This window comes from Chitinophaga eiseniae, from assembly GCF_900167135.1.
GTDB classification, from domain to species: Bacteria; Bacteroidota; Bacteroidia; order Chitinophagales; family Chitinophagaceae; genus Chitinophaga; species Chitinophaga eiseniae.
Genome location: NZ_FUWZ01000002.1, coordinates 815,337 through 873,007 on the forward strand (window position 1 = coordinate 815,337; position 57,671 = coordinate 873,007).

Consider the following 57,671-nt stretch of genomic DNA (forward strand, 5'->3'; position numbering starts at 1 on the left):
TGCTGGAAGGGCATTTCACCTCGCTGTTCCGCAACCGGCTGGACCAGGCCACCATGGCGGCTATTCAGCAGGCGAGCGGCAGGCCTTTCCGGGAGACAGCCAATACCGCCAATAAGATGATCATCGTCAGTGACGGCGATCTTATCGCCAACGCCGTATCCCGTAAAGACGGGCCTTTGCAGATGGGCATCAATGAATTTAACCCGGGCTTTGCCTTTGCCAATAAAGAATTTTTCCTTAACTGTCTCGAATACCTGAGCGGTAAGAGCGGTATCATGGAAAGCCGGAACAAGGAGTTGACCCTCCGTTTGCTGGACGCCGAAAAAATTAAAAAAGAAAAAACAAAATGGCAGGTGATCTGCTTCCTGGTCCCGATAGGGCTGGTGTTGCTTTTTGCGATGGTATTCCAGTTTGTGCGCCAGCGTAAGTTCGCGGAGTAGGCACGCAAAGGGAAAAAGGGAGCAGAGGGCGCTAAGAAGCGGAGAAAGAAGCGGAGAAGAATGACCCAAAACACCTGGTTTAATATTAGCGTAATAACCCATACATATAACAGATGACCAGCGTCATCCGTTTTTAACTTTTTTATATGCATTTTTAGTATCAGGTGGCATGGCGCTTTTGCGTGCATATCTTCGCGCTCTTTGCGTGCTTATGCGCCTTTGCGTGTAGAAATACCTATCTTTGCCCTTCACAAAAAGCGTGCGTTTCATGACACCTATCCAGTGGACATATCTCATTTTTAGTATTGTGATAGTCCTGGCTTTAGTTTTTGATTTAGGCTTATTCAGTAAAAAAAACACCAAAACAACGTTAAGAACTGCGCTATGGCAGAGTATTTTCTGGGTGGGCCTGGCCGTGATGTTCTTTGGATTTATGTGGTTTGAAGATGGTGCAGAAACAGCCATCAACTTCATGAGTGCTTATCTCATGGAGAAATCACTTTCGATGGACAATATTTTTGTGTTTATTCTCATTTTCAGTTTCTTTAAGATAAAGGAAGAGCATTACTCGCGTGTATTATTGATAGGTATCCTGATGGCGTTGGTCTTCCGGGCTATTTTCATCAGTGTGGGTGTGGTGCTGATCGCCCGGTTTCACTGGATATTGTACCTTTTTGGGGCATTTCTGTTGTACACCGGTTATAAAATGTTTACCGCGAAAGCGGACGATGAGTTTAAGCCGGAAGAAAATGTGGCTTACCGGTTTATGAACAAGTACCTGCGGGTGACGCATGAAGAGGCACATGGAAAATTTGTGGTCCGCAAAAATAATAAGGTGTACCTGACGACGTTATCTGTAGTAGTCGTGATGCTCGCCGTGACCGATATTATTTTCGCCCTGGATTCCATTCCTGCGGTATTTGCCATCTCACAACAACCGGTTGTGGTATATACCTCCAACATATTCGCGGTACTGGGACTACGTTCCCTGTTCTTTTTGTTGAGAGGGGCGGTAGATAAATTCGATTATCTGCCCCAGGGTATTGCCATCGTATTGATATACATAGGACTGAAAATGCTGGCAGATTACTTTATCCATATACCGGTATATGTATCGCTGTTGGTGATTGTTCTTTGTCTGGGAGGGTCTATCTGGTACTCCCTCCGTCATCAGAAAAAATGAGTTACCGGAAAAAGAAAAGCCTAGTAATAAAACGGCTGCTATAGGAGTCATAGCAGTGGTTAGTGATTATTCAAATCTGATAAAAGTGTATAACGCAGCAAGCATTAACAAGACACTCAAAGGGGAATTGTTGCAAGAGACCGGATTTTCTGAAATTGAACATCTGTTACTGGACAGCCGGAAACTGAGTTTTCCGGAAACATCCCTGTTCATACCCCTTGTTAGCCCCCGGCGCAATGCTCACCAATACATGGAAGAGCTGTACCGCAAAGGGGTTAGCAATTTCATTGTAAGTGAGCCCGTGCCTTTGGAAAAATATCCTAAAGCCAACATCATCCTGGTAAAAGATACGCTGCAGGCCCTGCATACGCTGGTGGCATTCCACCGGCAGCAGTTCCATATCCCTGTCATCGGTATCACCGGCAGCAATGGTAAAACCATCGTTAAAGAATGGCTGTACCAGCTGCTGGAAAAGGATTACAACATTGTGCGCAGCCCGAAGAGTTACAACTCCCAGATAGGCGTACCGCTCTCTGTATGGCAGATGAAACCGGAACACCAGCTGGCTATTTTTGAAGCCGGTATTTCCCAGCCCGGCGAGATGGTGAACCTGGAAAAGATCATCCGTCCTACCATCGGTATCTTCACCAATATCGGCGAGGCCCACAGTGAAGGATTTCTCAACATCCGGCAGAAGATCAACGAAAAGCTGGTCCTTTTCGCCAAAAGCGATATTCTTATCTATTGCAAAGACTACCTCGCCCTGAATGAGTGCGTATTGTCTTTCCACAACCAGGTAGGCAAGAAAGAAAACCAGGAAGGCGGTGGCGGCGGCCCGGAGCTATTCTCCTGGTCCCGCAAAACAGACGCCGACCTGCGTATCGTTACCATCGAGAAAAACGACAACCAGACCCGTATTGAAGCGCTGTACAAACAGGAAACACTGCACATCAATATTCCTTTTGTAGATGAAGGCTCCATCGAAAATGCCATTCACTGCTGGGCTCTCATGCTGTATCTCGGCAAGGAACAGGAAGTGATCCAGCAGCGGATGGACCTGCTCAGCAACATCGCTATGCGGCTGGAACTGAAACAGGGCATCAATAACAGCTCTGTGATCAACGACGCATACAACCTCGACCTCGGTTCGCTGACCATTGCGCTCGATTTTCTCCAGCAGCAACAGCAGCACTCCACCCGCACCGTGATCCTGAGCGATATCCTGCAAAGCGGCAAAAGCGACGCCACGCTGTATGAAGAAGTGGCCGACCTGCTGCAGAAAAAGAGCATTAATAAACTGATCGCCATCGGGAAAAACATCGGCCGGGAAAAGAAAAGTTTCCAGCAGGTAGAAGGCTTAAAAACACAGTTTTTCAGCACTACCGATGAATATGTACAGCAGTTCAACGCCGATGATTTCGAGAATGAAACCATCCTGGTGAAAGGCTCCCGCATTTTCCAGTTCGAACGGATCGGCAAGCTGCTGGAGCAGAAAGCGCATCAGACCATCCTGGAGATCAACCTGAGCGCTATTGCACACAACGTGAAGCAGTACCAGTCCTTACTGAAGCCAGGCACCAAGCTGATGGCCATGGTGAAAGCATTTTCCTATGGCAGCGGCAGCTTTGAAATTGCCAACCTGCTGCAGTTCCATGGCGTGGACTACCTCGCCGTAGCCTATGCCGATGAAGGCGTAGAACTGCGCCGTGCCGGTATTACCATGCCTATTATGGTGATGAACCCCGAGCCCGCCAGCTTTGACTCGATTCTGCACTGGAACCTCGAACCGGAACTTTATTCCATGAGCATCCTGTTGCAGTTTATGGAAGAAGTGAGTGCCGCGGGCAAAACCGAATTCCCGATCCATATCAAGCTGGACACGGGTATGCACCGCCTCGGCTTCGTGAAAAAAGATATGGCAGCCCTGTCACAGGCACTCACCGCCAACGAGCTGCTGAAGGTACAGTCTATTTTCAGTCACCTCGCCGCCAGCGAAGACCCTGAGAAAGATGCGCTGACACAGCAGCAGGGCCGTTTATTCTATGAAATGAGCCATGAACTGCAAAAAGCGCTTAGTTATACCGTGATCCGTCACATCTCCAACAGCTCGGGCATTACCCGGCACCCGGACCTCCACCTGGACATGGTAAGACTGGGCATTGGCATGTACGGCCTCGATTACAGCAACGGTATCCAGGACCAGCTGCGGAATGTCAGCACCCTCAAAACCACCGTGGCACAGCTCAAAAGCCTGGAAACCGGCGACAGCGTGGGTTATGGCGCCCGCTGGACAGCCAAAGCACCGGCAGTGACCGCCACCGTACGTATCGGTTATGCAGACGGTTATCCCCGCAGACTGGGCAACGGGGTGGGCAAAATGCTCATCCGCGGCAAACTCGCCCCTGTTATCGGTGCAGTGGCCATGGACATGCTGATGCTGGACGTGACGCATATCCCGGACATCATGGAAGGCGATGAAGTGATTGTCTTCGGTCAGGACCTGTCCGTACAACAATTGGCCAACTGGGCGGATACCATTGCCTATGAAATATTAACAGGAATTTCACAGCGGGTGAAAAGGGTATATTTTCAGGAATAATGATATATTGCAGGTTTCCGACTTTGAAATAATCTGTTATTTTTGATAAAATTTTAATATCAATTGAAATATCGTCACGTAGTTTTTATTGTTATCCTTATCCTGGTGATTGATCAGACGCTGAAATTCTGGATCAAGACGCACATGTTCATGCAGCAGGAGTTTATCATTTTCCCCAACTGGTTCCGCATCCATTTCATTGAGAATGAAGGGATGGCCTATGGTCTCAAGTTTGGCGGCGATTTCGGCAAGATCCTGCTCACCACCTTCCGGTTGGTAGCGGTAGTAGCCGGCTTCTTCTACATGAAAAAGCTTATCCGGGAAAAATACAGCACGGGGCTGCTGATCTGTGGTTCCCTGATCCTGGCCGGAGCGGCCGGCAACCTGATAGATAGCATGTTCTACGGGCTTATCTTCAATGACAGCATCGGCTACGAAGTAGCGAAGTTCATGCCTCCCGGCGGCGGCTACGGCAGTTTCCTCCACGGCCGTGTGGTAGATATGCTGTACTTCCCCATCTATGAAGGTTATCTGCCCAGCTGGATACCCTTTAAAGGCGGCGATTACTTCGTATTCTTCCGCCCGGTATTTAACATCGCCGATGCCGCTATTTCTGTTGGCGTAATCACCATCCTGCTGTTCCAGAAACGGTTCTTTGCCCGGCATAGCGCTGCCCGGCAGGAGAAAGCCGCCAGCCACGCAGAGATTTAGTTTTCTACTCAGATATTTTCAGAGGGATTTTTTGATTTTCGGATCAGAAAATCCCTCCCTTTTTTAGCGTTCGCTCCTAATAATTCTCTGAACGAATTACCCCAAAACAATTCACGAAAACGTCACCCGATATCCACCTACAAAAAGATACAGCAGAAATCCAATAAACATACGGGGTCTCTTAAACACCTGAAAGCCTTAACACGAACTCCGCGAAATGATTAAAAGCCGTTAAACATGGGTGCTGTTCAGCACTACCCGTGCTCTCTTAAGCGATCATGCGAAACCGGGCATGGCGTCCTTTAACACGCAATCGATATCTTTTTTACGGACATGTTGTCTTCCCAAACAGATATTTCGGTTTGCAGATAACCTCAATGGATCACTCATTACTCCTAATGAAATACACCAGCCTGGCGGGAGTTAATCTCAAATTCCGGGAATCATACTGAAGTTTATATTCAATGCTTTCAGCTGATCCAGGTAGAAAAATCTCAAAATTCCCGAAATCATATCCGCTCATTATCAACCACTTGTAATTTATTTTTTTTCTCAGCTTTGAAATGAACAAACCTCATTTTATATTTGTCTACTAATTCTATAGACTATATGGTTTTTAAAATCGTACATACTATGTTGCTACATCGATGTTGAACCTTTTACATCGCGGCTTTCCGGCGCTCCCTACCATTTTTATCACCATCCAGGATCTACATAAATGTTATAACTTTTACCACATCATGCAAAAGTTCTTACCAATACTGGCCAAAATCCTCATTTTGGCACTGGTATTCAGTCCAACCCTATCAAAGGCACAACTCAACGGCTCTTACGTCATCGAAGGCAAAATTACGGACGACCACAGCGCCAGCCTGCCAGGCGCTTCTGTACAGATAAAAGGCACCTCTTTCGGTACCACCACCGACAGCACGGGTCGTTTTCAACTGACGACCAACACCCGTTTCCCGCTGAAACTGGTGATCCGCCTGATCGGCTATCAACCACAGGAATTCGAGGTAAAAAACAGTAACAGCAAGGTAGCCATACAGCTGTTCACCCAGTCATTGCTGGTCAACGAAGTGGTGGTATCGGCCTCCCGGCAACAGGAAAAACTGCTGCGCTCACCGGTGGCCATCGAAAAGCTGGATATCCGCGCCCTGAAGGAAACACCTTCGTCAACCTTCTACGACGCACTGGGCAACCTCAAAGGGGTGCAGATGACCACCGCCGGTCTCACCTTCAAAGTGTTCAACACCCGCGGTTTTAACGTCCCCAACAACTTCCGCTTCATGCAACTGGTAGACGGCGTAGACAACCAGGCGGCCACCCTCGGCGTACCCCTGGGTAACGCTATCGGCCCTACGGAGCTGGACATCCAGAGCGTGGAAGTCACTCCCGGCGCATCTTCGGCCCTGTACGGCATGAACGCCATCAACGGGATGTCTAACCTGGTCACCAAAAACCCGTTCGATTACCAGGGTGTCAGCGTATATCAGAAAATAGCATTCAACCATTTCGACGGTAAAGGCAGCAGTCCCAAACCACTCACTGAAACGGCTATACGCTACGCTCAGGCATATTCCAAATGGTTTGCCTGGAAAATCAACGCCAGCTATATGCAGGGTACCGACTGGTACGCCGACAGCCATGACGACTTCACCCCGCAAAGCAAGATCAACCCCGACTTCCCGCAACTCAGCGGTGAAAAAAATATTGCCGCTGATAACTGGAACAAATACGCCGACCAGGGCAACATCGCCATCACCGATAAAGATGGCCGCGCTTACACTGTGCACCGTACCGGTTACTGGGAAAAAGACCTCGTGGGCGACTATACCGTACGCAATACCAAAATAGACGGCTCTCTCAATTTCCGTCTACCGAACAAAATAGAAATATCCCTCGCTTCCCGCTGGGGGCAGATGGACGGTTTCTTTCAACGCGGCAACCGCATCGTGCTCAGAGGTGTAACCGTTTCCAACCACAAGCTGGAAATAACACACCCCGATTTTACCGTACGCTCTTACATCTCCATCGAGAATACAGGTAAATCCTACAACATGAACCCACTGGCGGACAACCTGGAAAAATCTTTCAAATCTGACAAAACATGGCAGAAGGATTATACCACCGGCCTCAATAACGCGCTGACACAAGGCGCCGACCTGGTGGCCGCCCATAAGGCCGCACGCGCCTTTGCAGACGCCGGCCGCTTTGAGCCTGGCACCGCCGCCTTCGAAGCACAGCGCGATAAAATCAAAACCATCAACGACTGGGATATTTACCCTACTTCCAAAAACCCGGCAAACACCAGCGGTGGCGCAGCCCTCAAGCAAATGAGCCGCTTCTATCATACAGAAGGTACCTGGAACCTCCGCAAATACATCCATTTCGCGGACGTGCTGGTAGGCGCCGACTATCGCACCTACGAGATCATCCCCGACGGCAACAACTTCGTGGATTTCTCCCTGCCGCTCGATAAACGCAACCAGGAAGGCGGTAAACATATCTGGTACGGCAAAGCGGGCGGCTTTGCACAGATCAGCAAATCCTTCTTCCACGATGCGCTGAAACTGACCGGCTCCCTGCGCTACGATAAAAACGAACAGTTCGCCGGTAAACTAAATCCCCGCATCGCCGCAGTATATACCGTGAAAGACAAACACAACTTCCGCGTATCCTGGCAAAACGGCTTCCGTTTCCCCTCGCTGTTTGAAGCCTTCTCTTTCGTGAACAACGGACAGGTGCGGCGCGTAGGCGGCCTCGCCTTCATAGAAGAGGGGTTGGGCTACTTTAAAAACTCTTACCTCACAACTTCCGTAGACGCCTTTAACGTAGCGGTCAACAAAACCATCAATGCGGAACATATCAGCAAAGAAGCTGCTGCCGCCAAAAATGCAGGAGTGCTCAAAGTGGCCAACCTGGAGCCTATCGTGCCGGAAGAAATCACCTCTTTCGAAGCAGGGTATAAAGCCGTGCTGCTGGACAACAAACTGTTCATCGACCTTGATGGCTATTACAGCTCCTATAAAAACTTTATCGGTCAGATTGAAGCCGTAGTACCGCAAACCGGCAATGTCAACTCACCGGATGCAGCGGTACTGAACCAGATGCTCGACAAATCGCTTCAGAACCGCTACCGTGTATGGGCCAACAGTAAATCTACGGTCAACAACTACGGTTTTGCCGCCGCGGTAACCTACGACATTTACAAAAACTACACTGTCAGCGGCAATGTCAACTTCAACAAACTGACGCAGGACAAAACCAAAGACGACGCGCTGGTACCGGGTTTCAATACCCCGCAGTGGTTTACCAACATCAGCGTCGGCAACCGCAATCTGTTTAAAAATATAGGCTTCAACGTTGTATGGCACTGGCAGGACACTTTCTACTGGCAGAACCTCTTCGGCAATGCAGACGTGCCGGCTTACAGCACCGTAGACGCGCAGGTGACCTACCGGGTACCGAAGATCAAAACGTCCTTCAAACTGGGCGCCTCTAATTTGCTGAACACTGCGTACTTCCAGTATGTTGGCGGGCCTACCATCCGCGGTTTGTACTACCTCACCATCACGTATGACAACGTGTTCAAAAAATAATTAACGATTAAATCGCCATTTGCCGCATTACTGGTCCGAAAAATCAAACGCAAACCCCTGACGATACTGGTAGGTACGTTAATTATCCTGCTCAGCCTCCGTACGCTTATTGGTTTCCAGGGCTAACGCCCGGTACTTACAAATCATCGGAATGTAACCCGGGGCGTTAGCCCTGGGTTATTTCGTTTTTGAGGGGTTCATTTTTTTCGAAGGCGGCAATATTAGTCAGTGTCGTTTCCGCGATCTGCGTGAGTGCTTCCCTGGTAAAAAATCCCTGGTGCGCTGTTACGAGTACGTTGGGGAAAGTAGTGAGGCGGGAAAGCACATCGTCCTGGATAATGGTGCCGGAGAAATTCTGAAAGAAGAGTTGTTCTTCCTGTTCGTATACATCGATGCCGAGTGCCCCGATATGACCATTTTTCAGCGCTTCCACCACAGCTTTGGTATCAATCAGGCCGCCACGGCTGGTATTGATCAATGTTACGCCGCGCTTCATCTGATGGATCGTGTGTGCGTTGATGAGATGTTTAGTATCCTGTGTCAGCGGGCAATGCAGGGAAATAATATCTGATTGGGCCATGATCGTTTCCGGTGCTACATATGTTACGCCGGCTTCCATCAGTTCCTGGTTATTGTACACATCGTGTGCCAGTACTTTGCAGCCGAAACCCAGCATGATGCGGCAGAATACCGCGCCGATATTACCAGTGCCGATAACGCCCACTGTTTTTCCATATACATCAAACCCTTCCAGTCCGCTTAACGTGAAGTTATTATCACGTACACGGTTATACGATTTATAGATTTTACGGTTCAGGGCCAGCAGCAGCGTAACGGCATGTTCTGCCACCGCGTGCGGGGAATAGGCGGGTACGCGTACCACCTTCATACCGGCTTCTGCTGCGGCTTTAAGGTCTACGTTGTTAAACCCTGCACAGCGGAGAGCGATCAGGCGGATACCTTTTTCTTTCAGCAGGCGGATGACGGCGGCATCGGCCTTATCGTTCACAAAAATGCAGACGGCTGTTTCGTCTTTGATCAGCGCGGTATTGTCTTCGTTGAGCGGGTATTCCAGGAAGCGGAAGTGGTGTGTGTTATCCGTGTTAGCCTGATTAAAGTAAGTAATGTCGTAGGGCTGGGTGCTAAAAAAGAGGATGTTCATCTGCGTGCGGTTAAGCCAGGGTCAAAAAAATACGGATTTGCGGGCTTTCGGCCACACAAATCCGTTTTATAATTTATCCGGTAGACTATTTGATGTCGCCGACCATGTTACCGGGTACTACCCACTCGTCGAATTGTTCGGGAGTTACGTAGCCCAGTTTCACTGCCATTTCCTTCAGTGTGGTACCTTCTTTATGGGCTTTCTGCGCGATTTCTGCCGCTTTGTAATAACCAATTTTGGTATTGAGGGCAGTTACCAGCATCAGCGAGTTTTCCACGTGTTTGCGGATGTTGGCTTCGATCGGTTCGATGCCTTCAGCGCATTTATCGTTGAAGCTTACGCAGCCTTCGCCGATGAGGCGGGCGGAGTGCAGGAAGTTGTAGATCATCACCGGTTTGAACACGTTGAGTTCAAAGTGGCCGTTGGCGCCGCCTACGGAGATGGCCACGTCGTTACCCATCACCTGCGCAGCGATCATGGTGAGGGCTTCGCACTGTGTCGGGTTTACTTTACCTGGCATGATGGAAGATCCGGGCTCGTTGTCAGGGATATGGATTTCGCCGATACCTGCGCGGGGGCCGGAGCTCAGCATACGCACGTCGTTGGCGATTTTCATCAGGCTTACCGCTACTGTTTTGAGGGCGCCGTGTGCTTCCACGATAGCATCGTGGGCCGCCAGTGCTTCAAATTTGTTGGGGGCGGTCACGAAAGGCAGTCCGGTCAGTTTGGCGATATGCGCTGCCACGTTTTCGGAGTAACCTTTCGGGGTATTGATACCGGTACCTACGGCAGTACCGCCGAGGGCCAGTTCGCTCAGGTGAGGCAGTGCGTTGTTGATCGCTCTCAGGCCGTGGTCCAGCTGGGCCACATAGCCGCTGATTTCCTGTCCGAGGGTGAGGGGCGTAGCGTCCATAAAGTGGGTACGGCCTATTTTCACCACATGTTTGAAAGCTTCTGCTTTTTTAGCCAGCGTGTCGCGCAGTTTTTTAATACCGGGGATGGTTGTTTCCACCAGCATTTTATACGCCGCGATGTGCATGGCGGTAGGGAAGGTATCGTTGGAGGATTGTGATTTGTTCACGTCGTCATTCGGGTGAACGAACTTGTCTTTATCGGTGAGCTGGCCACCGTGGATAACGTGTGCGCGGTAAGCCACCACTTCGTTCACGTTCATGTTGGACTGGGTACCGGAACCTGTTTGCCATACTACCAGCGGGAACTCATTGTCCAGTTTACCTTCCAGTATTTCATCGCATACCTGACCAATCAGATCACTTTTCTCTTTGGGCAGTACGCCTGCGTCCAGGTTGGTGAGTGCTGCCGCTTTCTTCAGGTAAGCAAATGCCCTGATGATTTCTTTAGGCATTCTGTTGATATCCTGGGCGATCTTGAAATTCTCAATGGAGCGCTGTGTTTGAGCACCGTAATAGGCGTTTACAGGCACCTGTACTTCACCCATCGTGTCTTTCTCTATTCTAAATTCCATGGCTTAAGCTTTTATGAATTAATGCAGCAAAAGTAAAGCGTTCTGCTATTATTCGCCCTTAAAATTTGCCTGTCTTTTCTGAATAAAAGCTTCGGCGCCTTCCTGCAGGTCTTTGGTAGCGAAACAGGCGGCAAATTCCCGTATTTCGGTTTCCCAGCCGTCTACGTCCTTATCCAGCGCGGCGTTTACGCATTTTACCACGCGGGCTATGGCCAGCGGGGCTTTGGTCTGTATTTTCTGCAGGATGGCGATCGCTTTGGGCAGCAGCTCCTCCAGCTTCACCACATGGTTTACCAGTCCCCATGCCTGCGCTTCTGCGGCGGAGAGCATGTCTCCCGTCATCATCAGCTCCGTGGCCTTTCCTTTGCCAATCAGCTGGGTGAGCCGCTGGGTGCCGCCATAACCGGGGATCAGGCCCAGGTTCACTTCCGGCTGACCGAATTTCGCGTTTTCGCTGGCGATGCGGAAATGGCAGGCCATGGCCAGTTCACAGCCACCGCCCAGCGCAAAGCCGTTGACCGCCGCTATGATAGGCTTGGGGGAGCACTCTATCCGCTGAAACACTACATGGCCGCTTTTGGCCAGCTCTTCGCCCTGTTTGGGGGAGAGGGTCAGGAACTCGCTGATATCGGCGCCGGCAACAAAGGCTTTTTCGCCGGAGCCGGTGAGGACCGCCGCTTTGATGTCTTTGTTCCGGTAAATTTCGTCGATCACCAGGCCCAGTTCTCCCATCATCTGCTGATTGAGGGCGTTCATCTTTTCCGGGCGGTTGATCGTAACGATCAGAATATTATTATCCAGCTGTGTGGTTAATGTCTGGTACATGGGCCTTCTTTTTTAGTTTATCAATATTAAGCAATATTCGATAACTAACGAATCAGGCTCAGGGCGGCCTCCAGTTGCAGGTCGCGGCCGGCCCTCAGCGCCGCCGGGTTGTAAGGCACGGCCCTGTCCGGGGGAAACCCAACCCCCTCATACACATTTCCGTCGATGTACTTGAACACCAGGGAAGAGGTGTACACCAGGTTGAGCCAGCCGGTGCTGAACTGGCCGCCGTTATAGAATTTATTGCCCGTCAGCGGCCCGTTGGCGCCCCAGGTACGCTCGCCCACAAAGTGGCCATTGGGCAGGGCTTTTACGGCCATGGTGGTCATTTCCGCCATGCTGATCGACCAGGCGTCTGCCAGCATCACGATGGGGACGGTGATGGCTTTAGCCCCCGTCTGCGGCGTTACGTAGGCCGGCGCCCAGGGACTGAAGTCCAGTCTTCCGTTGCCCAGCTTGGAGCGGGTATAACCGAAATGGACCGGCTGGGTCACCATTTTTCCCAGCAGGAAGTTCAGATCGTCCAGGCTTCCGCCGCCGTTGCCCCGCACATCGATGATGATACCTTTCAGATCGTTGCGCTGAGCCAGATTATCAAAGAAATACTGTTCCACCCGTTTTACGCCGTTCATGGTATCGGTATTAAAAAGCGTTTTAAGGTTGAACCCGCTAAAGTAGAGGTACAGGATATTCTGGTTGATGGTACCCGAAACAGCCACATACTGGCGGCCATCCGGCGTGTTTGTAAACCCACGGCGGCCGGCGTTGAGGTAGTGGGTAGGAATAGTGTCATAAAAGTGGAAGATGCTGATCCGTGGGTGGTAATCCGGGCTTGCCCGTTTCCGCTGGAAGGCCGGGTTCACGGAATTGGAGTCTGCCAGCCAGGTGTCTGCAAAGGAGATATCATAGTGGGAGTCCACCAATCCGGCCGTCATCTGTTTGAAGTACGTATAGGCTTTACGGACATCGTTGGAGTCGTTGATATTCAGCTGGGCAAAGAGGGGCTTATAGGTGCGGTGCACCTGGTCCCAGTCGACCGTATCAATATCCCAGAAAACATAATTATTGTTCATGCCGGTCCAGAAGGCATCGAACACTTCGTTGAAATTGGCGCTGACGTAGTCCTGCGGCTCATTGAGCTGTGGCAGGTCTTTACGGCAGGCGGCGGTCATCAACAGTATCATCAACAGGGGCAATATATAGCTGACAGGAGATTTCATCTTCATAAAAATTAATGGTGAGCAACAATTATTGGGCATCGCCATGGAACAGGTGGCGGAGGTTGAACAGGCATCCTGCCTGCAGTACATAGGTATCATTATACCGGGGTACCTGGTTGATCATGTAATTTTTCTGTTGATCCGTGAGCGAATAGTAATATCGGGCTTCCGCGAAGAAGCGGAAACGCTTGTGCAGCAGGTATTCCACGCCGCCGCCGGCAACGAGGCCCCATTCCATCCGCCGGTCACGGCGGCTGTCGAAACTATACTTTTCATCGTAACGGTAAGCGGTGTTATACCGGAAATAATCCGAGGCCTGCTCGTTGTCCGGCACATCCGGGTTGCTGCTGAACACATTGGCCATAGCGCCTTTGACACGGCCGCTGATCCAGTAGGCGCCGTAACCACCGGCATTCACGAAGCCCCGCAGCTTATCTCCGCCGAAGGAGAAATGCGCCATGAGCGGCAACTGCAGATAGCCGTTGAGGTTATACTGGTAAATGCCGTTGAAAAAGTGGTCCCGGCGCAGCTCATAACTTTTCCGGATATACGATGGATCTGCCTGTATGGCCAGCCATTCGTTGAAACGGTATTGCAGCACCAGGCCGGCCACAAAGCCGCTATACTGGTAATACTGCGTAAAAGCCCGATAGCCGGCATTGGTATGTACATAGTTGTTGACATACCCGCCGGAAACACCGATTTCGAACTGTGCCCGGACTGCGTGGGTTAACAGGAAAAAGGTGGCAAGGAGGAGTAATTGTTTCTTCATAAAGCCTTTGTTTGAGGTTTTTTTCGGTTGATGGCTGCACATAAAAAATCCCGTAGCAAACCGGAGCCTGCTACGGGAATTATGAAGAATAACGTTTTAGGGACCTAATAGTTCACCTCTATCTCCGCTTTTCCGCTTTTCATTTTCATAAAATGTCTCTTCTTGGGTACTTTAAAGTACTTCACGCCATTGAAAGTATAGCCAAAAGTGACGAATACCAGGTTGGCGTCCGTATTCCTGTAGGGATATACTTTATTTACACCGGCGCCATAGCTGAAATCGCGGTTAAAGAAGTTCTGCGGGTAGTACTGTACTTTCACGCCGAAGCCATGTACCCGGAGGCCGGCAAACAATGACGGCATGATCAGCGGGGTGCGGTCGCTGAACCACTCGTTGAATTTGTGTACTTTTTTGCCGTCCACAAATTGTTTTTCCTTGTAGTTGAAAGCCAGGTCCAGTTCGCCGCCGAAGAAGAAAAAATCACCGCCGGTCACATCCCCGATCTTAAAGCCGATGGGTACGCCCAGGGTGTACACCCGTTGTTTCAGCTTCAGGGAGTCGGCAGGTTTGGAGATCAGTCCTATATTCTTGAATTCCAGGCCGGTAAACGCTCCGAAGTGGCGGGTAAAGTCCTTGTTGTAGTTAACATGATAATTTAAAATGAAGCTGAAGCGGGGGATGTTACGCATATGCTCCCCGTTCTGTTTCATATCCGCGAAGGACAGCATGCCGGACAAACCGGAGGTAACATAGCTCTTGTCCCGCTTTTTGGGATATTTTCCAAAGGAGATAGCTATTCTGCTGTCGGCAGTCTTCTTCTGGTCCGTGGAATCTGTGTTTTCCTGAGCAAAGGCACTTACGGTGCAAAACAGCAACAGTAGCAGAGACGGGTATAACTTGTACTTCATAAAACGGCGGTTGTGGTTTCTTAGATTTCTGGTGATTATACCCAGAAGACGACCCGCCCGTGGAAATGTTACGGCTACACGAAAAATTTTTTTAAAAATTTCTGTGACCGGCCACCCAGGTGGTGATGTAGTCGGAAATATCTTTGGTATGGGTGCCCGGGGGGAACAGTTTACCGACGCCCATGTCTTGCAGCTGCTGCATGTCCGCATCGGGGATGATGCCGCCGCCGGTGAGCAGCACGTCGTTCATGCCCTTTTCTTTCATGAGCGCTATCACTTTAGGAAAAACAGTCATGTGTGCGCCGGAAAGGATGCTGATGCCGATGGCGTCCACATCTTCCTGGAGGGCGGCGTTGACCACCATTTCTGGGGTTTGCCTTAACCCGGTATATATAACTTCCATACCGGCATCCCGGAGGGCGGCAGCGATCACTTTGGCGCCGCGGTCGTGGCCATCGAGGCCGACTTTAGCTACCAACACACGAACAGGGCGATTTAACTGGTTGACCATGCTTAAAAATTAAGGTCGTAAAGATAAGGATTAGCCGTAACTAAAAGCTAAGCGCTATTTTTGCTACCTTTGCAGACATATTTAATTTTTTTATGAGCGAAGAAAGGCCACTCAATTTTATAGAACAGATCGTAGCAGACGACATTGCTAATGGCGTCAACGGCGGACGTGTGCTGACACGTTTTCCGCCCGAACCGAACGGCTATCTCCATATAGGACATGCCAAGTCTATTGCCGTGAACTTTGGCCTGGCCCAGCAATTCAATGGCAAAACCAATCTCCGCTTTGACGATACCAACCCTGTTACAGAAGACACGGAATACGTGGATTCCATCAAGGCAGACATCCGCTGGCTGGGTTATGAGTGGGACAAAGAACTGTATGCTTCCGACTATTTTGAGCAGATATATGAATTTGCGGTAAAGCTGATCAAAAAAGGGCTGGCTTACGTAGAAGACGCTACCGCCGAGGAAATAGCGGCCAGCAAAGGCACGCCTACCACTCCCGGTAAGCCTACGCCTGCCAGAAGCAGGTCTGTGGAAGAAAACCTGGACCTGTTTACCCGGATGCGCGCCGGCGAATTCAAAGACGGTGAAAAAACCCTCCGTGCCAAAATAGACCTGGCTTCTCCTAATATGCACATGCGCGATCCTCTCATGTACCGGATCAAACATGCGCATCACCACCGTACCGGCGACAAATGGTGCATCTACCCGATGTACGACTTCGCCCACGGCCAGAGCGACAGCATCGAAAATATTACCCATTCCCTCTGTACGCTGGAGTTCATTCCCCACCGTCCGCTGTACGACTGGTTTATTAAAGAACTGGAGATATTCCCCAGCCATCAGTATGAGTTTTCCCGCCTGAACATAACCTATACGGTGATGAGTAAACGAAAACTGAAACAGCTGGTAGAAGAAAAATATGTGAGTGGCTGGGACGATCCCCGCATGCCCACCATCAGCGGCCTGCGCCGCCGTGGTTATACCCCTGCCAGCATCCGTCAGTTTTCCGAAAGGGTGGGTGTACAGAAACGCGAGCAAATGATCGACCTCGGTCTGCTGGAATTCTGCATCCGCGAGGAGCTGAATAAAACCGCCAACCGTGTGATGGCCGTGCTGGACCCGGTGAAGCTGGTGATCACCAACTACCCGGACGGACAGGTGGAAGAAATGACTGCCGAAAACAACCCGGAAGATGCTTCCGCCGGCAGCCGTACCCTTTACTTCAGCAAAACACTTTACATAGAGCGGGAAGACTTCATGGAAGAACCTCCGAAGAAGTTCTTCCGGCTGGGCCCCGGTCTGCATGTGCGCCTGAAAAACGCCTACATCATCAAAGGGGAAAGCGTGGAGAAAGATGCCAACGGCAATATCACCACCATCTACGCCAGCTATCTGCCGGAAACCAAAAGCGGCGGAGACCATAGCGGCATGACCGTAAAAGGCACCATCCACTGGGTGAGCGCCGAACACGCCGCCACCGCGGAGGTAAGGCTGTATGACCGCCTCTTTAAATCAGAGAATCCTTCTGCGGAAGAAGGTGACTTTAAGGAATTCCTTAACCCGGATTCCCTGCAGGTGGTCAAAGAAGCGTACGTGGAGCCTGGCCTGTTACAGGCCAGGGCCGGCGACCGCTTCCAGTTTATGCGTAAGGGTTATTTCACGGTAGATCCTGACAGCACACCGGAAAAAGTGGTGTTCAACAGGACCGTTACCCTGAAAGACGCCTGGGCTAAAGAAAAAGGAAAAGCCTGACAACAAACCTTATAAAAGAAACGCCCCGTTGATATGATATCAACGGGGCGTTTTTTATGATAGCAGTTACTTCGTTAGCTGTTAAAAGCCGCTACGCCTTTGGCGATGCGGGTGCGGGTCTCGGCGAGGCCCAGCGTAGCCGCGATGTCAAATACGGGAGGACCGAATTTACCGCCGGTGAGCATGATACGGAAAGGCAGCTGCAGCTCGCCCATCTTGATATTTTTCTCCGCAGCGAACGCTTTGAAGCTGGCTTCGAGCTCCGGCGCCGTGAAAGCGGAAACATCGTCCAGCTTTGCGGACCATTCTGCGAAAAAAGCGGCTTTATCGGCATTCCACTTGGGTTTTACAGCAGCTTCATCGTAAGCGGCGGGCGCTTCGAAGAAGAAGAAACCGTGGTCCCAAATGTCGTTGACAAAGTAGCAGCGTTCCTTTACCAGTCCGGCGACCGTGGCTACATATTCAGGATTGGCTTTCACCCCTTTTTCTTCCAGCACCGGTTCAAAGAGACGGGCCAGGCTTTCATTGTCCTTATGATGCAGGTACTGGTGGTTGAACCACTTCGCCTTTTCGTAGTCGAATTTAGCACCGGCTTTGTGTACGCGGTCAATGGAGAATTTATTGACCAGTTCTTCCAGGGAGAAGATCTCCTGTTCGGTACCATCATTCCAGCCCAGCATGGCCAGCATATTGATGAACGCTTCCGGCAGGAAACCCAGTTCACGGAAGCCTTTGGTGAATTCGTTGGAACGCGGGTCTGTCCAGTTCATGGCATATACCGGGAAACCGAGGCGGTCACCATCACGTTTGCTGAGTTTTCCGTTGCCGTCCGGTTTCAGGATCAGCGGCAGGTGCGCCCACTGCGGCATATCTGCTTCCCAGCCCAGGTATTTCCACAGGAGGATGTGAACGGGCGCGGAAGGCAGCCATTCTTCCCCGCGGAAAGCGTGGGTGATCTTCATCAGGTAGTCGTCTACCACCACCGCGAGGTGGTAGGTAGGCATACCATCCGCTTTCAGCAGTACCTTATCATCTACCTGACCGGTATTGATGGTTACTTCTCCGCGGATCAGGTCTGTAAAGGACAGTTCCTGGTCGGCAGGCATTTTTATACGGATAACGTGCGGGGTATTTTTTGCCAGCAGCTCCTGTACTTCCGCTTCAGAGAGGGTGAAGGAGTTGCGCATCTTTTCCCTGATCTTGTGGTTGTACTGTGGCTGCGGGTTTTCAGGCGTTTTCATCCTTTCGCGCATGCTCTCCAGTTCTTCCGGGGTATCGAATGCGTAGTAAGCGTGACCGGATTTTACCAGTTGTTCCGCATACTGGCGGTACAGCGGTTTACGTTCACTCTGGCGGTAGGGGGCATAGGGGCCGCCAACCGCAGGGCTCTCATCGGGAGTGAGACCGCACCAGCGCAGGCATTCGTTAATATATTCTTCAGCACCCGGCACATAGCGGGTCTGGTCGGTATCTTCAATACGCAGGATAAAATCACCTTTATGCTGCTTTGCAAACAAATAGTTGAACAATACAGTGCGTACACCTCCGAGATGTAGGCCACCAGTAGGGCTGGGGGCAAAACGCACTCTTACTTTTTTATTATCCATAGATCGCAAAGGTAAGGAAATAGCATTTAGATTACTGCCATCCGCTTTAGTGCTTTTTAACCTATCTTGCGGTCATCAGCTCACCGCTAAAAGTCAAAGCGCTTGTTCTATCTTACCAAAACACCCGGCATCCTGAAAGCTTTGTACAGAAGCTGCATCTGGGACCTTTCTCCGGCAAACAACACGGTATATCTGACCTTCGACGACGGCCCCCATCCGGAAGCCACGCCGTTTATCCTCGAACAGCTGAAAAAATACGATGCCAAAGGCACCTTTTTCTGCATCGGGAAAAATGTGGTAGAGCATCCCGGCATTTACCAGCAGATCCTGGAAGCAGGGCATAGTACCGGCAATCACACCCATAACCATGTGAACGGCTGGAAAACGAGTACCGACAAGTATATCGAGAATATTCTCGAGGCCCGCAAATACATCGCCTCTCCGTTGTTCCGGCCGCCATATGGCAGGATAACGCCTTTCCAGGTGAAGCAGTTGCAGCGGACCGTTCCCGGCACCAAAATCATTATGTGGGACGTGCTGAGTGCGGATTTTGATCAGGCGATAGATGGTGAGGCCTGTGTACAGAATGTAGTGTTTAAGATGAAGCCCGGATCTATTGTGGTGTTTCATGACAGTACCAAAGCGTGGGACCGTATGTCTTATGCGCTGCCGCGGGTGCTGGAGTTCTGCAAAAAGCAGGGGTATCACATGGCAGCCATCCATTAATAAAAAGCCCGGAGCTGTAGGCCCCGGGCGCGATATATTGCAGAAACGTTATTATTTTAAAGTCACTTCCCTTACTTTATCCCCGTTGATGGTGATGGTCGCTTTATCGTCACATACGCCGTTGCCGTAGTCGATCGTAGCAGAGAGGCTGCTATAGGCCACCAGCACTTTGCCCTGGCTTACCCACTTGCAGGCATTGGCCTTTACCAGCGGCGCCTGTGTGGTAATGGTAGCGCTGCCGGCAGGGCCGCCTTTTTCGTAGTTGATAGCGGCATTCCCTTCTATGCTGTATACATTGTCATTCGGTGTGGGCGTACCGGCGCCGGCGGTCTGTTTCACCGTTTTTTTGCTGGCGTAGCCTACGATCAGCGTATCGCCGTAGCTTACGCGGCCTCCGGTGATCTCAGTGGTGTATTGAATGCCGGTAGTGGCGTTATAGCTGATGCCGGAGATAGAATTTTTACCGGCAACCGGGATGCCGTTGTATTTGTAGCCGTCAAGCTGGATGTCGATATGCGTGTTGTTATTAAACAGCAGACCGGTAAGGGTGATATACATTTTACCACTACGGGTGATGCCATAGTTATCGCGGCAGGCGTCTCCGTAGTCGATGGTGATCTTTTTGGGCCATACGTTGGGATCGGCACTGCTGATGAGAATGGAGGGGCACCCTGTCACGTTGGCGTAGTCTTCATAGTCTGCCTTACGGACGTTGCCCGCCACGTTCTGGTCCACCGCCGCAATAGCAGCCGTTTCAAACAGATCGCCATAGATGCCCTGCGCCTGTGCTTCGTGAGAAGCTACTATCAGGGTGTTGTTATCGTTTTCATTATTGGACACCGTATCGGTCGTCACTTCTTTTTTACAGGCGAAGAAAAGGATTGCCACGCTCACAGCAGCGATGGTAACAGCCAGCACACGATTTGTACTGAAATAGCTTTTCATGGTATAGTTTTTTTAAATTAGGTTTTTCAGGATTTACCTTTGCGTAACTAAGGTACCTATTAAATATTATAAAAAATAAAAATTTAATAAATATTTTTATCATGTCTTGGATCGATACGCACGCCCATTTGTATTCGGATGAATTCCTGACCGACCAGCAGGAGATGGTAAAGCGCGCCCTGGACGCAGGGGTAACGACCCTGCTGCTCCCGAATATAGATGAATCTTCTATTACCGCCATGCTGAAACTGGAAGCGGCGTATCCCAAAAACTGTTTCGCCATGATGGGGTTGCACCCCTGCTACGTGAAGCCGGACGTGGAAAATCAGTTAAGGCTGATCAAAGACTGGCTGATACACCGTTCTTTCCGGGCCATTGGCGAGATAGGGCTGGATTTTTACTGGGACAAATCCCTGGCCGACCAGCAGTACATCGCTTTCAGGGAGCAGCTCCAGCTGGCCCGGCAGTACAAGTTGCCGGTGTCTATCCATAGCCGCGAAGCCACACGGGAATGTATAAACGAAGTAAAAGCCTTGCAGAACGGCGATCTTAGCGGGGTATTTCACTGTTTTTCCGGCACGCTGGAAGAGGCGAAAGAGATCATCGACCTTGGATTTTACCTCGGGATCGGCGGTGTGGTTACTTTTAAGAAGTCGGGCCTGGACCAGATAGTAGAGAAAATAGGCCTGGAGCACATTGTATTGGAAACAGACGCGCCTTACCTGGCACCGGTGCCTTACCGTGGCAAACGCAATGAAAGTGCCTATATTCCGCTGATCGGCGAAAAGGTGGCAGATATAAAAAATCTAAAAATAGAAGAAGTAGCCGCTATTACCAGCAGCAATGCCCGGAAATTATTCAAAACGCTCTAACTGTTTAGAGGGTACCTTTGCAGGCAACTGGCAGTTAGACAATGAGTAAAATTCTGATAATCTACACGGGCGGCACAGTAGGTATGATCTACGATGACAAAACCAAAGCGCTCCGCCCTATCGGCTTCAATGAAATAAGGAACAATTTACCGGAACTATACCGGATGGGGATCGACTTCTATGTGTATGCGTTCAACCCGCCGATAGACTCCTCCGACATGCAACCGGAAATATGGGTAGAACTGGCCAGTATCATTGAAGACCGCTACGACCGTTACGACGGCTTTGTGATCCTCCACGGCTCAGACACCATGGCGTTTACCGCCTCCGCCCTGAGCTTCATGCTGGAGAACCTGTCCAAACCCGTTATCCTTACCGGCTCACAGCTGCCTATCGGTAAAATCCGTACCGATGCCAAAGAGAACATTATCACCGCTATGGAGATCGCCTGCTCGCGGCATAACAACGGCAGTCAGGCGTCGATGGTGCCCGAAGTATGTATTTACTTCGACTTCTCGCTGTTTCGCGGCAACCGTTCCAAAAAGTACAACGCCGAAAAGTTCGAAGCGTTTTATACCATGAACTACCCCCAGCTGGCAGAAGCAGGCATCGATATCAAATACAAACAACAATTCATACTGCCCAACCCGGCGGCGCCGCTGAAAGTGCACAAGGAACTGGAGACCAACATCACTGTCCTGAAGCTGTTCCCCGGCATTACCCGCAGCGCTGTGGAAGCCATTCTCAGCGTTCCCGGCCTGAAAGGCGTGATCATGGAAACCTTTGGCAGCGGCAATACCAACACGCAACCATGGTTTATCGAAAGCATTAAAAAAGTGATTGACAACGGCGCCATCGTGGTAGACATCACCCAGTGCGACGGAGGTTCCGTAGAACTGGGCAAATATGAAACGAGCCAGCACCTGGTGGAAGCAGGCGTGGTAAGCGGCCATGATATGACCTTTGAAGCAGCCGTGACCAAACTGATGTTTGTGTTGGGACAGGGGCTTTCCAAAGAAGAAAGCAGGAAGATGATAGAAACTTCCCTCCGTGGCGAACTGACTCCTATAGAAGTGTATTAATACGAATATAAAAGAGACTTAAAGCAGAAAGTATTGAAACAGTATACTTTCTGCTTTTTTATTGCAAATATTTTATTATATTTAATTATCAAGCCTATTCCATCCCGTACCTGGTTAGCGCTTTCTATCACCACAAAACTCCAAAGTATGAATGTTTCGTTAACGCAAAAGTTCATCGCAGAATTCTTCGGCACCCTTGTGCTGGTACTGATCGGTTGCGGCAGCGCCGTTATCGCCGGCAGTCACGTAGGTCTTCTGGGCATTTCTTTTGCCTTCGGTCTGTCAGTGCTTACCATGGTATATGCCATTGGGCATATCTCCGGTTGTCACATCAACCCGGCCATTACCATTTCCATGCTGGCCACCGGCAAGATCTCCGGTAAAGACGCCGGCGCCTACATTGTAGCGCAGATCCTCGGCGCCATTGCCGCCGCTGGCATCCTGTACTGCATGGCTTCCGGCAGAGCCGAATACACCCTCGCCGCTAACGGGCTGGGGCAAAACGGCATCGGCGACGCCTATCAGGACCACTACAACGTTACCAGCGGGCTGATCTTCGAGATCGTGTTCACCGCTATTTTCCTGGTAGTGATCCATGGCGCCACCAGTAAAAACAATGGTAACGGCGCTCTCGCCGGCGTAGCCATCGGTCTCTCCCTGACCATGATCCACATCGTGGGCATTCCCATCACCGGCGTATCCGTAAACCCCGCCCGTAGCATCGGACCTGCCCTCTTCGTTGGCGGCGACGCACTGGCGCATCTCTGGATATTCATCGTAGGTCCTATCGTTGGCGGCCTTATCGGTGGCTTCATCTGGAAGCTGTACGACAAAGCCTAAAAAAAACTTGGAAAATAAAAGTAAAGGATTATCTTTGCAACCCTGAAACGGAAGACTCAACCCCTTCAGCAACGTTTCAAAGATAATCACGGAGAAGTGCAGGAGTGGTTGAACTGGCACGCCTGGAAAGTGTGTATAGGTGAAAGCCTATCAAGGGTTCGAATCCCTTCTTCTCCGCTAAAGGGGACTTATCATAAAAGTAATGGTAAGTCCCTTTTTCTTTATAAGCGAAATTGCCCAACTGGTGGGCAATTAGCTGAAAAATCAAATTCATCTTAGGGGTTTGAAATGCCCGTTTTTCCCGATCATATACAATTCCCTCCGGAAAGATTAGTTTTTTTGCAATTCCTCTTTTTGGGTCGCTTCGCTGGAACGCCATGCTACACTGAGATTGCGCGTAAAAGACAAGGTTTTTTTCAGGGCTTCCGGCAGGTTCGAAATGCTTTTTGCACATTCTGCCAGTTCCTTTAAAATATTGACTCTTTCCTCCTGATACCGGTTATTGAATTTGTTGTACACTTCTAGTGTCACATTCTTCAACAAAAGGCTTTCCTCGGCATCTTCTATTTTCTTTTCTACTACTGCCAGCTGCTTCTTTAAAGAGGCTTCCTTCTCAACATTGTCTCTTGAGCATTCCTCATAAAACCTTTCCATTTCGTACTGTATGGGTGCCATTAATTCCTCTGATACTTGCAGGGTAGTCAACAGGTCTTCGAATAGCTGATGAAGTTCTGCGGCATTACGGTTGCATTTACATCCATTGGTGCGGCACTTGTAGTAATAGAACTTCAATACCTTTGTTTTGGTCTTTTTACGCCTTTCATACCCTGTTAATGGTTCACCACACCTATCACATTTTAAGAACACCTTTAATGGCAGGTAATCATTTTCTTTTTTATGAGGTATATTGAAACCAACAGCCTTTTCATTGATATCGTTTACCTTCAAAAAAACTTCATAGCTTATCAGCTTCTCATGCTGGCCCTCAATAACTTTACCATCCAGCAACCCATGATTAATAATACCACAGTAAAATGGGCGCTTAAAGGTCTTGGTAAGCTGTTGTTTAATCATCTTCAATCCCAATGCCTTTAAACGTTCCAATATTGCTTCATTCTTTACCCCCTCCGCTTTCCATAGAAAAGCTTTACGGATTAACAGCCCTTCTTCATTAATCACCAGCTTACGTTCTCCATTAACTTTTACAATATCATAGCCTTGTGGTGGGCGAGTTACCCATATCCCTTTTTCCAGCTTGGCCTTCATGCCGCTTATTGTTCTTTTCCTTCTTAGCCTGTTGTCATAATTACTGAACAGCAATTGCAAATCCTGGCTGAATGCGCCGGTTTCATTGCGGGTATCTGTTGGTTGTGCTACGGTGTATATGGTAACCCGGATCAGCTAAGGAACTTGAAAGCACAGTATCCGACCCAATCATTCATTTATGTTTTCCAGTCCACTAAACAAGGGAACTTCCGGGGAGAAAATAGCTTCCAACACGATGTAGACGTGGTTATTGAGGTGCCGAAGAAGGGTAAAGCATTGCAGATGGGGCGGTTTAATCAGGGGGCGGAGACCAGTATTTTCGATATGAATACGTAGCATTATTTCCTGTCATTTTCACTTCATTTTAAATCCCAATAGAATTAAGCGAACGCTCAAACTATCGGGATTAAATTTTAATATCTATATAATCAGGTACCTAAACCAAATATTTTTAAAAAGGACCTCAAAAACCTTTTAAGTTTAGGAATATTCCTTTTTGATCTGTCTGGGAACTTTGGTTCTGATTTTTGCATCCGGCTAGTGTAATAGTTATTTTTTGTCGCCGAATCTGCCTGCCTATTTATACTTATCTCATTACTATCCCACTTCGTTGCGAATTGAATTTTGTTGTTTTTAATCCAATAGTGGCTCTGGCAACTAAAGCTCCAATTTCCAATAGATGGATGCAGAGATACAGTCTTTCTATCAAATGTTAGTCGCCAATCTGTGGGAGAAATAGGAGTAACTACTTCATTGCCACAGCCACACACACATTTATGTATGGCTGTGCAATAATTAATAGATATATATATAACCCCATCATCTATATTGTCAGGAATAAATTCAACAAACTTATGTTGTAGCATCTTCATTAAAAATTTTTGAAACGCCAATTGAATATGAACAGTGATATTCGTTTTCTAAATCCACGTAAAACCCACTTAACTTTTTCCACTTTATAACCGCCAATATTGCATTTAACGCATTAAGTTCAGCAATTTGGATGTTAGTTACATAATCATTTTCATCAGTATCTTCAGGAAATGTGCGAAGTGAAATATGATCGTTTTTATTTGGTGTGCCAGAAGTAACTCTAACAGCTCCGATCAGTTTATCTTCAACAACGTTTACCCCTAATCCTACATCGAAAAAGGCAACATTTGAAAGTATTAGATGATCAATTATCAGTTTCCTTACAGAATTTCTATCGATACAAATGAACACATAGCTCATTTGATCCAGTTCATGTAAATTTTCTTCCTTTAAATAATAACCGTGTGGAATGATAGCTGTGTGCATATTCGAATATTTCTTATGCAAGTATTCAACCTTTTTTAAATTTTCATTTAGGTCATTGATAGAGGCAGCTCCCGGACATCGAAAGGCATTGTGTTGATCAAATGTATCTCCGTCAAATAAGTGAATTTCATTGACGGGAGTTTTAGCTAAAAAGTCCAATACGTAAGCACCTGTACCACCCAACCCTATTATGGCAATCTTTTGCCCTGCAAGCTTTACATTTATTAATTCGATATTTGCTCTGCTAGCATTTGTATCTATATATTGAAATACAGTCTCATGCTCTATGTCGGGAATGGCTTTAAAAGTCTTTTCTGTTACATCTTCATCTAAAAACTTTGCGGGTCCAGAAATAATATCAGCGTATCGTTTAACCTTTTCATAATAATCAGAATAGCCATGTACAGGCTTATTGGAAAAGCTCCTGTCAATAGTTATCTGATTATTGAAAACTTGTTTAGTATTATTATGTTGAATTGAAGTGATTATTTCTCCAGATATTTCACATGGGTTTTCACCCACAAAATGTATAACATGATTATCAGGCTTCGCTGTATGGATGTTGGATCTCATTGTTAGCGTACTAACAAGCATTCCAAAGGCTATTTTCTTATCATGATTTACATATGGAATGTGGTGGATAAGTAAATATCCACCACGTACTTCAATTTCATACCCTTCGTCTCGAAGGCGTTTAAGATCTGGACTATGATTTATCAGTTGCTGTGACATCAAACACCATTTTATTTTTTACACAAATAACTGCTCCTTTAACTAAAGTGCCTTCTGGTTTGGGTTCACAGCCACGACTATATGTCACTGTATATCCTTTATTAGGATTGTCATCATAACTTCCAAACGCAAGAGCTACTACCTGTTCAAAGGATATTAACGATTCATGCCAAATCTTCTCTCGCGCGTTCACGATAATTCGGAACTCAACCACTTTCTTTTTTGAGAAAAACCTCTCTCTGCCTGGTCTCGCAAGGTCAACAACTTCGTCATCCATTATTTGGTCATCTTGCCAATCTCCTGGAATATCAAGAAAAATATCATCCTCAGCAGGGATGTTTCCCAATTCTCGAATCTGAATACCCCTTATGTACCGTTTATACCAGGTAAACGGTTGATTATTAATCGAAAATTCTAGCTTTTTCTTTACGAAAAAATATTCCGTATCGGGACGTGCAAGGTTGACTTGCTTATCATTTTCTATTAGCTCATCTTTATAGGGCTTGCTGATAGATAGGTACAGTTCGGTATCCAATGGAATACCACCTATTTCCTTTAATTCTGCGCCAGTTTTGTATTGATCGAAGGTCTCATATTCCTTTCCCTCAATAACAAACTTTAATGGAACACCATGATTATGGGCATGGCCTAACCCTTCATTATGAATTGGATTCATTTGTTAATTTTAATTTTATCAAAAAAGTGGCTTGGGTTATGTCAAGTATTTGACAATAGAATTGGCTACAGCCAAAAGTTAAGTAGCTGCTTTTCAAAAATTTAAAAGTTTAAAATTATCCAGCATACCAGTATAATATACCGGTATGTAAAAATCACTAGAAGCTTGTTTATTCCAAATAAAGAGAGTAGCTTTGAGGTGCGAAAACATAACTACCAAAAGCCTCGCAAGGGCCTTTGTCTCTGTTAAAGGAATTTAAGCCAGGTGATTTTCGCCTGGCTTTATCTTTTGCGATAGACTCTCATACTAATGCTTCTTATCTATTACAGAATGAGGGTCATTTCCCGGCTTAACGGTATCACTATCTCTTATGGGGCCTCCATTGGGCCGATGAATCCTCACTTCACCACCACCGTTGTTCGATGCGTAGTGTTTAGCAATTTGCTCTGCTTCTTTTTGCGTAGAAGCGATAGCGGAGGCTCTTTTACCTCCCTCTTTTTGGACATTCCAATCGGCTTGTCCCTTCTTTTGTGTTACGTGATAATTTGACATATTATACAATTTGCTACAAATGTACGATGAAAAAATGATAATACCAAGTTTAATAAAATATTTATTTTGATAAGTTATGTAAAACTTTACGATAAGTTTGATAAAAATTAGCGTCAAGTTTTGTAAAATACATTTGGACTTGCGCAAAATAAATGTTAGTTTTGCTTGCTAAACCGGAATAAAATTGTAAAACATGCTACCTGATTCAGAATTGTTTTATAAGCAGCTGGCTGAGCAAATAAAATTCGAACGGGTTAAAAAAGATATCAGCCAGCAGAATTTAGCAGATTACCTTGGATTGTCCAGGACATCTGTTATGAATATTGAAACAAGTCGACATAAGCCCTCATTGTATCAAGTGCTACAAATTGCTACCTATTTAAATATTGATTATACGACCCTTATACCTTTTAAGTCCACAAAAGCCGATGATAATAATAGCGATTCTGTAGAATTAAAAGAAGGTTTAACTGATCAAGGATCAATTGATGAACTGGATAAATCTTCGAAAGCAGCTATAACGAACTTCTTGTCTGGCCTTAAATAGTTTTTACCATGAACATTAAGTTAATTCATAGTAAGGTTAATGCAGTTTTAAAGGCTGCGTCACCAATTACTCTACCCGTAGACATAGAAAGTATCGCAAAAAAAAGAGGTTTGGATGTTCTTCCTTACGAGTTGGGACCTGACGTTTCGGGCCTATTAGCTATTAAAGATGGTAAAGGAACAATTGGCTACAATTCCACCGAAACTAGAGTAAGAAGACGCTTTACAATAGCCCACGAACTTGGGCATTATGAACTTCATAAAGAAAAGTCTGATCTCTTTGTCGATAAGCAGTTCATTTACAGAAGTCAAAACTCACCCATTACAGTTGACCACCAAATAATGGAACATGAGGCAAATTACTTTGCATCTTGCATTTTGATGCCTACTGACCAGGTTAGAAAGGAGCTGGAAAAAATGGATATTGATCTTGTTTCAGAAGAGGGAATTAAGCACCTGGCAAAGGTATTTGAAGTAAGCACTACTGCAATGTCGTTACGCATTGATAAACTTGGCTTTTTCTAATTATACTAGAGAAATCAAATGTTTTACTTTTTTTTCAATCAAAAAATATTCTATGGCAAAAGAAAAATGGTTGATAGATTTAAGTGAGATGGACGAGTTTCAGCGGCAGATTTTGGAATTAAGTACTGAAGACAGTTACCTGATAAGGGGATGCGCAGGAAGTGGAAAAACAATACTTGCTTTGCGAAGAGCACATGACATTAAAATAAAATCCATTGCAGAGAAAAAGCCGGTAAGCTTCACACTGTTGGTGTATACGAAAGCTCTTCGTTCTTTTATAAAATCTGGTGTTTTGGAGTTGGGATTGGATTTAAATCAAGTGGTTCATTATGACGTGTGGGATGAAAGTGCTGTTGATTATATTGTGGTAGATGAAGTGCAGGATTTTGATAAGGAAAAAATAGAAGCTGTAAGGAATGCAGCCAATATATCAATGATGCTTTACGGAGATTCTCACCAGCAGGTTTATCATGGTAAAATGAGTACAGAAGAAATAGCTGATTTTCTCAAACTTCCTCAAAAGGAATTATTAAGAAATTATCGTCTTCCTAAAACTATAGCATCTTTCGTTTCGCATGTTAGTGATGATCTATTACTTGAAAACAAATGTGTTAAACTGGGGACTGAAAAACCAAGAATCATAAAGTTTGCCACTTGGCAACAGGAGCTTGACTTTATAATGAATGAAATAAGAACGAGGAATTTAACTGATACAGCTATATTGTTGCCATATAATACTAAGAGTGCTGCCAACTATGTTCCAAGAAATGTTCATAGAAATGTTGAATCTGTAAGTGAATATCTTGATAGCCAGGGATTTAGTCATGAATTCAAGATGCGAGATGATAACGACTGGGATAGGTCAGATTTAGACTTTGACTCAGAGTTGCCCAAAGTTCTCACTTGGCATAGTGCTAAAGGGTTGCAATTTGAGGCAGTTTTTATGCCCTTTTGCGAATATCCATATCATGATGATTGGTTTGTTGAAAATTATAAAAAGCCGCTTTATGTAGGGCTAACTCGAAGCTATAAGCACTTATATTTAACGCATTCAGGAAATGTTTCTCCATTTTTCAAGAAGATACCTCCGTTTAAGTACGATAATTAAGTTTACATGAACTACTACTACTATCCTTTATGCTCAAAAGAATTCACATTTGAAAATATATTTTCTAGTGAATCTGTGTCTCCTCCAAAGGTTTATGAACTTAGAGGTTTCGGTACTGATTTTTTCTTTAAAATTGAATCATTTCATCATGATGAAATGATTGTTTTATATAATAAGGCTCCAAAATATTCGGTTATAGAATCGACTTCTAACTTTTCAAAATTCATTTTAAAGGTTAGTGAAGAGGCGATCGATTTGAAAAAAATAATCTTTGTTTCTGAGGGCATTATTGGATATCCAAGTACCATCTATCTTAATAAAAATAATTTCGAGTTGCTTTTTTTCTCAGAAAAAGAGCTTATAACTTTCTGTTTGAAATCAGAAGTTTCACTTTTAACTAAAGGATACAAAAAGTATAAAAATAATTTTAAAGTTATCGATGAAGAGGATTGTGTATATTTTGATACCAGTTCACTTATGCAGATTGAAATCAATAGCACCGAAATTAATGAGACCATTGATTCGGACCGTAAATTTAATTTTTTTAAAGGTTTTTGTTATGGATTAGCCACTGGGTTATTGAAAAGTGGTTCGAAAATGGAAATGCTCTTAAAACGCTCTCTTCAAGATATTACGAACTCATTTGCAGAGTTTAAAAATAGGATGGATCACGAAAACAGATGGGATTCAGGAAGAGTAGGAAGTAGTAAAAAAATTGAAAGAGATATATTCAGAACATTTAGTGATAGAGTACTAGATGCTATTCAATATGCGGAATCTAGTTTCAATTCATATCTTCCTGGAGAGAGTTATTCTGAGAAGCTGTTGAATAAATATATCCATAAAAAACTTGAGTCAGAGGGGTATACAAATGAGGAGATAGAGCAATTTCTGAGGTTCAAGAAAATGGAGGAATTGTTACTGGGATCGAATTTTTTATCAACGGTAAAGACTAATTACCTGAAAAGTGAAAGTAATAATCCTTCTATATATTTTGAAATTTTAAGGGATGTAATTAAGCGATATTCTATCCCCAGAAATTATAGTTCCGATTCAGAAAGATTGTCTAAAGATAGTTTGACAGATCAATTCAAAAAGACCATTTTTGATCTGAGTAAAACAGTAGAGTCGGGTGTAAAAAAAGTTAGTATTAACAGCGATTTGAATCTATCGGGAATTTCATATAACAATGTAAGAAACGAAGTTAGTATTCAAGTGCCTTTTAAAGATTTAGAGCAATCTACATTAAATGAATATTTAATTGTCTTAAATGTAATTTTACAAAATCCAAAGAGAAGAAAAGGAGAAGCTCGAAAAGAGGAAATATTGCATATTGTTGATAATGTAGCGTCGGGAATAAGCAAAAGTGTGGATGGGAAGAATACTAGTCTATATCAATATCTAAATGGAGAAATTAATGAATATGATTCAAACAAGGTTCACTCGATAGTAATGAAAAACTTCATCGCTTTCTCTTTTAATTCAGATAGCATTGAAAAGCTTGAAAATTATTTGAATGCAAAAGCTCTAGATTTAAAGTGGATGGCATTTAGTTTCTGGTGCTGTTTTAACGGCTTTGCAAATATCAGCGGCAATTTTGTTTCAATATTTTTCGATGAAAATAGCAGTTCGGGTGACTATGTAGATCAGTTTGTTAATGAGTGCTATTTTAATGGGGAATATTTATCAAATGACCGAATTGAAGATAATCCAGCGAATTCAGATATTCCACAGCAATTAGATAATAATCACAGGGAGAAGGTTGTATTTGAGAAATATATAGAAGGGAAGTTTAAACTTTCATTGGCCCAATTTCAGGAGGTATTGAAATTGGGTAGTAAAGAAAAAATGGTCGAAGAATTGAAAAGTAGGTATAGGATTTCTAAAAAAGATGGCTTAAAGCTAATGACGCATGTTGATGAAGCATTTAATAATTTGTCATTATTTTAACCTTTTTATAATTGCATTACGTGTTAGAACGCTTATTAAACACATTTATCAAACTTCAATTCATAACTCTAATTCTTATGGCCGAAGTTCGGGGAAGCCTACACCATTGCTTTGGGTTACTCAGGGACGCGATTCTGATGGCAGAGAGTCGCATTTTCTTTGGCGCTACTTTTTTCATGCGAGATTTTTTAGGTTTTTAATAAGAAATATTAACGGAGAGTCTATAACAAAAGAATGACAGCATCAACTGTTTCCGCTATTGTAAAATAGCGCTTTCCTCTGCGGCCTGAAGTCAATCCTGAACATATACTTTTAAAAAAGCGGGCGTACCTACACCACCGCCCCCTTTACCACTAAGGTCCCTGTGGGTGTCCACAGCTCTTTCTCCCATTACTTCTGTGTCATAAAAGCCGCTTTTTTTGTCGTGAATGCCCGCCACCTTATTTGTGGCCTTCTGCTATTTTTGAACTATCTTATTAAACAATAAAACCCATCGACATGAGAACTGTATCCTTCGGCATGAACATCAGCCTGGATGGCTATTGTGATCATACCACCTTTACTCCCCGTGAAGAACTGTATGATTACTTCACAGAAATGATGCAGGATGTAGACCTGATTTTTTTCGGTCGTGTGATGTATCAACTCATGTTTCCCTATTGGTCCGATGTTGCCAGGGATCAATCCGGCACAGCCGATGAAAACAGATTTGCCGAAAGATTGACGGCCCTCGAAAAAGTGGTGGTATCCCGAACATTGGAAAATGCGCAGCACCATACGCGGATCGTTCGAAGCAATCCCGTAGCAGAGCTGATGAAACTAAAGCAACAGCCTGGTGGCACCATCTCCGTAGATACCGTCAGTATGTTGCCGGAACTGATCTCCGCAGGCCTTATCGACAAATTTAATCTGGTGGTCCACCCTGTCATCGTGGGAAGAGGGAGACCTTTGATAGATGCCGGCAGCCTGCAGGAAAACTTTAATTTAAAGCTGGTCGACTCCATTGTTTTCAAATCCGGATGTGTGGCGCTCCACTACGAAAAACAGTAACAGGAAACACCATCTCTAACCACCTGGCACGATACTAACTGTATCGGCTACACGTTCTGTTCTTCGTGTCCAGAACGCAGACGTTTTCCATCGTTGCTCCTTTCGATAGAAAGCGGCTTTTATCTGAAGATATTGCTGAAAATGTTGCTGCAAATCCTTATGGTAACTGATGATACCGGCTGCATCCCTCTGCAGTTGCAGGTTGGCAGCCAGTGCTGCATGACATGCGGAACTGATAGCAAAACCGATTCCCATAGAGGAGATAGGATCAAAAGACAGCGCCGCATCTCCGGCGGCAAGGAAATTTTTTATAGTACTGGTATCCGTCATTTGCGTGAAAGCGTTTCTTACCCAGGGCTTCCCGTATGCATGACTACCCCTTGTTAAGGGCAACAGGTGTTTTGTAGACGCCAGCAGCCGGTTCCAGTTATCGGGTTGTTGCCACTGGTGTTGTTTAACAAGGTCACTATCTGTGAAGAAGGTGGCGACCATCCGGTTGCCGGGCATAGCGGCGTAGTACCACCAGCCTTCCGCTGTTGTTTCCAGTAGTATTTTTTGTTCAGGCGTATGCGTTGTATCTGACTGCAGATAAGCGCCAATGCCGGTGAGCTGGTCATACTTCTTGCCGGGAATCCCCAGATGCCGGCAAACCTGTGCCTGACGGCCGGTAGCGTCCATCAGGAATTTTGCATGTACCTCAAACTGTCCTTTTGTTTCATGTTGCAGCAGTATGGTCCAGTGACTGTCAGCGTTTTGCTGGTAGTGCAATGCCCTGGTGCGCGGAAACAGCTGTCCGCCGCGGGCGGCCACCTGCGTGGCCAGAAAGGAATCGAAGAGGTGTCTGTCCAGCTGATAGCTGCGCCCTTCGGCAGTATAGATACTATGCCGCGAAACAAGCCGGTCGCTCCCCCATGCCGCCTCACTGTTATAGCCTTCCTGTATGCCGGTGTCATCAAAGGTATTGCGCGGGATATCCAGGTATTCCAACAGCCGGAATATGCTGGCGTCCACGTGTTCGCCTACACGAACATTATCATATGCGCTGGTTTCCGCCACCACCACCTTACAGGTGGTATGCGTAAGCAGGCATAAAGCGGCGGCGGTACCTGCCGGTCCGCCGCCTGTAATGAAGATATCTGTATGAATTGACTGCATATGTTTAATATCTGTTCCGGGTGCCGGAGCGGGGCAGCGGAAGTCCTTCGGCCGCTACAGCAATAGGTTTGAATGCGAGTGCTTCCAGATGCTCTACCAGTGCGGCGCCGCGGGCACTCATGTTCATCACCTCCTGTTTGTTTTCGCGGATGAAGTAAACAGGAATGGTCGTTTCATCATCGTTCTGGTTGCCGCTGATCTGCCCTACCGGCACGTCCTCATAGGTAAATAGTTCATTTACCCGTTCTGTTTCCACGAGGTAAGGAAAACCTTTGTCTCCGGCATTCTGGTCTCTGATGAAGCCCAACGCGGACCAGTGTTCTACCATTTGCACGAAGCTGTTGATACCCCGTTGATAGTTGACCTGTAACCCAGCCGGCGCATGCGCTGCCGCTTGCCCTTCCTCGGTAATTTCCCCGATGAGTACATCCCATGGACTTTGTGGCGGCCACCAGTAAGAATAATAAGTGGGTGGAAGCGGCTTACCATCTTCCTTATTGACGGTAGGATTGGTGAAGTTGATATACTGGATAGTGCACTGGAAGAAATCTGCCTGCCACGGGCAAGCCATACGTTTGGTAAGATCTCCCGGTTCACAGCCGCGGAAGCTGGCACATTCATCTTCTTCCGGAGAAAGCCCTGTAGCGTAATAGTCGCCTTCATGCTGATGAATAACATAGGGCGATTTATAGACCAGTTGATTCTGCATACTCCAGGTTACTTCAATACCCGGGCACATGGGCAGCCCCACGCAGTTGCCCACACTCGCTGCGTCCATAGGGTGGATGTAACCCTGCGCCGGTTCTGGCGTATTTTCAAATTTTCCTTTAGCCCACTGCGACATCAGGAAATACTGGGTATCGTCGAGCGAGAGGAACTTCATGATGTTCACTTCGCTGACCGAGTTGCTGCCGGAATTCAACGGCATTCCCGGGAAATAATCACTCCCATTGTGTTTCCAGAGCTTTTGCTGTGACTGCTCTTCCGGGGGAGCCACAGGTGGTATTGCATCAGGCCTGCGGAAATAAGAAAAATACCGCTCCCGGTTTTTCCTGTTAGCTTCCGACGGATCTCCGTAATCAAACTGAAAAGAGCAGAAGGCCATCATGGACGGTACATTCGCCACCCATTGATATCTGCTGATACGATCGATGACCGGCAGGATATCCCGTTTGAAGTTGGCCACATAATTTTCATTCCAGGTGTTATTATTATACATTTCCGGTACCATCTGCAGACGGCGTACCCCTACATCAAACATGGTGTCACTGAGGGTGGATATGTTTACTATCTCCGGTGCAAAGTCGGGCGAACCAATGATCACCCAGGCATGCAGTGTTACTTTCGGTGTGCTGTCTTCAAACTCAACAACACATTTAACGCTACCGTCTGAAATATCATCATGCCAGGTATCGGAACCACCATAGCTGGTCAGCGGCTTATCGCCACCAGCACGGCCGTATCCTCCCAGCACCACCAGCCTGCCTTTATCATCTGTAAGCAGGTCTCCCAGTGTAGTCACCGGCGTACCATAAATCACCTGTTCCGGCGGATACTGCACAGGATAGTTGGCAGGCGCCTGGTCCCTGGTAAAAGCGATTTTTTGCTGGCGTCCGCTCACCGTTCTCGGCCCCGGATCTATAATAAGCTTTTGTCGCGCCTCGCGGCCCTCCACATCTTTATTACGCCATGGCACTTTCTGATTGGTGTAACTGTTTTCATAACCATACATCAGGTTACCTTTCAGCTCTGAATACTGGTACCACGCCGCTTTTTTATTAGCCAGATGTACCGTCCAGGTGATGGAGCTTACATTGGGTGTATCCAGTGTGATCTCTTCGCCCGCTTCATTATAAATCATGAAAGGTTGTCCCTGGCGCTTTATCAGACCAGCACCGTCTTTGAACTTCGTAATAGGACCCAGTGCGTTTCCATGCACATCGGCATCAAAGGGAAGACCGCCAATGGCGCGGGGGGATAGACAAATCTGATCCGGGCTGTTGCCCAAACGGGCAACACCTACAGAGGGGTGTAGTGATAATTTCATTGCAGGGGAATTTGGTTTTTGTTGTGGAATAGTGATAGTACATACAACAATTCTATTGGGCCTTTATAACAGTAATGATTATTTTGAGTCTTTGAGTTTTACAGGTAGATTAAATCTATGTCTTTTTTTCGATATAAAAATCACCCGAAAAAAAATCAGAAAAAATTTTCCGGTTATATACAGTGAGGTAATTTTTCCGTACCACCCACTTATAATTGTTCGGAGTCCTACTCCATTAAATCCACCAAAGGATTGATGATATTACATCCAATAATTTGCCAGCTGCATGCCCACAACAGTCATTCTTCCAGGACCGCAGTTTGAAGTACCCGCTAATCAACGAAAAATCACGGACCGTAAAATTGAAATACTTTTTAAAGCGTTACACACCAGCGTTTCGTTCTTTTTTCAGCGATGGGCTCCAGGACGGTGTTTTTTTCACACCTACAACAAGATACCAATCAGATGATGCTGTAAAATAACACGATTGTGTTGTTAGCCTGCGAATATTGTTTCATCTGCAGCGAAAATCAATCCGCCTCTTCATCATCCGGGAGGAATTGTAATTTTAAACTGTCATCTAACCCGGAAAGCTATTGGAACAGGATAAGATCGTCTTTTTACAAAAGGCCTATAAAGGCAGATATTACTTCGGCGTATTCCTGCTGCTGGTCCCTCTTGCAGCAACATTGCTGGTGTTTTGGAACACCTACCCGTTTGCCTATACGCGCCCCGTTGATCCTATATCCGGACAGGAGCTCTGGCGCGGTGAAGTACTTCATTCCAGGATACGTGACAGCTGGCTGGCAACGGGTTTTGTAGGCGTCACCTCCGGCCTGATGTGCCTGGCCGCCTGGAGGTGGACGCAACATTTTATCACCGGCTACACCCACATCGCCCGGGACATGTCTTCACAGGATTTTGAGCGTCTGCGCAGGCTGCGGGAGGGATTGTCGGACTATAACCCCAACAGCATCATTCCGCCTTACCTTGTAAAAGATAATGTATTGTATGTCTTTAAAGCTTTCCGAACACTGACCATCCCCTTCGCCGACATGGACGAGCTGGGCATCTGTTATAATTACAGCAAGGGAGGCGCTCCTAACGACCAGGTATATATTAAGGCCGGCGGTCATCGCTATTACTTTCACATCAGCAATAGCAGGAATTACACGGAAGAACTGGAAATACTGGCCAGACAGGCCAGTCCTCCTGTCCCGGTTGTCCACTACAAAACGCTGACAGGTCACCTCGCAGCCACTTTCCGGCGAAGCAGATAATGCATGTAGCTAAAATTCAATATCCAGGTTGTATTTATAGAGCAGCCCGGAGAGATTCATAGCAGAAAAACGGGCTTTCTTCAGCTTATTAAAATCCGGATCTATCCCAAAATTCAGGGCGGTCCTGAAATCTGCTTTTTCCAGTACCGTATTGGAGAATCTTGCGCCCGACAGATCAGCATTTCTGAAATCAGCAGCGGTTAAATCAGCTTCAGAAAAATCCACTTCCTTTAGCGAGCATTCCCAAAACGGTGTTTTTCTCAACCGCGTTCCCAGGAAGGTGGAATAATCGAGTGTACATCCATAAAAGGAGAAGGCGAACATCAACCTGTTACATTGGGTAAAGTCAATACCCAACATCTTGCATTCCGTGAAGCTGGCGTCGCGGAAACCGGCCCCGTTCAATATAGCCATTGAAAAATTGCACTGTTTGAAATGGCAGTCCACAAAGTCATTCCCCCGCAAATCACTCTTCGAAAAATCACAACCTATGAACTCGCATTCTATAAATTCCCTGTTCTTCAGTCTTTTTTCAGCATAATTCACATCGGTAAATGTTTTCTGCTGATGTGCTATCGGTCCGTTTGAGCTGGTCATAAACAATGATTTTTTGAGAAACAAATACAGGAAACCACTAAAATACAATTAATAACTATCTTTATTACTGCATGAAAACGTATCTGCCATCACTGCCGCTGCAGCCCTTCATTCAGGTTTACAAAATCATCGAAAGCCACGATGAAAGGGTGAATCGCGTGTTGCCGGACACTACGCCCGCCATCGCCTTCCGGTTTAAAGGGCAGGTCCGTTACCTCTCCGGGGAACAGCCGCCCGTTGACCTGCCGGCTTCCGTTATTTCCGGACTCAGAAGTACTGTGAGGCTGATCAACTATCAGCCTCACAGTGCCGCCATCATTGTGCAGTTCAAAGCCGCCGGCGCTGCGGCATTTTTCAAAACGCCGCTTCATGAACTGTTTGAGCACAGTATTTCACTGGACCATTTCTTCATCCGGCAACAGATAACGGATATGGAAGAGCAGTTGTCCGCGGCCACCAGCGATACACAAAGGGCCGCATTGCTGGACACTTTCCTGCTGTCGCAGCTGCGTTTCCCCAAACAGGACCTCCTGATACTGGATGCCCTGCGGCAAATACAACATGTCAAGGGCGATCTAAGTATGAAAGCGCTGGCGGCCGCCAACTACCTCAGCCAGGACGCTTTCGAAAAACGTTTCAGGAGAGTCATCGGCACCACCCCCAAACAAATGGCTTCCATCATCCGGATGCGGTCTGTTCTTTTACAAATACCTGCCGACAGGAGTTTAACCCATCTTGCGCTGGATGCGGGCTATTTCGATCAGGCACACTTCAACCGCAGCTTCCGGCTGTTTACCGGCCTTACGCCTACCGCTTTCTTCCAGGCGCCTCTCTTCTGGTAAAATCACTGATTTTTTACAATGATGCGGGTACGGTATTCCTCAATTTTGGGGTACTAAACATTACCATATGATCAAACGATTATCGCTGTGCGCCCTGTTGCTCGCCAGTGCTACCGCTTATCCGCAGGTCAGAAATATTCACACTAAAAAAAATTTAACTATGGATACCGTACAACAAAACAAAGCCGCTATCATTCGTTTTTACGAACAGACGCTGAACCACCGGCAGCTGGAAGATGTCGACCAGCTGGTATCGGCAGATTACACCAATCTTCAGGGTGAGAAAGGCCCACAGGGCTTTATAACGCAGGTCCTCGCCCTGATAAAGACTTTCCCCGATGCCCGGTGGACACTGACCGGCATCGCTGCTGACGGAGACAAAGTCTTCGTCAAACAACAGATGACCTGCACTCATCAGACAGCTTACCTGGGCACCACGCCTACCCACAAAACACTGACCAGTGAAGGCACCGCCATCTACACTTTTAAAAACGGGAAACTCATTCACCATGAGATCCTGACAGACAGACTGGGATTCCTTCAACAACTGGGCGTATTACCGGCTGATGTAACGCCACCGGCTATACAGGAGGCCGTGTATTTCATTGACAAATTCACTGTGCCGGCGCAGGCCATCGCTGAATTCACCGAACGGATGAACTATAACCGGGGCTTTATCCGGCAGTTGGAGGGGTTTGTCACCGACCGGATATACCGGCACCAGGAAGAAAACGGGCAATGCTCCATTGTCACCGTGGCCACCTGGAAAAACAAAGTCAGCCTGGACAATGCTAAAATGAGGGTACTGGAAGAATATAAACGGATCGGATTTCAACCGGCGGAATTTTATCAGCGGCTGGGAATAAAGCTGGACAGGGGGATTTATCAGGCGGCGGTCAACTAGTGATTGTTTTTCTCCAGCACTGCCATCACGCTTAGCAGTAACGGGAAAGCGCTGTCCATTCCCTTGCGGATGGTCCGCAGCGCCTGGGAGATTTTTTTCTCTACTGTTTTGACCGAGATTTCCATCCTGTCTGCAATTTCCCGGTAGGTGAGGCCTTCATCGCGGCTCATGCTGAAAATGGTGCGCTGGTCTTCCGGGATGGCCGCCACTACCCGCTGCAGCACGCTGTCCAGTTCCTTAAAAGCCAGGGGCTCATGCTGTAGGAGATCTTTAGAGATGTGGGCCAGCCGCTCGTAGAAATTCGTGTCTGACTTGAGGTTCCGCAGGGCTTTCAGCTCCTGGAAGCGGACCGCCTGGAAAAGGTAAGCTTTAAGATGTAGTATTTCCACCTCCTGCCGGCGGTGCCACAGGGAGATGAACACTTCCTGCACGATGTCCTGCGCCAGGTCGCCGTCGGACAACATATTACGGGCGCGGAGATACAATACCTTCCAATAACGGTGGTAGACCGTGGCAAAAGCATCCTGATCGTCCAGTGTTATCTGGCGCCAAAGCTGATCATCCGTATATGTGTTGTAATCCGACATGAATCGCTACCTGTTGTTTGCGGGCCTACAAACAGGAAGTAACAAGTGATGTATCCATTCAAAATGGTTGGTGAGGGCGAAGATAACCCTAGCAGCGAAATAATGCAAGTCCTTTTTCAAAAGGAAAGGGTGCAGCCGCATGGCTACACCCTTTTTTTCACGGGATATGGTTCGTTGGTTAAAGTTTTTCCAGTTCGTCCACCAGTTCCTGGGCCAGTTTTTGGATTTTGGACGTTTCTGCATCCGCCAGCAGCCTCGCTTTACGGGCAGCGGTCAGACCTTCCTGTTTTTTCTTCAAGGTAAGGCATACCCATCCAAAAGTGCTCTGGATGCTGTACTCTTCCGGTTCCAGGGCAACAGCTTTTTTCGACATTTTGTAGGCCTGTGGCAGGAAAGCAGCCGTTTTAGGGTCTGCTTCGCGTTTGCCGTTGAGGCGGCGCGCCAGGAAACTCAGTTTTTCTGCATCTGCCTTCAGTATGCCTTTCATGGCCTTGTCCGTCAGTTTCACATATGCTTTTGCGTTGCCCTGCTGTTGATACCATTCGGCTTCCAGCATCACCGCCTGCTTCTGTCTGTCCGGCGATGCCGATTGTTTAAAATGTTGTAATCCTTCAAAGAAGCCTTTCTCATCCTTGTTGTAGATTTTCGGGTACAGGGTGCCGGAGACGAGACGGTCAGTGAGGGCGTCGCGTTCCTGCTGGCCGGCGTAGGAGGCAAACTGCGCCTGGTTGGCCAGGTAGTATTTACCCAGCCGGTCATCGCCGGAACGGGCGATATTTTTAATGATCTTCCAACCCAGGGGTGAGTTCAGATCAGCCTCCGCTACTTTTTCGCTGAGCTCTGTACCGATTTTTTCGGCCGTACGGCGGTCAGACCGTGCTACCGCGAGATAATAATTCAGCAGGAACGGAATGCTTCTTTCGCCGGCGTTGTAGCGGGCAGAAAGGGACGACATGCTGCGGTCCGGGTCCGTGGCCATACGGCCTTCTTCCAGGAACTCTTCCGCAGACATGCGGGAACCGGTGCGGTGTACCACTTCACCCTTACCATTGATGAAAAGGTAAGTAGGGAAAGACTGTACATTGTATTTCTTTCTCAGCTCCACACCGTCGCCCTTTTCCATATCCTGTTTGGTGTTGAGGAAGTGCTGGTTATAGTAATTATATACCTCCGGCACGTTGAACACATTCTTCTCCATCCACTTACAGGGAGCGCACCAGGAGGTGTAACAATCCAGGAATATCAGTTTATTCTCTTTGGCAGCCTGTTCCAGCGTGGCCTGCCAGGCAGCATTGTTAAACGCTATTTCCTCCTGAGCTCTTGCTTTGAGCGCGACTAAAAGACAGAGTATCGATAAAATCTTCTTCATAAAAATGAGGGTTAGGCCCGGAGGAACGGCTACCTCCGGGCGGTTCATGGTTTAGCGTTCGTATTGCGGCATGTCCGGATTCATCGCCAGCACCTTCGGCGGGATCGGGAATACATAACGTTTATCATTGGCCGGCAGCGTGTAAGTCTGCCCGTTATGCGTATGGGTAACGGTTTTAGCGAAACGGGCGTCTTTGTTCAACCGCTTCAGGTCTGCCAGGCGGTTATATCCCATCATGGCCAGTTCTCTTCTGCGCTCTTCCAGCACCAGGCGGAGGGCTTCTTCGTTGTTGGCAGCTGTCAGTGGCTGGTTATTGACGATACGGTTGTCACGCAGGGTATTGATCAGCTGCATGGCCCTGTCTTTACTGCCGGTACGGGCTTCCGCTTCAGCAGCATTCAGGTACAATTCCGACGTACCAACGCCCAAGTTGAAGTCAACATAAGCGGCCCATAATACGCGGCCCGGGAAGAATATCTTATCCGGTCCGAAAAGCGCTTCACCGTCGCAATAGAACAGTCTAAAGCGCTTATCCACAGCGCCTGCCGGCAGGTTCTTCTTAAATACGCTGATCAGGTCGGGATTGGCATACACCTCTCTGAATACGCTGGAAGAGCTGGGGGTACCGCTTCTGAACCAAATCGTTTCCTTATTGAGATGTCCTTCCGGGAAGGAAGATTTATCCGTGGAGTTGAATACGCGGCCCCACGTCCCTTTCTGTACATCGTAGGCGGCGTAGCTCATCAGCGTATTATTCACGCCGAGCGCTTTGTTGGCATTCTCCAGCGACGCCTTATAATCTCCCATATACAGGTTTACACGGCATAGTAAACCATAAGCAGCGCTCTTTCCCGGCTTTAAAGTATTGAGTACTTTGTCCGGCAGGTTCGGCAACGCTTCTTCGAGGTCCTGCTTGATTTGTGCATATACTGCTCCTACACTTTTCCTTTCATAAGGCCTGGTAATATCTTCCGTTAACACCAATGGAACCCCCAATGCATTAGCAGCACTGGCAGGATCATATTGTTCGGCATAGATATTTACCAATGTCAGGTATTCAAACGCACGGGATACCTGTGCCTGGGCACGCAGGCGCTTTTTCTCCTGTTCGGAGGCGTCCGCCACTTTCATCACATTATTGATGACGGTGTTATAAACAAAGATATTGGCGTAAGAAGGATTCCATTGCGGATCGCTGTCATTCTGTTCAAATATCTGTCCGGGAGAGAAATTATACAGATTCCGTTTGTATACGCTGAGGAATGGATAAGACGCAGACTGATTAACGTCATTATCCTCACCGGCTTCCACATCATCTGTGATATAAGCCGGATAGGCCCCCACCGCTGCTACCAAACTTACGTTGTTCATGAGCTTCTGATAGTCATCGAAATACTCGGGAATGGTATAACCTTTCGGTTTTATATCAAGGTATTTGTTACATGCAGGCAATGTGGCAAAGGATGCACCAGTAAGTAACAGTATGAATATTTTTTTCATGTTTGTTCCGTTTAGAAATTAACATTTACACCAACCGTATAGCTGGGAGGTACCAATGCTCCCCTGGTGGCGTTGATAATAGTACCGTTCCATACTTCCGGGTCCAGGTTTTGTTTATTGGCAGACCAGCGCCATACGTTCTGTACCTGGAAACTCAGCCGCATGCTTTGTATATAAGCTTTCTTCAGCAGTGTTGACGGAAGATTGTAGCTAAGCGTTACATCGCGCAGTTTGATATAGGATGCTTTGCTGATATGTTTGTCCGCTGCTTCCCACAGGTTGGTGGTAGTAGTGGAGGCGCCGCTGAAATAGGCTGGTGCAAGGTCCGGATTCTGTTCATCTCCTGGTTTCTTCCAGTAATTAAGTGCCAGACGGTCCATATTGCTGGTATAATTCAGCTCCGGGAACTTGGTCAGATAAGGCGCTACCACGTCCCTCATGACATGGCCACCGTAGTAAATGAACATAAAGAACAGATCAAAGTCTTTATAGTGCAGGGTGTTCTGGAGAGAGGCAGAATAAGGCGGCACTGTTGTTCCGCTATATACCAGATCATTCACGGTTAAGGTCTGTGTGGATTTCACGATCTTTCCGTCTTTGGTATAAACCTGCGGGCGTCCGGAGGCATCCAGGCCGGCGTACCGGAGACTGTACAAACCATCCAATGGAATACCTTTCCGGCGCTGAGCCTGGTACACGTAGCTATATACAGAATTTTCCGATACGTCCAGGTGGGTCAGCTCATTCTTGTTATAGTTGAAGTTAAACGTGGTATTCCAACGGAAGTCCCTGGTCTTGAAATTGGTGCTGGTCAAAGTAATGTCTATGCCACGGTTATACATGCTACCGTAGTTAACAATGTAGGACTGCCAGCCCAGGGTAGGGTCTGCTGCCATGTATCCCAACAGGTCAGAAGTATTCTTATTATAGAATTCAACAGAACCCGTCAGTCTGCCGGAGAGGGTGCTAAAGTCAACACCGATATTGGCCACCTTGGTTTTTTCCCAGCGCAACCCGGCGTTAGGCGGGCTGTATACATAGGCTTGTGATTCATTTGTCAGGTAGTTGGTGTTGTCGTCCTTAGTGATCATGTATGGACCTGCATCTTTCGGGATGTTGCCATTCACGCCATAGGTAGTACGTACCGCCAGGCGGTCCAGCCAGCTGATATCTCCGCCATCGGTTACCACATACATCAAACCTGCTGACCACATTGGTTTATATTGATATTTGGGATCTGTACCGAACAGGTTAGACTGGTCTATCCTGATGCTACCGGACGCTGTGAGCTTACGTTTGTAAGTATAGGAAGCATTACCATAAAAAGACACGAACCGGTCTTCCTGATCACGGAACCCACGCTCTTTGTCTTTATTCCTGCTGTCCAGTCTGAACTGACCAAAAAGAGACCGCATATTTCTCAGGCTCTGGTTCAGCATCAGTTCATCAATCGGCTTGTAATTGAGGCTGTACTCATCATATCCGTATTTATAGATATTGGTCGCGGTGTTCCTTACCTGCCGCCTTTCTGCACCCGCCAACGCCTGGATTTCATGGTCATTGCCGATCAGTTTATCATAGTTCAACTGCAAACGCAGCATATTGGTAGCTACGGTGCTTCTGTTTTCGTTAAACTGACCACCCAGCGGCAGCAGAGATACGAAAGCAGTATCACGCGTAGCGTCATTGAGCATGGTGGTGACCACGTTGGCATTTTTACGGTACAATTGCTGTATGGTGGTGTCCATGCGCTCTGTCTGGTAACGTACATCCAGCGACAATCCGTTGATGATCTTGAAATTAGCGCCAACATTGAGGTTCAGGTAGTTGCCTTTCCGGGTGTAATGCTGCCTGTTGAGCTCATCCAGTGGGCGATAGGTTTCGTCTTGCAGGCCGAGGCTATTCAGCTGGTCAATTTCATACTGGGATTTGCTCAGGTACCATTGGGTAGGCTGCCCGTCCGGATCGCGCAACATATAATAAGAGGCTTTTCCGGTGTTGAAGTTCCTCATCCCCAGAAACCCGTTATCATAATCTTCTTTGATGCTGCTTCCTAAAACGCCTACGTCTACACGCATCCATTTGGTGAAGTTGAAGGTGTTGCGGAGGTTATAACCCAAACGTTGGGACTGCTGGGCTTTTTCGTACGGATTCGTACCGAGATAGTTGACGGAGAGGTTATAACGGTATTTTTCGCTGCCGCCGGAGAGGGACAGGTTATGCTGGTTGGTCACCATGGCTTTGCGCAGCAATTCGTCTGTCATCTGATCATAACGGTCGTTGTTACGAAATACGTCCAATGCGCTTTGCAGCTGCTCTTCCGTGATTTTACCGCCTTTCCGTTCATACAGCAGTCGATACACATCATTCATGGCTTTACGGCGATCGATGGCGTTATAATCGCCCGAGCGGTAGTTGAACATGTCCCGCTGAAAATCTACCAGTTCAGCACTGGACATCCGGTTGCTATAGCCTCTGGATGGCAGCGGGGTGAACTTAATGGCGTTGTTATAGGTGATTCTCATGGCGCCGGGTTTGCCCTGTTTGGTTGTCATTACGATGACACCATTGGCGGCGCGGGCGCCGTAAATAGAAGCGGCGGTCGCGTCTTTCAGTACTGTTACCGTAGCAATATCAGAGGGGTTGATCACCGCGCTGTCTCCTTCAAAGGGCATCCCATCAATTACATACAGGGGAGCAGTTTGAGTGCCCAGGGTGGTGACCCCGCGGATCTGCATTTTGCCTTTATAGGAGGTCATCCCTGCGGCCATCCCTTCGAGGCGGTCCAGTATCCCTGTCTGCATTTTACCGGCCATATCGTCGGCGGAGATGGTGGAGTAAGAACCGGTAGCGCGTTCTTTGGAGATGGTCTGATAACCGGTGCTAACCACGGAGATACCTGCCAGGCGGCTGGAAAGCTGTTCCAGCTTAATTTGTATGCTGGTATTTTTACCGACGGTCACTTCTTTTGTATTGAAGCCCACGTAGCGGATCACCAGCACATCACCGGGCTTGGCGTCGATATTAAAACGGCCGTCCACATCGGAGATAGCGGAGCGGGTAGTGCCTTTGATCACTACGGAAGCGCCCGGCAGCGCGGTGCCGGAGCTGTCGGTAATGGTACCGGTGACCGGTATGGCGGCAATGGTTGCTGCCGCAGGGGGTGCTGCCGGCGCATTTTTTTCCCGTTTGATGATCACCACCTTGTCTACAATCGTAAAGGTAAGGGGCTGCTCTTTAAAGCATTCCTTCAGCGCGGCCGACAGCTGTACGTTCTTCAGGTCCAGGCTGACATGGTCCGTCTGCTGCAGGTCTTCTTTGGAATACAGGAAAGAATATCCTGTTTGTTGTTGCATCTCCCTGAAAACCCTGGTTAACGGTGCTTTCTTTACAGAAAGCGTTACTGTCTGCGCAAAAGTGCCCGCACTCACATGCATAAAAGCAGCCAGCAGTAACATGACAGTTAGTTTCATAATCTTCCAGATTTTTCTCCGGGCCGGAAACCTGCCGGAGTGCTCATAAGCTGGCGGGTACAGGGTACCGCGCTGGGCTTGGAACCAAGCTCTTAAAATCATACTTTTGATTTTGGGTGATGAATAAAATTTCTAAACAGGACTTTTTAATGTTGCCCACCGGCCAGGGATACTGCGAATATCTCTGGCCATTTTTTTTCAGGCAGATTATTGATTGGTTTTTGCTTTAAGGTTTGACGATAATTTTGTTTCCCTCCACGACAAAAGATACCCTGCCTGTCAGCTCCAGCATTTTCAGCAGCCGCGATACCGGCACATCCCGGGGGACGGTACCCATAAAATGGTGACTGACATTCCCTTCATAAATCACTTCCGCGCCATACCAGCGTGCTACCTGGCGCATCACGGTGTGGATGTCGGCGTCGCTGAAGGCAAACTGCCCGTCTTTCCAGGCGGTGATGTCTTCTGTATCCACCGTATGCAGGGAAAATTGCCCGTCGGGCTGTAGCTGTGCCTGTTGACCAGGTTTCAGCATATATGATTGTTCTTCGTTGTTCACTCTTACGGACCCTTCCAGCAACGTGGTACGGACCCCTTTTTCATCAGGATAGGCGTTGATATTAAAATGGGTGCCCAGTACGGACACTTCCATGCCGCGGACTTTTACTTTAAATGGTTGTTGTGGATTGTGGCTCACTTCGAGATAGGCTTCGCCTTTGAGTTCCACCATGCGGTCTTTGCCGGTGAAAGCGGTAGGGAAAGTAATGGAGGAAGCGGCATTCAGCCAAACCCTGCTGCCATCCGGCAAGGTAAGGCGGAACTGACCGCCTGCCGGTGTGGTGAGGGTATTGTATACCGGTTGCTGAGAAGCGCCTGGCTGCACCTGATACGCCAGCTGACCGTTGCCTGTCCGGCTGATCTTACTATTGCCCTGCGGCGCCAGTGTATCCGTCATCATATCGTCCAGCACCACGGTGCTGCCGTTGGCCAGCGTCAGCGTGGCTTTATTGCCGCCCGGCTTAATGTCGTTATGAAATACAGATTTCTCCCTGACAGCTACGGCAGGGGCCTGCTTGCGGGGGAAAAAGAAAACGCCTCCCACGGCTACCAATGCCAGCACCGCAGCCGCCGCTGCGGCGTAAGTCCATCGGTAGGAACGTCTCCGGGGCGTCTTCATCCGCTGCATGATGCGGTCATACATAACCTGCTGCAGCAATGCTTCCGTCTCCGGTTCCAGTTCCGTATCCCCGGCGGTTTCCAGCAGCTCGCAATAACGGTCTACCAGCGCCTGCTCAGCGGTAGTGGCAGTACCATCCAGGTAACGGTTGACAAGTTCGTGAAAGGTATTTTTATCCATAGCCTGATAGGGAGTACCAGAACAGCACCCGTACCCTACGGCTAAACGCCCTTTTTTTGGGATTTTTTTATATAAATGAATTTATCAAGTCTAACCATTTGATTATAAAATATTAAGCGCGGCGAACCACGCTTAATATTTTTTATAACAATGGCCGGGGGTCAAATACCACCCGGAGGGAACCGAGCTTACCTTCTTTCAGCTGATACCAACTGCATCCGAAAACAGTTTTGTCTCCCATGATATAATCACACAGCACACATACATCATCTCCGTCTTCAAATATTTTATGGACTGTGTATTTCATCTTCATACGGCCCATATCTTCTATGTATACGTCGGCCCCGTCACGGGAGCCCAATACGCCTACAAACTTAAAATCGGAGGTGAGCAGCGCCCGGGCGGACGCCATGTCTTCGTTGTTCAGCGCAGTGAGGAATTGCGCTACGGTTTTTCCTGCGTGTGTCATCATTTACATTTTTTATTCTGCACGCAAAGGTCGGGCCGCTGCAGGAATCCGTCCTGTGACGATCGTCACAAAAGGTTAAGGCTGCCGCCGGCTACGGATGCGGCTCAACGTTTCCCGGGCCACGCCCAGGAAAGAAGACAGCTGCGACAACGCTATCCGCTGCAACATTTCCGGATACTCCTGCTCCAGGTAAGCATATCGCTCCTGCGCACTCATCAGTTTGAACAAAGCGGCATGTTTTTCCCGCCTGGCGGCAATACGCTGCAGGCAAAGCCGGCCCAGCGTTTCTATCTGTGGATTTTGATCTCCAAAACGGGAAAATTCCTCAAAATTTACTATCTTAAAATACAATTAGCCACCTGACCCAAAACAATCTCTCTTATTTTATTTGCCCTAGTTCTTAAACAATTCATGTTATGATGAACAACGAAGCGAAGAAACATCATGAATACATAAAAGCAAAGGGGCAATTCACCCTTGCATGTAATCCTGTGATTTTCTCACATGAAGAAATAGCGTTGTTGGAAAAATATGGATATTGGTTTGAAGCATTGACTAAAGGAGCACTTTTACCATTCAGTGCTGAGCAAGAGCAATTTATTGAAGTAGCTCAAATGAGAAAAAAGCCTGAAACGCTTTATGAAAAATTATGGTTTAGGTATATTAAGCGAAAGGAAATTGAACTAAAAAAAGGTGCAATATTATATACGCCCCCAATGCTGGAGGACGACACTTTTTATAACCGTGAAATGGCAAAAGCGTTGAGAAATGATATGTGGAGACTAACGAAGGAGAATCACAGACAATAACTATGATCATGTGCTCGACTCCCTCACCACCAGTTCCGAAGGGAGCACCATCCGTATATCCTTTGTTGATAGCGGTTTCTTTTCCAGCATCTTCACCAGCACATCCGCAGCGGTTTTTCCCATTTCAAAAGCTGGTTGGGTGACGGTCGTGAGCGACGGCTGCAGAATGGTAGCGATCTCCAGGTTGGAGAAACACACCAGCTTTACTTCCGCGGGCATGCGCAGTTGTAGCTGCCGGCAGGCCTGGTATACGGTCGTTGTCAGTTTTTCCACAGAAGCCAGCATGCCGTCAGGACGCCGCGAACGCTGCAACAGCCTTTTCACCTGCTGGAAATTACGGGCGCTGTCGGTCGTACAGGTAAGGATATTCCGCTGCTGTACAGGCAGTCCATGGTCACCCAGCGCCTGTATATACCCGGCCATCCGCTGACGGCAGATAGACAGGCTGTCGGAGATACCGAGGTAGGCGATCTCCCGGCATCCCTGTTCTATCAGGTGGACGGTAGCCTTATAGGCGCTTTCGGCATCGTCAGTAACGATCTTGGGAGCCGCCATCGTTTCCAGCACCCGGTCGAAAAACACCACCGGCACGTCTTTGTCCATCAGTTCCTGCACATGGGCGGTATCGGTGGTCTCCCGCGATACCGACAACAGCACCCCGTCTACCCGCCCGCTCTGAAAATCTTTTAATATAGCCGCTTCTCCGGCATAACTTTCATGCGTCAGGTAGATGATCACGTGATACCCTTTCGGCTTCACAGCGGCCTCAATACCGTTAATAGCGATCGAAAAAAAGCTGTCCGCCACCTCCGGCAGCACAACGGCTATATTTTTACTCTTACGCCCCCGCAGGCTGCTGGCGTACGCATTGGGGATATAGTTCCATTCGGCCGCCAGCGCCCGCACCCTTTCCTTCGTAGCAGCGCTGATCTCATAACTGTCGCGCAGCGCCTTCGACACCGTGGACAACGAAAGGTTCAACTCCCGGGCCAGCGCCCTGATATTCACATTTTTCATGAGCAATAAATCTACGAAACCGGTTTCGTAAATAAAACTCCCCGTCCATACCAATAATCCTGTCAAAATAGCCGAAATTTAAGTCAGCCTTAAAACAGCTTGCCATGGATAACAAACAACCTTCCTTCACTGAAAAAGAAGTGAATCCTTTAACAAGCCTCGACCAGTGGGAAGATGCCGTCCTGGAACGGTATCCCACCCCTGAAAGCATCGCCACCTCCAAATCGGTGGACGAATACCGGAACTACGACACCCCTGAGCGGGACACCGTCCGTGAATTCTACCGTCTCAATCATACTTACCAGACTTATGATTTTGTGCAACAGAAAAGGGCCGACTTCCTGCAGTTCAATAAAAAGGAAATGCCGGTATGGGATGCCTTCAATTTCCTGAACGAATTGGTGGACGATTCCGATCCGGATACCGACCTGGACCAGTTCCAGCACCTGCTGCAGACATCGGAAGCCATCCGTAATGATGGTCATCCCGACTGGATGGTGCTCACAGGCCTCATGCACGATATGGGCAAAGTGCTCTGCCTCTTCGGCGAACCACAATGGGCCGTGGTGGGCGATACGTTCCCTGTGGGCGCACCTTACTCCGACAAAGTCGTTTATCCGGAATATTTCCGCAACAACCCGGACTATCAAAATACCGCGTACCAGGAAGGTACCGGCGTTTATCAGCAGGGCTGCGGCCTGCGTAATGTGCATATGTCATGGGGACACGATGAATACGTGTACCAGATGATGAAAGACCATCTGCCGGAATCCGGCCTGTACATGCTGCGCTACCACTCTTTCTACGCCTGGCACCGGGAAGGCGCCTATGATTATCTGCTCGATGATCATGACCGCGAAATGCTCAAATGGGTGAAACTCTTCAACCCATATGACCTCTATTCCAAAAACCCGGTACCGCCGGACTGGAATAAGCTTCGTCCTTATTACGAAGATCTCGTGGCCAAATACCTCCCTGCCACCTTGAAGTTCTGACTATTCTGAAAAACCTCCGTTTGTTGCTGCACGCCGATCAGGTCCCCCTTTTTGGGGGATCGCAGCAATTAATGTAACTTATCAACCAACTTTATAAATTCCACACATCCACCACATGAATAAGCTGCAGCAAGCGGATTACATCGTCTTTTTCATCTACTTCATCGCCATCGCCACCTACGGGTACTACGTTTATCATCGGAAAAAATCAGCGGCTGCCAGCTCCAAAGACTTCTTCCTTGCGGAAGGCTCCCTCACCTGGTGGGCTATCGGCGCCTCCCTCATCGCCTCCAATATTTCAGCGGAACACTTCATCGGCATGTCCGGCTCCGGCTTTGCCCTCGGACTGGCCATCTCCACCTACGAATGGATGGCCGCCGCCACCCTCATTATTGTGGCCGTGTTCTTTATCCCGCTATACCTGAAAAATAAAATTTACACCATGCCACAGTTTCTGGCCAAACGGTACAATGACAAAGTCAGTACCGTTATGGCGGTATTCTGGCTGCTGGTATACGTGTTCGTTAACCTTACTTCTATTATCTATCTCGGCGCACTGGCTATCGCCTCTATTTCCACCATCCCTTTCGAATGGTGCATCGCCGGCCTTTGCATCTTCTCCGTCATCGTCACGCTGGGCGGCATGAAAGTAATCGGTTATACCGATGTGGTACAGGTGGCCGTGCTCATCATTGGCGGACTGGTAACCACCTACCTTGCACTGACTTTATTATCCGAAAAATTCGGTTATGGCAGCAATATACTGAAAGGCTTGTCTGTACTGCGGAAGGAGGCTCCTTCCCACTTCCACATGATCTTCCACAGCGATCATCCCTATTACAAAGATCTTCCCGGGCTGTCTGTACTGATAGGCGGTATGTGGATCAACAACCTGGCGTACTGGGGCTGCAACCAGTACATCACACAGCGCGCGCTGGGCGCAAATCTGCAGACCGCGCGCAAAGGCATTTTGTTTGCCGCTTTTCTGAAACTGCTGGTGCCGGTCATCGCGGTGCTTCCCGGCATTGTGATGTTCGTGCTGCACAAAAACGGTATGTTCCAGCAGGAGATGACGGATGCTGCCGGGGTCATCAAACCGGACCACGCCTATCCCACGCTCATGAACCTGCTGCCTCCCGGATTAAAAGGCGTTGCTTTCGCCGCGCTGACAGCCGCCATCGTAGCCTCTCTGGCCGGTAAGGCCAACAGCATCTCCACCATTTTCTCGCTGGATATCTATCAGAAATATTTTAACCGCGAAGCCAGCGAAAAACAACTGGTGAGGGTGGGCCGCTGGGCGGTGATCATCGCTATGCTGCTGGCAGCCATCGTAACCCCGTCACTGCGTTCGCTGGACCAGGCCTACCAGTTCATCCAGGAATATGTGGGCTTCATCTCTCCCGGTGTACTGGCCATTTTCCTGCTGGGTTTCTTCTGGAAAAGGACCACTGCCGGCGCTGCACTTACCGGCGCCCTGCTGACCATCCCCATCTCCACGATATTGAAATTTCTGCCCGTATGGACACACGGCGCCTTCCCGGACTACCCGTTCCTCGACAGGATGTCCATCACCTTTGTACTGATCGTTATCCTGATGATCATCATCAGCATCACACGCCCAACGAAAGAAGCCACCGCACATGCATTGGAAATAGACAAGTCCATGTTCCGCACCACGCCCGGCTTTATCGCAGGCTCCATCCTGATCATCGGTATCCTGACGGCGTTATATACGGTCTTCTGGTAGGCCCGATTCGGCCCGCTGCCGGATCACCTGCAGGATGTTGTTCTGGATGTCTTTCATGATCCAGGATGCCCACCAGCTGGCATAAAAATTAAAAGTGGTATGTAGTTTAAAATGGCTGTAGAGATGCAGCCTGTAGATGCCATTAGACAGTGGTTCCAGCTCATAGGTGCCATCCAGCACATCAAAATATTCCCCGCCGATCACGATATGTTCATCCATGGTGGTGGAGGGAATATTGTACGGATCTGCATGTATGGTAAAACGCATACTACGCTGGTGGTTATACGCTGTTACCCTTTCATCGAAGACCAGCCCTTTGTCGAAGATGGCCTTGCGGTAAGCGCCTACACCTTCATAGTTCAGTTCCGCTTTGATGGGACGGGGGAAACCCAGCATACGGGTAAACCAGCCCTTGTCCTGCGCCGCGGCGATTTCGCCTACGCGGGTAACGTTCTTCCAGATGGCTTCCTTACCGGCATGGATATCAATGTAAGTATAGGCCTTGTATTGCCCGGGTATCTTACCAATCAGTTGTTCAATGGGGGAAACGATCAACGGGAGTAAAACAATCAGGGAGATATAGGTGCGTTCCTCTTTGTCTGTATCTCTCCGCTTAAACCGGCCAGCCACGGCGCCACCTGCAGACGCTGCCAAAAGGAACAACGGCAATATCATCAGCCAGCAGGCCCAACCTTCCATAGCTAACAGCAGCGTAACCACGAAAAAAATAATGATCGGCACCCATGGCGCCAGAATGCGATATGCCCTGCTTTCTACCGCTTCCCTGGGAGAAAAGTAAATGGTCAGCGCGCCAATGCCAAACGGCACACCAATAAGAAATGCCAGGCCCATCAAGCTAAAGAGCGTTGACATGCCGTCATTAAAAATAGCATACATCACCAGCGCAAAAACGACAGGAACGACAAAACGCCACAACTTCTGAAACGGTCCGGGGAAAGACATAACAATATATATTTGGCCTCAAATATACCCCTTCCCGTTAGTATTTCATCTGCCAGTCCAGTTTATAACGGTATAACCAGTCAAAACTTTTAGGGGCAAACAGCGGAATGAAAATAGCCATCATCCAGTCCCGGATTTTAGCCTGCCAGGGACGGAGTATATTTTTAGACCGGCTCCTTCTTCTGCCTTCTGCTACAATCTTCTCCACCCTGGGTTTGCGATCGGCTTCGAACTTCCGGAAGGCGGCAGCATAAGAACCAACGCCGGCATCGCGTAGTAACATGCCGAGATACATGGCGTCTTCCAGGGCCATAGAGGCGCCCTGACCAGCACTGGGACTTACCGCATGGGCGGCGTCGCCGATCAGTAACACCCGGCCTTTATGCCAGGAGGAGAGGGAAGCAATGTCAGACACATTCACCTTCAGCACCTTTTCGGTATGGGCAATCAGCGCGGGAATAGGGGCATGATAATTTTTATAACGGTCCTGCATCAACGTTTTCACTTCTTCTACCGTGGTGGAGTCCAGCTCTTCTTTGGTAAAAGGCACGTCAGACGGCAAATTGGACCACCACATGGCCATACCGTTGCCAGCGGCGCAGTAGCCAATGAAACCATCGTTGCCAAAAGTAAAATTGAGGCTGTTGATTTCCTGCGCAGTCATTTCCGGGAGAGCAGACAGCGGAGCAAAGCCACCGTAGTTTTTCATGCAGGTAAAAGCCGGCGTAGGAGCTTCGGGGAAAAGCAGCTGCCGGGTAGCGGAATGAACGCCGTCAGCACCTATCAGCACATCCCCGGTAGTGCGTGTGCCGTCGGTGAATACAGCGGTAACGTTGTCTTCCGCCTGCCGGATATCGCAAAGTCTTTTGTGGTAATGCACGGTGAGGCCCTGGTCTTTCAGCTCCTGCAGCAGGATGTCATACAATGCAGCACGGGAAAGGCTTACACCTGGTTGACCGTATTTCTCAACAGAACCATTGGGTAAGCTGACGATGACTTTGCCTTTGCCGTTACGCATACAAACTTCCTCAGACACCGCCCCCGCGGCAGCAACCTTTTCCGCCAGTCCCAGCGCATCCAGTACGTTCATGCCGTTAGGCGCGATGTTAAAACCTGCGCCAATGGTTGCTTTATAGCCGTATGCCTCGTAAATACTGCAGGATATGCCTGCCTTGTTCAGGAACAACGCCAGTGCCAGACCACTGATACCGCCACCGGCGATCACTACATGAAAAGATGTTGGGAGCTGTGTCATAAAACAGGATTATTCCTCAAAATTGTAACACAGCGCCCGGGGAATCAACCATCACTAGGTAAACGGAGGGCTGGTTCCGGTGAAAGCCCGTTTTTTACCGGTTATTAGTTGGCTTCCGCTACTTTTTTAATATCGGTCAGAATGGAAGACCAGCCACCGGCATCCACCGCTTCTTTATACCTCCGGTCGCCTTCCGCCACGGTGGAATAGTCGCCCTGTGTCACCACCAGCAACGTTTTCCCGTCCTGGGCAGTCAGCTGATAGGTTACTTTCAGGTAGTTGTCAGAGGTATCGTCGATATTGGAATTGGGATCGATGGTGGTATAAATCAGCCGTTCGTTGGGAATGATCTCCTCGATGGTCCCTTTTACGGCGATCAGCTCCTTGCCTTCGTATTCCGTTTTCCAGAGCAGCTCGCTGCCCTGCTTCCAGTCGGATACCGTCTCGCAGTTGAACATATACTGCCTGGTTTTGGCAGGATTGATCAGGGTATCCCATACCACTGCTGCGGGTGCGTTGATGGTGATGTCATTTCTCACAATGAGTGCGTTGCCCATACGATAGTTGTTTTATAGGTAGATAAATATTTTGCCTTTGTGATTCGGCACAAAAGTAAAAGAAAGGTGATTCGGCAGATTGCGCATTACGGATTATTTCTAACCGAAAACGGAGTGAAGCCGAATTTCTTTTTAAAGGCATTATTGAAATGCTGCGGGGTGGCGTAGCCCAGTTCAGCCGCTATTTCGGCGGCGGTTTTACCGGTATCGCGCAGGTATTGATGCGCCAGGTGCAGCCGCTGGTCGGTCAGGTAGCCGAAAACAGTATTATTAAATTTCTCTTTAAAGCCCCGTTTTAATTTGTATTCGTTGAGCCCCACCGTACGGGCAATCTCTGTCAGGCTGGGCGGAGAGTCCAGTCTTGTGTTGAGCAGGTCGCGTACAGCGATGATTTTTTCGGTGTCCTGTTTGTTTTTCAGGTAGATGTTTTGACGCTGGTCGGCCGCCGTGCAGGATTCGGCAGATAACACCAGCAGTTCCAGGCTTTTGGACAGCAGGAAGAGCCGCTGGAAATCGCCGGCGTATTTGCTGTAGCGGATCTGGGCGATGACCTGTTCCATCTGGGAATCCAGGGCGCCCCAGGTGTCCGTGAAGATCACCGGCTGGCCAGCCATTACTTTTTCTGCAAAACGTTTGAGATGATCGCTGGCATGTTGGGTAAAACTCAGGAATTTCTCCCGTGGGAACTGTACCCCGAAAATTTCCAGTTCGAGGGTTTTGTTCTCCACCACCATATCAAAGGGACGGGAATACATGAAGTTATGGTGCCCGCCGATCAGGTCGTAGGTCTTTCCCAGTTGTTGATAGGTAAAAAGGTAGTCGCCCCGCAGGCCGAAATGCAGCCTTACCACGTCATTGTCGCTGTGTGCCGGATAGGAGAAAAGTTCCCGGAACGATGATAAACCGTGCCCGATGAGGATATCGTCGCACATCCAGCGCGTCATGGTGGTATTGCCATTAGGGTAGGTGATAACTTGTTTGTCTTCCATAGTCCACATTGCGGCTTCGCCACAGTGTATAAAGGTACGCACATTTCGTACGTAAAAGCAGGAAGAAAATCAGCCCGGGAGGGAGTACCGTAACAGGTGTAAAGCGGCGCAGACACAGACATTTCGTACGTAAAAGCAGGAAGAAAATCAGGCTGGGAGGGGGTACCGTAACAGGTGTAAAGCGGCGCAGGCACAGACATTTCGTACGTAAAAGCAGGAAGAAAATCAGGCCGGGAGGGGTACCGTAACAGGTGTAAAGCGGCGCAGGCACGAAACATCGTTCGGGCCATGGGAAGTCCCGTGGTCGCGGCACGCGATGCACAAGGCTGCTTTGCGTGAAGTAATTTTTTACGGGCCTAGATGGGCCATGGATTCTGGTACACAGAATTATTGAGCTTCAGCTCACGGGCGGAAAGTGACAGTTGTATCTGCAGGGGCTGATCGTTGGCGGCGTTGAACTGTTCGGTGTAGCCTACGCAATAGGCGTCGGTAAACCGTAGTTCTTTGAGCCGGGACATGGAATCGCGGCGGAAGAAGGTAATGCTGCCGTTTTTGGTCTGGGTATTGGAAATCATCCAGTCAAAAAGATGGGTTTCGCCAGCGGATTCTATTTTCAGATTGATACTACCTCCTTTGGGGCGGGCTGCAGGCTTTCCATTGTGATCAGTGTGCTGGCTGAAGGTAAAATCGCACTCCAGTACGTTTAACTCTTCGCCATCGATGTTGAGAACTGCTTTAAAAGACATAACTAATCGGTTAACAAGTCTGCTGCAAAACAGGCAGACAGGGAAAAAATATGGTATA

51 protein-coding genes and 1 tRNA gene (1 of these 52 only partly in view) are annotated in these 57,671 nt (G+C 48.1%); 22 read left to right on the forward strand and 30 right to left on the reverse strand.

Features of this window, described 5'->3' with window-relative positions:
• The 5 genes from gldG to B5D63_RS12940 form a co-directional block, all read left to right on the forward strand.
• Positions 1 to 440, forward strand: partial view of a gliding motility-associated ABC transporter substrate-binding protein GldG gene (gene gldG / locus B5D63_RS12920; protein WP_078669205.1) — the end only. Its footprint begins 1,264 nt before the window's first position; only the last 440 of its 1,704 coding nucleotides appear in the window; its start codon lies beyond the left edge, outside the window; the stop codon is at positions 438 to 440.
• Positions 441 to 708: 268 nt separating this feature from the next.
• Positions 709 to 1,623, forward strand: coding sequence for a TerC/Alx family metal homeostasis membrane protein (locus B5D63_RS12925; RefSeq protein ID WP_078669206.1), 915 nt, complete (start codon positions 709 to 711; stop codon positions 1,621 to 1,623).
• A gap of 85 nt (positions 1,624 to 1,708) precedes the next feature.
• Positions 1,709 to 4,222, forward strand: coding sequence for a bifunctional UDP-N-acetylmuramoyl-tripeptide:D-alanyl-D-alanine ligase/alanine racemase (locus B5D63_RS12930; RefSeq protein WP_078669207.1), 2,514 nt, complete (start codon positions 1,709 to 1,711; stop codon positions 4,220 to 4,222).
• 63 nt (positions 4,223 to 4,285) lie between these two features.
• Positions 4,286 to 4,933, forward strand: coding sequence for a lipoprotein signal peptidase (locus B5D63_RS12935; RefSeq protein ID WP_078669208.1), 648 nt, complete (start codon positions 4,286 to 4,288; stop codon positions 4,931 to 4,933).
• A gap of 740 nt (positions 4,934 to 5,673) precedes the next feature.
• Positions 5,674 to 8,535 carry a TonB-dependent receptor gene (locus B5D63_RS12940; RefSeq protein ID WP_078670308.1) on the forward strand — a complete coding sequence of 954 codons (2,862 nt, stop codon included), beginning with the start codon at positions 5,674 to 5,676 and terminating at the stop codon, positions 8,533 to 8,535.
• A 166-nt stretch (positions 8,536 to 8,701) separates the two neighbouring features.
• On the opposite strand, the gene B5D63_RS12945 is transcribed toward B5D63_RS12940, so the two are convergent.
• The 7 genes from B5D63_RS12945 to B5D63_RS12975 form a co-directional block, all read right to left on the reverse strand.
• Entirely contained in the window at positions 8,702 to 9,697 is a 996-nt protein-coding gene (locus B5D63_RS12945; RefSeq protein ID WP_078669209.1) for a 2-hydroxyacid dehydrogenase, read from the reverse strand.
• A gap of 85 nt (positions 9,698 to 9,782) precedes the next feature.
• Positions 9,783 to 11,183 (reverse strand): class II fumarate hydratase, encoded by a 1,401-nt coding sequence (fumC, locus tag B5D63_RS12950; protein WP_078669210.1) that lies wholly within the window; start codon positions 11,181 to 11,183, stop codon positions 9,783 to 9,785.
• 48 nt (positions 11,184 to 11,231) lie between these two features.
• Positions 11,232 to 12,008 carry an enoyl-CoA hydratase/isomerase family protein gene (locus B5D63_RS12955; RefSeq protein ID WP_078669211.1) on the reverse strand — a complete coding sequence of 259 codons (777 nt, stop codon included), beginning with the start codon at positions 12,006 to 12,008 and terminating at the stop codon, positions 11,232 to 11,234.
• Positions 12,009 to 12,052: 44 nt separating this feature from the next.
• On the reverse strand, positions 12,053 to 13,234 hold the full coding sequence (locus B5D63_RS12960; RefSeq protein WP_159456004.1) for a S41 family peptidase: 1,182 nt from the start codon (positions 13,232 to 13,234) through the stop codon (positions 12,053 to 12,055).
• Between the two features lie 22 nt (positions 13,235 to 13,256).
• Positions 13,257 to 14,000, reverse strand: a complete 744-nt coding sequence (locus B5D63_RS12965) for a porin family protein (RefSeq protein WP_159456005.1) — start codon at positions 13,998 to 14,000, stop codon at positions 13,257 to 13,259.
• A 104-nt stretch (positions 14,001 to 14,104) separates the two neighbouring features.
• Positions 14,105 to 14,908 carry a hypothetical protein gene (locus B5D63_RS12970; protein ID WP_078669214.1) on the reverse strand — a complete coding sequence of 268 codons (804 nt, stop codon included), beginning with the start codon at positions 14,906 to 14,908 and terminating at the stop codon, positions 14,105 to 14,107.
• Positions 14,909 to 14,999: 91 nt separating this feature from the next.
• Positions 15,000 to 15,419 carry a cobalamin B12-binding domain-containing protein gene (locus B5D63_RS12975; protein WP_078669215.1) on the reverse strand — a complete coding sequence of 140 codons (420 nt, stop codon included), beginning with the start codon at positions 15,417 to 15,419 and terminating at the stop codon, positions 15,000 to 15,002.
• 92 nt (positions 15,420 to 15,511) lie between these two features.
• Here B5D63_RS12975 and B5D63_RS12980 point away from each other — a divergent pair, with 92 nt between their 5' ends.
• Positions 15,512 to 17,179 (forward strand): glutamine--tRNA ligase/YqeY domain fusion protein, encoded by a 1,668-nt coding sequence (locus B5D63_RS12980; protein WP_078669216.1) that lies wholly within the window; start codon positions 15,512 to 15,514, stop codon positions 17,177 to 17,179.
• Between the two features lie 74 nt (positions 17,180 to 17,253).
• Here B5D63_RS12980 and gltX read toward each other — a convergent pair whose 3' ends face one another.
• Positions 17,254 to 18,786 (reverse strand): glutamate--tRNA ligase, encoded by a 1,533-nt coding sequence (gltX, locus tag B5D63_RS12985; protein WP_078669217.1) that lies wholly within the window; start codon positions 18,784 to 18,786, stop codon positions 17,254 to 17,256.
• A gap of 102 nt (positions 18,787 to 18,888) precedes the next feature.
• Between gltX and B5D63_RS12990 the strand changes: the two genes are divergently transcribed.
• Positions 18,889 to 19,512 carry a polysaccharide deacetylase family protein gene (locus tag B5D63_RS12990; RefSeq protein ID WP_078669218.1) on the forward strand — a complete coding sequence of 208 codons (624 nt, stop codon included), beginning with the start codon at positions 18,889 to 18,891 and terminating at the stop codon, positions 19,510 to 19,512.
• A gap of 51 nt (positions 19,513 to 19,563) precedes the next feature.
• Here B5D63_RS12990 and B5D63_RS12995 read toward each other — a convergent pair whose 3' ends face one another.
• On the reverse strand, positions 19,564 to 20,457 hold the full coding sequence (locus B5D63_RS12995; RefSeq protein ID WP_078669219.1) for a hypothetical protein: 894 nt from the start codon (positions 20,455 to 20,457) through the stop codon (positions 19,564 to 19,566).
• Positions 20,458 to 20,558: 101 nt separating this feature from the next.
• Between B5D63_RS12995 and B5D63_RS13000 the strand changes: the two genes are divergently transcribed.
• The 4 genes from B5D63_RS13000 to B5D63_RS13015 all read left to right on the forward strand — a co-directional run bounded on the left by B5D63_RS13000 (position 20,559) and on the right by B5D63_RS13015 (position 23,428).
• On the forward strand, positions 20,559 to 21,329 hold the full coding sequence (locus B5D63_RS13000) for a TatD family hydrolase (protein ID WP_078669220.1): 771 nt from the start codon (positions 20,559 to 20,561) through the stop codon (positions 21,327 to 21,329).
• A gap of 41 nt (positions 21,330 to 21,370) precedes the next feature.
• Entirely contained in the window at positions 21,371 to 22,411 is a 1,041-nt protein-coding gene (locus B5D63_RS13005) for an asparaginase (RefSeq protein WP_078669221.1), read from the forward strand.
• A gap of 147 nt (positions 22,412 to 22,558) precedes the next feature.
• Positions 22,559 to 23,251, forward strand: a complete 693-nt coding sequence (gene aqpZ / locus B5D63_RS13010; RefSeq protein WP_078669222.1) for an aquaporin Z — start codon at positions 22,559 to 22,561, stop codon at positions 23,249 to 23,251.
• Between the two features lie 90 nt (positions 23,252 to 23,341).
• Positions 23,342 to 23,428: transfer RNA gene (locus B5D63_RS13015), tRNA-Ser, on the forward strand.
• A gap of 153 nt (positions 23,429 to 23,581) precedes the next feature.
• On the opposite strand, the gene B5D63_RS13020 is transcribed toward B5D63_RS13015, so the two are convergent.
• From B5D63_RS13020 to B5D63_RS13045, 5 genes are all read right to left on the reverse strand, one after another.
• Entirely contained in the window at positions 23,582 to 24,517 is a 936-nt protein-coding gene (locus B5D63_RS13020; RefSeq protein ID WP_078669223.1) for a recombinase family protein, read from the reverse strand.
• A gap of 428 nt (positions 24,518 to 24,945) precedes the next feature.
• The gene (locus B5D63_RS35425) at positions 24,946 to 25,389 is read right to left on the reverse strand and encodes a ubiquitination-like system serine protease family protein (protein WP_078669225.1); all 444 of its coding nucleotides are present in this window, start codon (positions 25,387 to 25,389) and stop codon (positions 24,946 to 24,948) included.
• Positions 25,370 to 26,548, reverse strand: a complete 1,179-nt coding sequence (locus B5D63_RS13035) for a ThiF family adenylyltransferase (RefSeq protein WP_078669226.1) — start codon at positions 26,546 to 26,548, stop codon at positions 25,370 to 25,372. Before B5D63_RS13035 ends, B5D63_RS35425 begins: the two co-directional genes overlap by 20 nt.
• Complete coding sequence (locus B5D63_RS13040) at positions 26,523 to 27,224, reverse strand: multiubiquitin domain-containing protein (RefSeq protein ID WP_078669227.1); 702 nt, start codon at positions 27,222 to 27,224, stop codon at positions 26,523 to 26,525. The genes B5D63_RS13035 and B5D63_RS13040 overlap by 26 nt, the downstream gene beginning before the upstream one ends.
• Before the next feature lie 306 nt (positions 27,225 to 27,530).
• A complete protein-coding gene (locus B5D63_RS13045; protein WP_078670309.1) occupies positions 27,531 to 27,776 on the reverse strand; it encodes a DUF2188 domain-containing protein in 246 nt (81 codons plus the stop codon).
• A 193-nt stretch (positions 27,777 to 27,969) separates the two neighbouring features.
• Between B5D63_RS13045 and B5D63_RS13050 the strand changes: the two genes are divergently transcribed.
• From B5D63_RS13050 to B5D63_RS13070, 5 genes are all read left to right on the forward strand, one after another.
• The gene (locus B5D63_RS13050; RefSeq protein ID WP_078669228.1) at positions 27,970 to 28,323 is read left to right on the forward strand and encodes a helix-turn-helix transcriptional regulator; all 354 of its coding nucleotides are present in this window, start codon (positions 27,970 to 27,972) and stop codon (positions 28,321 to 28,323) included.
• 8 nt (positions 28,324 to 28,331) lie between these two features.
• On the forward strand, positions 28,332 to 28,847 hold the full coding sequence (locus B5D63_RS13055; RefSeq protein ID WP_078669229.1) for an ImmA/IrrE family metallo-endopeptidase: 516 nt from the start codon (positions 28,332 to 28,334) through the stop codon (positions 28,845 to 28,847).
• 52 nt (positions 28,848 to 28,899) lie between these two features.
• The gene (locus B5D63_RS13060) at positions 28,900 to 29,955 is read left to right on the forward strand and encodes a 3'-5' exonuclease (RefSeq protein WP_078669230.1); all 1,056 of its coding nucleotides are present in this window, start codon (positions 28,900 to 28,902) and stop codon (positions 29,953 to 29,955) included.
• 6 nt (positions 29,956 to 29,961) lie between these two features.
• Entirely contained in the window at positions 29,962 to 31,905 is a 1,944-nt protein-coding gene (locus B5D63_RS13065) for a hypothetical protein (protein ID WP_143312895.1), read from the forward strand.
• 498 nt (positions 31,906 to 32,403) lie between these two features.
• The gene (locus B5D63_RS13070) at positions 32,404 to 32,955 is read left to right on the forward strand and encodes a dihydrofolate reductase family protein (protein WP_078669232.1); all 552 of its coding nucleotides are present in this window, start codon (positions 32,404 to 32,406) and stop codon (positions 32,953 to 32,955) included.
• 15 nt (positions 32,956 to 32,970) lie between these two features.
• Here B5D63_RS13070 and lodB read toward each other — a convergent pair whose 3' ends face one another.
• Positions 32,971 to 34,110, reverse strand: coding sequence for a lysine-epsilon-oxidase maturase LodB (gene lodB / locus B5D63_RS13075; protein ID WP_078669233.1), 1,140 nt, complete (start codon positions 34,108 to 34,110; stop codon positions 32,971 to 32,973).
• 4 nt (positions 34,111 to 34,114) lie between these two features.
• On the reverse strand, positions 34,115 to 36,157 hold the full coding sequence (lodA, locus tag B5D63_RS13080) for a CTQ-dependent lysine 6-oxidase LodA (protein WP_078669234.1): 2,043 nt from the start codon (positions 36,155 to 36,157) through the stop codon (positions 34,115 to 34,117).
• A 596-nt stretch (positions 36,158 to 36,753) separates the two neighbouring features.
• Here lodA and B5D63_RS13085 point away from each other — a divergent pair.
• A complete protein-coding gene (locus B5D63_RS13085) occupies positions 36,754 to 37,437 on the forward strand; it encodes a hypothetical protein (protein WP_078669235.1) in 684 nt (227 codons plus the stop codon).
• 9 nt (positions 37,438 to 37,446) lie between these two features.
• Here B5D63_RS13085 and B5D63_RS13090 read toward each other — a convergent pair whose 3' ends face one another.
• Positions 37,447 to 38,034: a pentapeptide repeat-containing protein gene (locus tag B5D63_RS13090; protein ID WP_078669236.1), complete on the reverse strand. Its 588-nt coding sequence runs from the start codon at positions 38,032 to 38,034 to the stop codon at positions 37,447 to 37,449.
• 71 nt (positions 38,035 to 38,105) lie between these two features.
• Between B5D63_RS13090 and B5D63_RS13095 the strand changes: the two genes are divergently transcribed.
• Both B5D63_RS13095 and B5D63_RS13100 read left to right on the forward strand, forming a co-directional pair.
• Positions 38,106 to 38,876 (forward strand): helix-turn-helix domain-containing protein, encoded by a 771-nt coding sequence (locus tag B5D63_RS13095; protein WP_078669237.1) that lies wholly within the window; start codon positions 38,106 to 38,108, stop codon positions 38,874 to 38,876.
• A 67-nt stretch (positions 38,877 to 38,943) separates the two neighbouring features.
• Positions 38,944 to 39,780, forward strand: coding sequence for an ester cyclase (locus tag B5D63_RS13100; RefSeq protein WP_078669238.1), 837 nt, complete (start codon positions 38,944 to 38,946; stop codon positions 39,778 to 39,780).
• On the opposite strand, the gene B5D63_RS13105 is transcribed toward B5D63_RS13100, so the two are convergent.
• The 7 genes from B5D63_RS13105 to B5D63_RS13135 all read right to left on the reverse strand — a co-directional run bounded on the left by B5D63_RS13105 (position 39,777) and on the right by B5D63_RS13135 (position 48,763).
• The gene (locus tag B5D63_RS13105; protein ID WP_078669239.1) at positions 39,777 to 40,367 is read right to left on the reverse strand and encodes an RNA polymerase sigma-70 factor; all 591 of its coding nucleotides are present in this window, start codon (positions 40,365 to 40,367) and stop codon (positions 39,777 to 39,779) included. The two genes, B5D63_RS13100 and B5D63_RS13105, sit on opposite strands and share 4 nt — an antisense overlap.
• Before the next feature lie 178 nt (positions 40,368 to 40,545).
• On the reverse strand, positions 40,546 to 41,736 hold the full coding sequence (locus tag B5D63_RS13110; RefSeq protein WP_159456006.1) for a thioredoxin family protein: 1,191 nt from the start codon (positions 41,734 to 41,736) through the stop codon (positions 40,546 to 40,548).
• Between the two features lie 51 nt (positions 41,737 to 41,787).
• Positions 41,788 to 43,236 (reverse strand): RagB/SusD family nutrient uptake outer membrane protein, encoded by a 1,449-nt coding sequence (locus B5D63_RS13115; protein ID WP_078669241.1) that lies wholly within the window; start codon positions 43,234 to 43,236, stop codon positions 41,788 to 41,790.
• An 11-nt stretch (positions 43,237 to 43,247) separates the two neighbouring features.
• On the reverse strand, positions 43,248 to 46,709 hold the full coding sequence (locus B5D63_RS13120; RefSeq protein WP_159456007.1) for a SusC/RagA family TonB-linked outer membrane protein: 3,462 nt from the start codon (positions 46,707 to 46,709) through the stop codon (positions 43,248 to 43,250).
• A gap of 226 nt (positions 46,710 to 46,935) precedes the next feature.
• Entirely contained in the window at positions 46,936 to 48,066 is a 1,131-nt protein-coding gene (locus B5D63_RS13125; RefSeq protein WP_078669243.1) for a FecR family protein, read from the reverse strand.
• Between the two features lie 142 nt (positions 48,067 to 48,208).
• Positions 48,209 to 48,538 carry a nuclear transport factor 2 family protein gene (locus B5D63_RS13130; RefSeq protein ID WP_078669244.1) on the reverse strand — a complete coding sequence of 110 codons (330 nt, stop codon included), beginning with the start codon at positions 48,536 to 48,538 and terminating at the stop codon, positions 48,209 to 48,211.
• Between the two features lie 72 nt (positions 48,539 to 48,610).
• Positions 48,611 to 48,763: a cyclic nucleotide-binding domain-containing protein gene (locus B5D63_RS13135; RefSeq protein ID WP_200816999.1), complete on the reverse strand. Its 153-nt coding sequence runs from the start codon at positions 48,761 to 48,763 to the stop codon at positions 48,611 to 48,613.
• A 188-nt stretch (positions 48,764 to 48,951) separates the two neighbouring features.
• On the opposite strand from B5D63_RS13135, the gene maoP reads away from it, so the two are divergent.
• On the forward strand, positions 48,952 to 49,344 hold the full coding sequence (gene maoP, locus B5D63_RS13140; RefSeq protein ID WP_078669245.1) for a DUF413 domain-containing protein: 393 nt from the start codon (positions 48,952 to 48,954) through the stop codon (positions 49,342 to 49,344).
• A gap of 6 nt (positions 49,345 to 49,350) precedes the next feature.
• On the opposite strand, the gene B5D63_RS13145 is transcribed toward maoP, so the two are convergent.
• Positions 49,351 to 50,427 carry a LacI family DNA-binding transcriptional regulator gene (locus tag B5D63_RS13145; protein WP_235021529.1) on the reverse strand — a complete coding sequence of 359 codons (1,077 nt, stop codon included), beginning with the start codon at positions 50,425 to 50,427 and terminating at the stop codon, positions 49,351 to 49,353.
• A 38-nt stretch (positions 50,428 to 50,465) separates the two neighbouring features.
• Here B5D63_RS13145 and B5D63_RS13150 point away from each other — a divergent pair, with 38 nt between their 5' ends.
• Positions 50,466 to 51,356: an inositol oxygenase family protein gene (locus tag B5D63_RS13150; protein WP_078669246.1), complete on the forward strand. Its 891-nt coding sequence runs from the start codon at positions 50,466 to 50,468 to the stop codon at positions 51,354 to 51,356.
• Between the two features lie 115 nt (positions 51,357 to 51,471).
• Entirely contained in the window at positions 51,472 to 53,103 is a 1,632-nt protein-coding gene (locus B5D63_RS13155) for a sodium/sugar symporter (protein WP_078669247.1), read from the forward strand.
• Here B5D63_RS13155 and B5D63_RS13160 read toward each other — a convergent pair.
• The 5 genes from B5D63_RS13160 to tssD form a co-directional block, all read right to left on the reverse strand.
• The gene (locus B5D63_RS13160; protein WP_078669248.1) at positions 53,083 to 54,066 is read right to left on the reverse strand and encodes an APC family permease; all 984 of its coding nucleotides are present in this window, start codon (positions 54,064 to 54,066) and stop codon (positions 53,083 to 53,085) included. The two genes, B5D63_RS13155 and B5D63_RS13160, sit on opposite strands and share 21 nt — an antisense overlap.
• Before the next feature lie 37 nt (positions 54,067 to 54,103).
• Complete coding sequence (locus B5D63_RS13165) at positions 54,104 to 55,321, reverse strand: FAD-dependent oxidoreductase (RefSeq protein WP_078669249.1); 1,218 nt, start codon at positions 55,319 to 55,321, stop codon at positions 54,104 to 54,106.
• A 104-nt stretch (positions 55,322 to 55,425) separates the two neighbouring features.
• Positions 55,426 to 55,878 carry an SRPBCC family protein gene (locus B5D63_RS13170; RefSeq protein WP_078669250.1) on the reverse strand — a complete coding sequence of 151 codons (453 nt, stop codon included), beginning with the start codon at positions 55,876 to 55,878 and terminating at the stop codon, positions 55,426 to 55,428.
• Between the two features lie 86 nt (positions 55,879 to 55,964).
• Positions 55,965 to 56,867 (reverse strand): helix-turn-helix domain-containing protein, encoded by a 903-nt coding sequence (locus B5D63_RS13175; protein WP_159456008.1) that lies wholly within the window; start codon positions 56,865 to 56,867, stop codon positions 55,965 to 55,967.
• Between the two features lie 356 nt (positions 56,868 to 57,223).
• Positions 57,224 to 57,613, reverse strand: a complete 390-nt coding sequence (gene tssD / locus B5D63_RS13180; RefSeq protein WP_078669252.1) for a type VI secretion system tube protein TssD — start codon at positions 57,611 to 57,613, stop codon at positions 57,224 to 57,226.
• Between the last annotated feature and the right edge of the window lie 58 nt (positions 57,614 to 57,671).

Bases quoted from the DNA above. Each gene is read 5' to 3' on its own strand.
- lodA (WP_078669234.1), bottom strand. From the start codon at position 36,157: ATGAAATTATCACTACACCCCTCTGTAGGTGTTGCCCGTTTGGGCAAC.
- B5D63_RS13175 (WP_159456008.1), bottom strand. From the start codon at position 56,867: ATGGAAGACAAACAAGTTATCACCTACCCTAATGGCAATACCACCATG.
- B5D63_RS13125 (WP_078669243.1), bottom strand. From the start codon at position 48,066: ATGGATAAAAATACCTTTCACGAACTTGTCAACCGTTACCTGGATGGT.
- B5D63_RS13045 (WP_078670309.1), bottom strand. From the start codon at position 27,776: ATGTCAAATTATCACGTAACACAAAAGAAGGGACAAGCCGATTGGAAT.
- fumC (WP_078669210.1), bottom strand. From the start codon at position 11,183: ATGGAATTTAGAATAGAGAAAGACACGATGGGTGAAGTACAGGTGCCT.
- B5D63_RS12955 (WP_078669211.1), bottom strand. From the start codon at position 12,008: ATGTACCAGACATTAACCACACAGCTGGATAATAATATTCTGATCGTT.
- B5D63_RS12945 (WP_078669209.1), bottom strand. From the start codon at position 9,697: ATGAACATCCTCTTTTTTAGCACCCAGCCCTACGACATTACTTACTTT.
- B5D63_RS35425 (WP_078669225.1), bottom strand. From the start codon at position 25,389: ATGAAGATGCTACAACATAAGTTTGTTGAATTTATTCCTGACAATATA.
- B5D63_RS13065 (WP_143312895.1), top strand. From the start codon at position 29,962: ATGAACTACTACTACTATCCTTTATGCTCAAAAGAATTCACATTTGAA.
- B5D63_RS13070 (WP_078669232.1), top strand. From the start codon at position 32,404: ATGAGAACTGTATCCTTCGGCATGAACATCAGCCTGGATGGCTATTGT.
- B5D63_RS12940 (WP_078670308.1), top strand. From the start codon at position 5,674: ATGCAAAAGTTCTTACCAATACTGGCCAAAATCCTCATTTTGGCACTG.
- B5D63_RS13150 (WP_078669246.1), top strand. From the start codon at position 50,466: ATGGATAACAAACAACCTTCCTTCACTGAAAAAGAAGTGAATCCTTTA.
- B5D63_RS12995 (WP_078669219.1), bottom strand. From the start codon at position 20,457: ATGAAAAGCTATTTCAGTACAAATCGTGTGCTGGCTGTTACCATCGCT.
- B5D63_RS13130 (WP_078669244.1), bottom strand. From the start codon at position 48,538: ATGATGACACACGCAGGAAAAACCGTAGCGCAATTCCTCACTGCGCTG.
- B5D63_RS13040 (WP_078669227.1), bottom strand. From the start codon at position 27,224: ATGAATCCAATTCATAATGAAGGGTTAGGCCATGCCCATAATCATGGT.
- gltX (WP_078669217.1), bottom strand. From the start codon at position 18,786: ATGGATAATAAAAAAGTAAGAGTGCGTTTTGCCCCCAGCCCTACTGGT.
- B5D63_RS13165 (WP_078669249.1), bottom strand. From the start codon at position 55,321: ATGACACAGCTCCCAACATCTTTTCATGTAGTGATCGCCGGTGGCGGT.
- B5D63_RS13105 (WP_078669239.1), bottom strand. From the start codon at position 40,367: ATGTCGGATTACAACACATATACGGATGATCAGCTTTGGCGCCAGATA.
- B5D63_RS13155 (WP_078669247.1), top strand. From the start codon at position 51,472: ATGAATAAGCTGCAGCAAGCGGATTACATCGTCTTTTTCATCTACTTC.
- B5D63_RS13160 (WP_078669248.1), bottom strand. From the start codon at position 54,066: ATGTCTTTCCCCGGACCGTTTCAGAAGTTGTGGCGTTTTGTCGTTCCT.
- maoP (WP_078669245.1), top strand. From the start codon at position 48,952: ATGATGAACAACGAAGCGAAGAAACATCATGAATACATAAAAGCAAAG.
- B5D63_RS13005 (WP_078669221.1), top strand. From the start codon at position 21,371: ATGAGTAAAATTCTGATAATCTACACGGGCGGCACAGTAGGTATGATC.
- B5D63_RS13050 (WP_078669228.1), top strand. From the start codon at position 27,970: ATGCTACCTGATTCAGAATTGTTTTATAAGCAGCTGGCTGAGCAAATA.
- B5D63_RS12925 (WP_078669206.1), top strand. From the start codon at position 709: ATGACACCTATCCAGTGGACATATCTCATTTTTAGTATTGTGATAGTC.
- B5D63_RS12975 (WP_078669215.1), bottom strand. From the start codon at position 15,419: ATGGTCAACCAGTTAAATCGCCCTGTTCGTGTGTTGGTAGCTAAAGTC.
- B5D63_RS13100 (WP_078669238.1), top strand. From the start codon at position 38,944: ATGATCAAACGATTATCGCTGTGCGCCCTGTTGCTCGCCAGTGCTACC.
- B5D63_RS13095 (WP_078669237.1), top strand. From the start codon at position 38,106: ATGAAAACGTATCTGCCATCACTGCCGCTGCAGCCCTTCATTCAGGTT.
- B5D63_RS12960 (WP_159456004.1), bottom strand. From the start codon at position 13,234: ATGAAGATGAAATCTCCTGTCAGCTATATATTGCCCCTGTTGATGATA.
- B5D63_RS13060 (WP_078669230.1), top strand. From the start codon at position 28,900: ATGGCAAAAGAAAAATGGTTGATAGATTTAAGTGAGATGGACGAGTTT.
- tssD (WP_078669252.1), bottom strand. From the start codon at position 57,613: ATGTCTTTTAAAGCAGTTCTCAACATCGATGGCGAAGAGTTAAACGTA.
- B5D63_RS13055 (WP_078669229.1), top strand. From the start codon at position 28,332: ATGAACATTAAGTTAATTCATAGTAAGGTTAATGCAGTTTTAAAGGCT.
- B5D63_RS13090 (WP_078669236.1), bottom strand. From the start codon at position 38,034: ATGACCAGCTCAAACGGACCGATAGCACATCAGCAGAAAACATTTACC.
- B5D63_RS13170 (WP_078669250.1), bottom strand. From the start codon at position 55,878: ATGGGCAACGCACTCATTGTGAGAAATGACATCACCATCAACGCACCC.
- lodB (WP_078669233.1), bottom strand. From the start codon at position 34,110: ATGCAGTCAATTCATACAGATATCTTCATTACAGGCGGCGGACCGGCA.
- B5D63_RS13115 (WP_078669241.1), bottom strand. From the start codon at position 43,236: ATGAAAAAAATATTCATACTGTTACTTACTGGTGCATCCTTTGCCACA.
- B5D63_RS13035 (WP_078669226.1), bottom strand. From the start codon at position 26,548: ATGTCACAGCAACTGATAAATCATAGTCCAGATCTTAAACGCCTTCGA.
- B5D63_RS12970 (WP_078669214.1), bottom strand. From the start codon at position 14,908: ATGAAGTACAAGTTATACCCGTCTCTGCTACTGTTGCTGTTTTGCACC.
- B5D63_RS13110 (WP_159456006.1), bottom strand. From the start codon at position 41,736: ATGAAGAAGATTTTATCGATACTCTGTCTTTTAGTCGCGCTCAAAGCA.
- B5D63_RS12980 (WP_078669216.1), top strand. From the start codon at position 15,512: ATGAGCGAAGAAAGGCCACTCAATTTTATAGAACAGATCGTAGCAGAC.
- B5D63_RS13000 (WP_078669220.1), top strand. From the start codon at position 20,559: ATGTCTTGGATCGATACGCACGCCCATTTGTATTCGGATGAATTCCTG.
- B5D63_RS12965 (WP_159456005.1), bottom strand. From the start codon at position 14,000: ATGAAGAAACAATTACTCCTCCTTGCCACCTTTTTCCTGTTAACCCAC.
- aqpZ (WP_078669222.1), top strand. From the start codon at position 22,559: ATGAATGTTTCGTTAACGCAAAAGTTCATCGCAGAATTCTTCGGCACC.
- B5D63_RS13120 (WP_159456007.1), bottom strand. From the start codon at position 46,709: ATGAAACTAACTGTCATGTTACTGCTGGCTGCTTTTATGCATGTGAGT.
- B5D63_RS13020 (WP_078669223.1), bottom strand. From the start codon at position 24,517: ATGAAGGCCAAGCTGGAAAAAGGGATATGGGTAACTCGCCCACCACAA.